We start from the raw sequence: 57671 nt of genomic DNA, 5'->3' as shown, positions 1-57671 counted from the left end.
TACGGTTCGTTCTCGAGCGCGACCAGGGCCGCCTCTGCGGCCGGCCGGTTCCCCGTCTGCAGGTGGGCTCGGACGCGAAGCGCCCCGGTCGGGTGGCCGCTGACGTAGGAGATGTCGCCGCGCGCCCAGACGCGGTCGAGGAGTTCGGCGACCCGCTTGGGATCGGTGTCGGTGGCGACCAGGCCCCAGGCCTCCGTCAACTTGCCTGCGGCCCCGCCGACGGTCGACTCGGTCGAGGCGTCTTGCCAGCCCAGGTACTCGGCCACGACGTGCGCCTCGCCTCTGGCGGCAGGCACCAGCGCGGCCACCGCGAACGACTGCGGCCACAGCGGGGCCTGGAGCGAGTCGAGTGTGGCGGCCAGGTGCTTGTCTGCGAGCGCATGGGCCGTGTCCCAGTCACCGTCGAGGAACGCGAGGTGGGCAAGCGCGAGTTCGGACTGCATCCGCACCAGGGGGATGTCCATGGCGGTGATCCGGGCCAGTTCCGTCTTCGCAGGGGCGAGGTCGCCCGTGACGTAGTGCAGGATCCCGATCAGGGAGCCGACGATGGGCCCGACCAGCATGCCCGAGACGGGGTCGAGGCGCTGCACCAGGTCGGTGAGCGGCTCGATGCGCTGTGCGGGGGCGATGGCGTCGTTCATGCCGATCAGGATCGCCTCGAGCCCGGCGGAGATGATCCGCAGCTCGATCGCGAGATCGGGTTGCACGGGAGCGAGGTCGACTCCCCTCCGGTGCACCGGGTCGACGAAGCGCGACAGCGCCATGCTGAGCTCGGGTGCCATGTGCAGGCTGGATGCGACGACGACCTGGATGCTGGCGTGCGCGAGGATGACGAGCTCACGCGGGTCGATCACGTCGTCCGCGTCGATCCCCATGAGGCGGTCGACGGCGGCGGCGACACTCTCGTGGGACAACTCGAGGATGGTCATGGCGGCGGTCCTGCCGACCGACGGCGGCATGTTGTCCACCCGGTCAGCGATGTCGATCAGCCGTGAGATGCGCCCGGAGCGCAGCGCCGCGAGGATCGCCTCGATCATGAACGTCGGCTCGAGATCGGCCGCGTGGATGGCGAGCCGGAACGCGAGCCCGAGATCGTTCGACGCGTAGGCGTCGGCAAGTTGCGCGAGAACCTCGATCAGCACCTCTCCCGAGGTGCTCTCGTCGGCCGCGGCGACGCGGTGCTCGAGCCCGTCGAGCCCGGTAAGCAGGGTGGCGAGCGCGGCGTGCGAGTCGCGGGCCTCGTTCCAGGTCATCCGCTCCTCGATCGCCCGCCGCGCGGGCTGGTGACGCAGCCTCAGCCCGGTCGCCCCCGCCCGCTCCGCAAGGCCGGTGGCCAGCAACTCGTCGGTGCCGGAGTCGGGGAGACCGCGAAGTCTCAGCACCTGGGACAGTTGGGCAGCGGTGAGCTCTCCTCCTTGGGCCAGGGCGAGCAGCGCCCCTCGGCCACCCGGGGTGACGTTCTCGAGCACGGAGGTGACGTGTTGACGCAGCAGCCCGCTGCCCTCGCCGCGCTGCGCCAAAGCCCCCACGGCCCTACGCAGGTTGGCGGCCTGGCCGCTGAGCCTGACCTGGTCGGCAAGGGAGACCAGCAGCGACGGATACCCGCCCGTCACCGACTGGACCATCTCGAGCGTCTCGCCGTCGACGGGGACGCCGAGCTCTTCCTTCAGGAAGGCGGCGCTCTCCTGGGCCCTGAGCGGCGTCACCGTCACCACCTGGCCGCGATCGGGGGAGCGCAGCAGCAGGGAGAGGCCGTCGAGCAGCGGGCCCGCGATGTCGGTGCTCGTCACCACGAGCCACACCGGCAGCCGCCGGAAACGACGCACCACCTGCCACACGGCCAACTGGGACGCCTCGTCCATCCACTGGGCGTCCTCGATGACGAGCGCCATCGGGCCCGCGGCCTCGATGGCCCGCAACAGGTCCTGTGCCGGATCGGTCCCGAGCGTGATCCCGAAGGTGGCGCCGAGTTCGTTGACGGCGGCGAGCGGGTGCTCGCGGTCTTCCGGATAGACGTCGAGGCGATGCACCTGCAACCCCGAGGCCTCGCACGCCAACCGCGCAAGGGTCGACTTACCGACGCCCTCGGATCCGACGAGCCAGGCCACCTTCGCGCCAGACGCGCAGTCGGCAGCCATGACGGCAAGTTCGGCCAGCATTCTCTGCCTGGTCAACGCTGCCCTCCGTTCATTCTTTCCGGCGTAAACCTACACGCGTATTCAACTGAAGATGGATGGGGTCAGCACAGTCGGATGGCGCCTTTGCGTAGCCGCTTATCAGCCGATTTTGGAACGTATCGGTCATCACGATTCGGTAACGGGAGTTTACGCTTCGACCAGCTAGTGCTAGCGTTAACATCGACGTCGCAACCGGGCGCTGCCGGTCGGTATCGACAAGGGGTACGAAGGAGTACGAGTGACGAAATTGCTTGAGCTGAGGAACGTCAGTAAGACGTTCCCAGGCGTGAAGGCGCTCCAGGAGGTGAACCTGGACCTGAACGCCGGCGAGGTGCTTGGCCTGTGCGGTGAGAACGGCGCAGGCAAGTCGACGCTGATGAAGGTGCTCACCGGCATCTACACGCCCGACGAGGGTGCCGAGATCTGGCTCCAGGGTCAGCAGGTTGAGGTCAGGGACGTCAACCACGCCCGCGAGCTCGGCCTCAGCATCATCCACCAGGAACTCAACATGGTCCCCGACCTGACGGTCGCGCAGAACCTGTACCTGGGACGCAAGGGCAGCCACCGCGGTGGGCTCGTCAACGACGCGAAGCTGAACAAGGACGCGGGCGACCTGTTCGACCGGCTCGGGATGAACATCAACCCCCGGTCCTACATCCGCGACCTGTCGGTCGCCCGCCAGCAGATGGTCGAGATCGCCCGCGCGCTGTCCTACGACTCGCGCATCCTCGTGATGGACGAGCCGACCGCCGCCCTGACGCTCGCCGAGACCGACGCGTTGTTCGGCATGATCCGTGACTTCATCACCCCTCAGACGGGGCTGATCTACATCTCGCACCGGATGCCGGAGATCGAGGAGATCACCGACCGCGTCTCGGTGCTCCGCGACGGCCGCTACATCGGCACCGTCGTCACCAAGGACGTCGAGATGCGCGAAATCATCTCGATGATGGTGGGCCGCGAGGTCTCCGGCGACGCGCGCCCGCGCACCAAGGTCGAGAGCGACGAGGTGGCGCTGCGCGTTGAGAACCTCAGCACCAAGAAGTTGCTCGGCGACATCAACTTTGAGGTCCGCAAGGGCGAGGTGCTCGGCTTCGCGGGCCTGATGGGTGCCGGCCGCACCGAGGTCGCCCGGTGCGTCTTCGGGGCCGACCCCCGCCAGAGCGGCGACATCTACGTCCACGGCCGCAAGATCAACGTCCGCGGTGCCGCCGACGCGGTGCGCGCAGGCATCGGGTACCTCTCCGAGGACCGCAAGCAGTACGGCATCCTGCTCGACCAGGACATCAAGGCCAACACCGTGATGGCAGCCATGCGCGACTTCAACATCGGCGGCTTCGTTCTAGACGGCAAGATCCGCACCGTCGGCGCCGAGTTCTCCGAGAAGCTCCGCGTCAAGACGCCAAGCGTCAACCAGTTGCTCGGCAAGCTCTCGGGCGGCAACCAGCAGAAGGTCGTCATCGCCAAGTGGCTCGTGCGCAACTGCGACGTGCTGATTTTCGACGAGCCGACCCGCGGCATCGACGTCGGCGCCAAGGAGGAGATCTACGGGCTCATCGAGCAGCTCTCCAAGCAGGGCAAGGCCATCGTCGTCATCTCGTCCGAGCTCCCGGAGGTGCTGCGCGTGTCGCACCGCATCGCCGTCATGGCGCACGGCCACATCACCGGCTTCCTGAACAACGAGGACGCCACCCAGGAAAACATCATGGAGCTCGCCACCGTCGGCAAGGCCCAGTTGAAAGGAACCGCAGCGTGAGCACCACGACCACTGAGAAGCCTGAAACGCCGACCAAGTCCGGCGGAATCAACATGGGCGGTTTCCTGCGCTCCTCCCTGCAGCAGGTCTTCGTCTTCGCGGCCCTGATCGCGATCTACATCTTCTTCATGATCTTCGCGCCGAACTTCGCCCAACCGAACATCGCGCTCGACATCATCCAGCAGTCCGCCTACATCGGCGTGATGGCGCTCGGTGCGACCTTCGTGATCGCCACCGGCGGCATCGACCTGTCCTCCGGCACCGGCATGACGCTTGTGGCCGTGATGGCGGGCATCTTCATGGCTGGCGACTGGCTGAACCTGCCCACCGGCCTCGGCATCCCGCTCGTCATCGCGTTCGGCGCCTTCATGGGCCTGCTCAACGGCCTCAACATCTCCGTGCTCGGGTTGCCTCCGTTCATCGCGACCCTCGCCATGATGATGGTCGCCCGCGGCCTCTCGCTGATCATCTCGGGCGCCTCGTCGATCACGATCGCCAACCCGCAGTACAAGTTCATCGCCTCCGGCCAGATCATCCCCGGCGTCGCGAACGCGATCCTGATCTTCGCGGTCCTCGCCGTGGTCGCCTGGGTGCTCCTCAACAAGACGCTGCTCGGCCGCTACGCCCTGGCGATCGGCTCCAACGAGGAGGCCACCCGCCTCTCCGGCGTCAACGTGAAGCTGTGGAAGACGCTTGTCTACGTGACCGCGGGCATCTTCGTGGCCTTCGGCGCCATCCTCTACTCGGGCCGCTTCGGCTTCGTGCAGCCCGCTGAGGGCGTCGGCTTCGAGCTCAACGTGATCGCCGCCGTCGTCATCGGCGGAACCTCGCTGGCAGGAGGCCGCGCCAACATCGTCGGCACCGTCGTCGGCGCACTGATCATGGAGACCCTCAAGAAGGGCCTCCAGATGATGGGCATCGCCCAGGAATGGCAGCTGGTCGTGACCGGCATCGTCGTCCTGATCGCAGTGTTCGTCGACATCCTCCGGCGCAAGCGCGCCACGGCCGTCTAGGCGACGTCGCCGAAGACAGACAACTGAATAACCCCATGTGTGGGAGGACGAACTCCCACCGAAGAAAGGAACCCGCCCATGCGCATCCTGCGCTCAGCAATCGCTGCCTCGGCCGTGCTCATGCTCGGACTGTCGGCATGCGCCACCTCCACCCCTGCGACCTCGCCTGCGCCGACGACCGACAAGCCGTCTGAGGCTCCCGCCAGCAGCCCCGCTGCTACCCCGGAGACCTCCGCGCCCGCCACCGAGGGCGGCGACGTCCCCAAGGGTGACGGCACCCAGACGATCTACCTCGTGTCGAAGGGCTTCCAGCACCGCTTCTGGCAGGCAGTCAAGGAAGGCGCCGAGCAGGCAGGCAAGGAGTACAACTACAAGATCCAGTTCGTGGGTCCGGACGACGAGACCAAGGTCACCCAGCAGCTCGACCAGCTGAAGACCGCCCTCGACTCCAAGCCCGCGGCCATCGGCTTCGCAGCGCTCGACACGGGTGCCGCCGCCGACGTCCTGAGCCAGATCGAGGCCGCCAAGATCCCGATGATCGCCTTCGACTCGGGTGTCGACTCCGACCTGCCGCTGACGACCGTCCAGACGGACAACTTCGCCGCCGCGCAGGAGGCCGCCAAGCACATGGCCGAGCTCGTCGGCAACAAGGGCACCGTCGGCCTGGTCTGCCACGACCAGACCTCCCAGACCGGCAAGCAGCGCTGTGAGGGCTTCCAGGACTGGATGAAGACCAACGCCCCCGACATCAAGGTGCTTGCACCCCAGTACGCGGGTGAGGTCGGCCTCGCCGCCAACACCGCCAAGGCCATGATCCAGGCCAACCCCGACATCGTCGGCGTCTACGGCTCTAACGAGGCCGCCGCCACCGGCGCCGTCCAGGGGACCATCGAGTCGGGCAAGGAAGGCATCACCGTCGTCGGCTTCGACTCGGGCAAGACCCAGCTCGACGCGATCCGCAACGGCCAGATGGCAGGCGCCATCACGCAGGCCCCGGTGAAGATGGGCTACGAGACCGTCGTCAGCGCCATCAAGGCCATCGACGGCCAGGAGCTGCCGAAGGTCACCGACTCGGGCTTCGCCTGGTACGACAAGAACAACATCGACGATCCGGAGATCGCCGCGAACCTCTACGAGTGATGTAGCTGGAATGGGTGGACCCTCACGGGTCCACCCATTCTTATCACCGACATCTTTGAGGGAACATTGCCTGCGATGGACGCCCGGCGCACCGCAGGCATCACACCAGCCGGACACCAGTGAATAAACGACGTACAGCACGCACAAAGAAGGTGTGATTCGTGACCAACCATCCCAAGATCGGCATCCGTCCCATCATCGACGGCCGACGCCGGGGCGTCCGTGAGAGCCTCGAAGACCAGACGATGAACATGGCTAAGCGGGTCAAGGAACTCTACGAGTCCGAGCTCCGCTACCCCGACGGCTCGCCCGTCGAGGTCGTCATCGCCGACTCCACGATCGGAGGCGTCGCGGAGGCGCAGGCGACCGCCGCCAAGTTCCGCACGGAGAACGTCGGGCTGACGCTGTCGGTCACGCCGTGCTGGTGCTACGGCACCGAGACCGTCGACATGGACCGCAACATGCCGCACGCCATCTGGGGCTTCAACGGCTCCGAGCGTCCCGGCGCCGTCTACCTGGCCGCCGCGCTCGCCGGCCACGCCCAGCTCGGCATCCCCGCCTTCGGCATCTACGGCGAGGACGTCCAGGACGCCGACGACGAGACCATCCCGGACGCCGTCCGCGCCCGCCTGCTCGACTACGCCTCCGCAGGCCTCGCCGTCGCCCAGTTGCGCGGCCAGTCCTATCTCGCCATGGGCGGCGTGTCCATGGGCATCGCCGGATCCGTCGTCAAGGACGAGTTCTGGAGCAAGTACCTCGGGATGCGCAACGAGTACATCGACATGTCCGAGTTCGACCGCCGCGTCCGCGAGAACATCTTCGACCCGGAGGAGTACGACAAGGCCTACGCCTGGATCCGCGCCAACTTCAAGCAGGGCGAGGACTTCAACGAGGCCGACCAGCAGATGCCCGAGAGCTATGAGGCCTGGTGGGAGTACTGCACGAAGATGACGCTGATCGCCCGCGACCTGATGGTGGGCAACCCGCGTCTCGCAGAGCTCGGCTTCGGCGAGGAGGCCCTCGGCCACGGCGCGATCGCCGCAGGCTTCCAGGGTCAGCGTCAGTGGACCGACGGCATGCCGAACGGCGACGTGATGGAGACCGTCCTCAACACGCAGTTCGACTGGAACGGCACCCGCGCGCCCTACATCATGGCGACCGAGAACGACGCCCTCAACGGTGCCTCGATGCTGTTCAACTACCTGCTGACCAACCAGGCCCAGCTCTTCTCCGACGTGCGCACCTACTGGAGCGCCGACTCCGTCGAGCGGGTCACCGGGCACAAGCTCGAGGGGCGCGCAGCGGGCGGCATCATCGACCTGCGCAACTCCGGCTCCACCACCCTCGACGGCACCTTCGCGGCCGTCAAGGACGGCGAGAACGTCATCAAGAACTGGTGGGAGCTCACCGACGATGACACCTCGGCGATGCTCGAGGCGACCGAGTTCCACCCCGCCAACGTCGGCTACTTCCGCGGCGGCGGCTTCTCGACGCACTTCCGCTCCGCGGGAGAGGTGCCCGTCACCATGACGCGCATCAACCTGGTGGACGGGCTCGGCCCGGTCATCCAGATCGCCGAGGGCTACACGGTCGAACTGCCCGACGAGGTCGCCACGACCATCGAGGTCCGCACCGACCGCGCGTGGCCGACGACCTGGTTCGTCCCCAACCTGACGGGCGAGGGTGCATTCACCAGCGTCTACGAGGTCATGAACCAGTGGGGCGCCAACCACGGCGCGATCGCCTACGGCCACATCGGCGCCAAGCTGATCACGCTCGCGTCAATGCTCCGGATCCCGGTCAACATGCACAACGTGTCCACCGAGCAGATCTTCCGCCCGAAGGTCTGGTCGGCGTTCGGCACGCAGGACCTGGAGGGCGCGGACTTCCGCGCCTGCGCCACCTACGGCCCGCTCTACGCCTGAGCACGTGTCCCCCTCGGGCTGCGGCCCGAGGGGGAACACCCCTGACACCGCAAGACAACAGGAGAGAAGACCCAAGTGGACACCGTGACGGCCCTGGCTGTTGACCTCGGCTCATCGTCGGGTCGGATCGTGGCGGCCACGCTGCGCGGGGACCGGATCGAGGAGGTGGAGGTCAGGCGCTTCCCGCACCAGGCCCGCTTCGTCGACGGCTACCTCTCCTGGGACCTCGACTTCATCTGGGACGAGGTCGTCGCCGGGCTGCGGGAGGCGGTCGCCCGGTTCCCCGACGCGATCAGCGTCTCGGTCGACACCTGGGGCGTCGACTCCGTCACCCTCGACGCCGACGACCACCCCGTCACCCCCGGCCGCGCCTACCGCGACGAGCGCACCACGCGCACCCTCGCCGCCTACCGCAAGCGCATCTCCGACGAGGAGACCTGGGCCGCCAGCGGCATCGCCCCGGCGACCATCAACACCGCGAACCAGTTGTTCGCCTTTCTGCAGGAGGAGCCCGACGCCGCCCGGCGCGTCGCGACGGTGCTGCACCTGCCCGACTACTTCACCTTCCTGCTGTCAGGCCAGAAGCGCTGGTCCAGGTCGCACGTGTCGACCGGCGCGCTCGCCCGGCCCGGCGCCCACGAGTTCAACGACGAGGTGTTCGAGGCGCTCGGGATCCCGCGATCCTGGTTCGGCGACGTCACCGCCGAGCACGACATCGTCGGCCCGTGTGTCGTCGACGGGCTCGGTCAGTTGACCGTCGTCCGGGCCGGCTCCCACGACACCGCATGCGCCGTACACGCGCTGCAGCGCGACACCGCGCAGGAGTCCTACTTCCTCAGTTGCGGCTCCTGGTCGGTGCTCGGCGTGCTGCGCGACGAGCCGCTGCTGAGCCGCGAGGCCTACCAGTTGGGCCTCACCAACGAGGCGCGCGGCGACGCCGGGCTGCGGCCGCTGTTCAACATCACCGGCCTGTGGATCCTGCAGGAGTGCCAGCGCCAGTGGCGCGCGGAGGGCAAGACCCACGACATCGTCGAACTGATCGAACAGGCCGCTGCCGCCCCATCCCTCGGGGTCATCTTCAACCCGGATGAGCCGCAGTTCGCGCTCCCGGAGGGGATGGTCGACCGGGTGCTCGACGCGGTGTCCGACCGGGTCGGTGTGGACACCCTCAGGGAGGGAGATGTGGTGCGTCTGGTGCTCGAATCCCTCGCGGCGCGCTACGTTCGCGGCATGAACGACCTCACCGCGCTCACGGGAGCGCCAGCCACGCAACTGAACCTGATGGGAGGCGGCTCCCGCAACGCGCTGCTGTGCCAGTTGACCGCCGACGCGCTCGGCATCCCCGTGATCGCCGGCCCCAACGAGGCGTCCGCGCTCGGCTCGGCGATCGCCCAACTGGAGATCATGGGCGTGCTCGACCCGGCGCGCCGCAACGACATCATCGGGGCGACCGCCCACACGATCGAATACAGGCCCCGCGGATGAGCCCGAGCCTCAAGCGCGCCAACCTGCGCGACATCGCCGAGGAGGCAGGGGTCTCGATCCAGACCGTCTCGCGGGTGGTGCGCGGCGTCGATGTCGTCGCCGGCCCCACCCGGGAACGCGTGATGGAGGCCGTCAAACGCCTCAACTACCAGCCGAACCTGGCCGCTCGGTCGCTGTCGGCCCACAAGACCGGCTCGGTGCACGTCATCGACGCAGTGCCGCTGTTCCACGGCCACGCCGCGACCTTCGTGGCGATCTGCCAGCAACTGGCGGCGCTGAGCCTTCACATCTCCACCACGGTCGTGCCTTTCGGCCTGGACGAGACCCCGGACCCGCGCCACCTGGTGCCGCTGAGCGCCGACGGGATCATCATCCTCGGCGGCCGCCTCGACCCGCCCGCGTGGGTGCACGAGATCGCCTCGACGGTGCCCACGGTGATCGTCGGCCGACTGCACGACCTCCCTCCGACCGCCGCAGGCGTCGCCGTCGACCACAAGGACGGCGCCGAGCAGGCCGTTCGACACCTGATCGAGCGGGGCTGCCGCCGCATCGTGCACTTCGCGGGCCCGCAGGACTGGAGCGACGCGCACCAGCGCCTCGAGGGCTACCTGGAGACGTGCGCCGCTGCCGGCCTGCCGACCGAGGTGCTCGACGCCGGGTCGTGGGACGCGTCGGCCGCCATCCCCTTGGTCGCCCGGCTCGACCCCTCCGTCGACGGCATCTTCGCCGCCAACGACCAGTTGGCGCTGGGCTGCCTCAGCGAGCTGCAGCGCCGCGGTGTCGCCATCCCCGGCGACGTGCGCGTCGTCGGGTTCGACGACATGTCCGGCGCCGACGCGCTGTACCCGCCGCTGACGACGGTCCGGCAGGACTTCGAACGCGTCGGCGAGTTGGCCGTCGAGGGGCTGAACCGCATGCTCGAGGGCGGCGACGCGGTCAGTTCGCTCGTCCCCGCGACCCTCATCATCCGAGAATCCACCTGAAAGGACCCACCATGCTCTACGGACCCATGCTTCACCCCGAACTCCTCGGCGCGCTCGGTCGCGCGGGCCACGGCGGCAAGATCCTGATCGCCGACGGCAACTACCCGTCGGTCAGCGGCACCAACCCGACCGCCGAGAAGATCTACCTCAACCTGGCGCCCGGCCTGCTGACCGTCAGCCAGGTCCTCGACGTCGTGAAGCAGACCATCCCGATCGAGCAGGTCGCGATCATGGTCCCGGCCTCCGACGCCAAGGGCGTCGAGCGTCCCGACTCGATCCCGGCGCACGACGAGTACCGCGAGACCATGGCTGGCACCCCGTTCGTCGAGATCCAGCGCTTCGACTTCTACGACGTGGCGAAGTCGAGCGACGTGTCTGTCGTGATCCAGTCGGCCGACCAGCGCCTGTACTCCAACGTGCTGCTGACGGTGGGGGTCCGCACCGCGGGCGAATAGGGGACTGCGCCCCTCGATTTCTGAAGAACACCATCCACGGCGAGTGGTCGCCATGGCGGAAGGCTCGGTTGAGCCCCGCCATGCGGCCGCCGTTGGGTGGTGTTCTTCTGCGTTTGCGCGATGCCTGCTGATGACGCCCAAGGCGCGTCGCGGTACCCCTTCCGGGGGATAACAAGTTGGTCACAGTTGGACTGTCAGCGTCGGACACCCCTTGACCCTTCTGTGAACCCCTGCCTAGACTATCGACAGATGATTCAACGGTGAATAAATAGTCAGATCGAGAGTCTCCAATGTCACGTCAGGTCGCGCGGTCCGCTCAGGGCCTGATCCTTGCCATCGACCTCGGCACCACCAATGTGAAGGTGCTGCTGGTCGATCCCGCAACGGGTCGGGTCCTTCGACGCGCGTCCGTCCCGGTCGACGTCTACCGTCCTCAGCCCCTCTGGGTGGAGCAGGACGGCTCCCAACTGTGGGACGCCGTCGTCCGCGCAAGCGCCGAGGCCCTCCGGGACATCTCGGCCTCCAGCGTCGCGGGCGTCGCCATCTCCAACCAGCGCGAGGCCGTCGCGGCGTGGAACGACGACGGCGACCTGCTCGGGCCGATCCTCGGGTGGCAGGATGCCCGCACCGCCGACTGGTGCGGTGCGCCAGAGCGCGGCGACCTCGGCGAACTCACGGTCGCGGTCGCGGGGCTGCCGCTCGACCCGATGTTCTCGGCGCCGAAACTGGCCTGGCTGCTCGACTCGCTGCCGTCCTCGGCCTCACCGCGGATCGGCACCCTCGACACCTGGCTCGTGCACAGACTGACCGGCGAGTACGTGGCGGAGGCGGGCAACGCCTCCCGCACGCTCCTGCTTGACCTGGCGAGCCTCGACTACTCCGACGAACTGCTCGACGCCTTCGCGATCCCGCGCGGGCTCCTCGCGCCTGTTGTCGCCTCCGATGCGGGCTTCGGCCGCACGCGCCCGGGCCTGCCGATCCCCGCCGGCGTGCCCGTGGTGGCGGTGCTGGCAGACTCGCATGCCGCCCTCTACCGTCACGGCGCGGGCCGTCCAGGCGAGGGCAAGGCCACCTACGGGACGGGTTCCTCCGTGATGGCACCCGTCGCCGGGGGCCTCCCACCTGCGCCGACCGGGTCCCGAGGGGTCGCCCGCACCGTCGCCTGGGTGACCGAGCACCCCGTCTACGCGCTCGAGGGCAATGTCGTGGCGACCGGGGCGGCCATCGATGCCGTTGCCTCCCTGTTGACGTCCGGAGACGTCCTCGAACTCGCCCGACTGGCGGAGCAGGCCTCCCCAGACAGTGGTTTGGCGTTCGTGCCCGCCTTCACGGGGCTCGGCGCGCCATGGTTCGACCGGAACGCGGTGCCGATCCTCGTTGGCCTCGGCGGCGGGGTGAGCAGGGAACAGGTCGCGCTCGCCGCCTTCGAGGCCGTCGCTCACCAGGTGACGGACGTCGTCGACGCGGTCGACGCGGTGGCTCCCGGGTCGCTGAGCCTGATCCACGCCGACGGAGGCGCGACCGCGTCCCGCCTGTTGATGCAACTCCAGGCCGACCTGATCGGCAGGCCGGTCCAGGTCTCCTCAGCCGCGGAGGCCTCCGCCCTCGGGGCGGCGCAACTCGCGGCCACGACGCTCGACCTGGACGTCGCCCCTCCCGAGGAGGGGCGCCGTGTCGTGCCCGACGAGTCCCAGTCCTGGACATCGCCCAGCCGCGAACGATGGCGCACGGCCGTCGCGCGATCCCGCGGGCTCGCAGTCAACCAGAACCACCAAGGAGAGTCCTGATGCCTGGCACCAAGTCGAGGCCAGTGTGGCTTCGAACTCCGGTCATCGCGGCCGTGTGCACCGTTGCACTGCTCGTCGCGATGTACTTCAACACGACCTTCGTCGGAGCGGGTCAGCAGGCCGTCGCGGCCGACACCGCCATCGAATACGCCAAGCTCAACTACGCAGACGTGATCGTGCCGAACCTCGTCGACAAGGCCAATGACCTGCCGGAACTGGCGGGAAAGATCGTCGCCGATCCCGACGCCACCGGCGAAGAGTTCGGTCGTCGCGAGGACGCGGGCAAGCCGTACTCCTACGCGGTGAAGGCCACAGGCACGGTCGCCGAGGGAGAGTTCGGCGAGGTCGCACTGGAGGTCGACGGGATGCCGGAGGGCATCACGGTCGGGGTCGCGATCCCACCGCTCGGGTCTTCCACCGCGCTGCGCGATGCGGGAACGGACCTGACCTTCGGGTCCTTCACCAACCAGACCGAGTACCAGAACGTCGCCATCGAACTGAACAAGTTGGCCGCGGCCGACGTCTACGCCGACCTCAAACTCGCCGACCACATCGGCCAGCAGATCACCGTCGTCGGCGCGCTGACCTGGGCCTCAAAGACCGGGGGAGAGGTCACCCACGTGACGATCATCCCGGTCGCGATCGAGGTGCAGCAGTGAGCGACGAAGCCTCTCCGGTGCTGCAGGCCGTCGGCGTCACGAAGGCCTACGGCGGCACCCATGCGCTCAAGGGCGTCGACTTCGCGGTCAGCCCTGGCCAGATCACGGCGCTCATCGGCGAGAACGGGGCGGGCAAGTCGACGCTCATGAAGATCCTGGCGGGGGTCGAACAGCCCAGTTCCGGCCAGATTCTGCTCGACGGCGAGCCGGTGTCCTTCTCCGGGCCGACCGAGGCCCTTGCCCACGGGGTGGCCATCATCCACCAGGAACTGAATCTGTGCCCCAACCTGTCGATCGCCGACAACATCTTCCTCGCCCGTGAACGGACGAGGCTCGCGACGGTGGACTACCAGGGCCAGAGGCGGACCGCCGCCGATCTGCTCGCCAGGCTGGAGGAGGACATCAGCCCCGATGCGCTCACGGGCGACCTGCGGTTGGGCCAGCAGCAGCTGGTCGAGATCGCGAAGGCGCTCAACGGCGACGCTCGGGTGCTGATCATGGACGAGCCCACCTCGGCCCTGTCCCACGCCGAGGTCGAGGTCCTCTTCCGGGTGATCCGCGACCTTGCGGCCCGTGGGGTGGCCGTCATTTACATCTCCCACCACCTGGACGAGTGCCTCGAGTTGGCCGACGAGGCGGTGGTGCTGCGCGACGGTGCGATCGTCGCGCAGGCGCCGATGAACACCGTCGACATGGGGTGGATCGTCAGCAACATGGTCGGCCGCAACCAGGACGACCTCTACGCGGACCTCGACGCGGTGCCGGGTGAGCCCCTGCTGCAGATCGACCACCTGGTCGTGGCCGACCCGGACAGCCCCGGTCGACTCGCCGTGCGCGACGTGACCTTCGACGTGCGGGCGGGCGAGGTGGTCGGGATCTTCGGCCTGATGGGCGCTGGGCGCACCGAACTGCTCGAGACGCTCGCCGGTCGCCATCGGGCCCTCGCAGGGCGCATCGTGCTCGACGGTGAGGAACTCTCCCGCAAGGACGTCAAGCAACGCATCGCCAGCGGACTGATCCTCGTGCCAGAGGACAGGCAACGCGACGGGCTCGTGCCGAGCCTGACGATCGGCCGGAACATCGGGCTCGCCTCCGTCGCGCGCTTCATCCGCAACGGGGTCGTGCAGGCCAGGTCACAGCGGGCGGAGGCGACCGAGATCGCCGGTCAGGTGCGGCTGAAGATGTCCGGCCTCGATGCCCCGATCGGGTCGCTCTCCGGCGGAAACCAACAGAAGGTCGTCATCGCGAAGGCGCTGATGACCGAGCCGAGGGTCGTCGTCCTCGACGAACCGACCCGAGGCATCGATGTCGGCGCGAAGGCCGACATCTTCACGCTCATGGCGCAGCAGGCGAGGCAGGGACGCGCCGTCCTGTTCGCCACCTCCGAGGTGAGCGAGGTGCTCCACGCGTGCGACCGGGTGCTCGTGATGGCACGGGGAGAGGTCGTCGCAGACCTCGATCCCCGCGCCTCCTCCCGGGAACAACTGATGGCTCTGGCCGACACCGGCCCCACACCCACTGAGGAACCCCATGTCTGACCTCGCAGCGGTGAAAGCACCGCGCCGATCGCTGTTCGGCACCAAGTCTCTCGGCGAGTTCCTGCTCGACCAGCGTGCCTTCGTGGCCCTTGTGCTGCTCGTCATCGTCTTCAGCCTGCTCAGCGACGCGTTCCTGACGCCGACGAACCTGATCCTGATGACCAAGCACGTGGCCTACAACGCCATCTTGTCGCTCGGCATGCTGCTCGTGATCGTGACGGGCGGGATCGACCTGTCCGTCGGCTCAACGGTCGGGCTCTCGGGCGTCATCGCGGGCGTCCTGCTGCAGGGCTGGAAGATCGACCTGCTGGACGTCACCGCCTACCCGGCCGTGTGGGTGGTGATCGTGATCGCGCTCGCCGTCGGCGCCCTCGTCGGCAGCCTCAACGGACTCCTGGTGACCAGGTTCAACGTGGCGCCCTTCATCGCGACCCTCGGCATGATGTACATCGCCCGCGGGGCCGCGTTGCTCATCTCCAACGGAGCGACCTTCCCGAGGCTGCAGGGCGACCCCGACCTGGGCAACACGGGCTTCTCGTTCCTAGGCCTCGGCCGACCGCTCGGGATCCCTACCGCCATCTGGATCATGGTGATCGCCGCCCTGCTGATCTGGTTCCTGACCAAGAAGTCCGCATTCGGCCGATGGCTGTACGCGACGGGAGGCAACGAGCGGGCCGCCGAACTCTCCGGCGTCCCCGTCAGAACAGTCAAGATGCGCGTCTACATCATCTCCGGGATCTGCGCGGCGATGGCAGGCCTGATCATCGCCTCCGAGCTCACCTCGGCGGCCCCCCAGACCGGAACCTCCTTCGAACTGAACGCGATCGCGGCCGTGGTCATCGGCGGCGCATCCCTTGCAGGCGGCCGAGGGGCGGTCAAGGGGGCCCTGATCGGCGCCTTCGTCATCGGATTCCTCTCGGACGGGCTCGTCCTGGTCGGCGTCTCCAGTTTCTGGCAGACCGTCATCAAGGGCCTCGTCATCGTGCTGGCCGTGATCCTCGACCAGAGCCAGGAACGGCTCAAGTCGTCGAGGGCCGCAGCCCAGGCGGCCCAGAGCGTCAAGCGTGACGCCGCCAACCGTGAAACAACCACCACCGCATAACCAACCAACCAACCCATCACATCAACAACACACACCCAACACTTAAGGAGAGTGCAATGCGTGTTTTCAGCAAAGTCGCTGTCGTGATCGCCGCCGCCGGACTGTTCCTGACCGGCTGCGCGGGCACCACCAACGGAGGCTCGGGCTCACCCGCCGCGACGGAGAAGCCGACGACGGCTCCCTCCACCAGCGCCCCGGTCGAGTCGCCGAGCGCCCCGGTCGGCACCGGCAAGGAGGGCGGCCTCATCGCCGTCATCACCCCTTCCCACTCGAACGTGTTCTTCAAGGCCGAGGCCGACGCGGCGGTCGCCGCCGCCAAGGAACTCGGCTACACAGCGCAGGCCGACTCGCACGATGACGACCCCAACAAGCAGAGCGAGCTGATCGACTCGGCCATCGCCAAGGACGCGGCCGCGATCATCCTGGACAACGCGGGTGCGGACGTGACCGTCGGCGCCGTCAAGAAGGCCAAGGATGCGGGCATCCCCGTCTTCCTGATCGACCGCGAGATCAACGAAGCGGGCATCGCGGCCGCTCAGATCGTCGCCAACAACTCGCAGGGCGCTGGCCTGGTCGGCGAGTCGTTCACCAAGGCGATGGAGGGCAAGGGCGACTACATCGAACTGCTCGGTCGCGAGACCGACACGAACGCGGCCGTCCGCTCGCAGGCGTACCACTCGGTGATCGACCAGTACGCCGACATGAAGATGGTCGCGCAGGAGACCGCCAACTGGGATCAGCAGGAGGCCTTCACCAAGGTCCAGACCCTGCTCCAGGCACACCCTGACGTCAAGGGCATCATCGCGGGTAACGACACCATGGCACTCGGCGCGGTCGCAGCGGTCGACGCCGCAGGTCTCACCGGCAAGGTCATCGTCGCGGGATTCGACGGCAGCCCCGACGCGGTCGCAGCCATCAAGGAGGGCAAGCTGCTCGCCACCGGACTGCAGCCCGCCGTCCAGATCGCTCAGCTCGCGGTCGAGCAGGCCGACGCCTTCATCAAGACCGGCGAGACCGGTCAGCCCGAGAAGCAGTCCATCGACTGCGTCCTGATCGACGCAAGCAACGCAGACAAGTACACGGTCTTCGCTCTCGAAGGCTGATCAACCCCAGATGGGCGGCCTCCGGGCCGCCCATCGCCCATCATTCGGACATTGGAGCATCACCATGGCAAACCCCATCTTCGGCGCTGGCCTCTGGAACTTCGCCAGTTACGTCGACCGCTACGCAACCGACGGTTACGCAGAGCCCGTCTCGACCATCGAGCAGATCAAGCTCGCGGGGAGCGTCGGTGACCTCAGCTACGTCGACCTGAACTTCCCGTACTCCAACGATGCCTCCATCGACGACATCAAGGCGGCCCTCGACGAGGCCGGCCTGAAGGCGATCGGCATCACCCCCGACATCTACCTCAGGCGGTTCGGTAGGGGAGCCTTCACGAACCCCGACCCGACGGTCCGCACCCAGGCCATCGACCTCATGCACGAGGCGGCCGAGGACGTCCGCGCCCTCGGCGCGAGGTACGTCAAGCTCTGGCCCGGCCAGGACGGCTGGGACTATCCCTTCCAGGTGCATCACGGCGAGATCTGGAAGCTGGCGAAGGACGGAATCCGGGAACTCGCCTCTGCGCATCCCGATCTGAAGTTCGTGATCGAGTACAAGCCCCGCGAGCCCCGGGTGAAGATGCTGTGGGACTCCGCCGCACGCAGCATCCTCGGCATCCAGGAGATCGGCCTGGATAACATCGGAGTGCTGCTCGACTTCGGGCATGCACTGTACGGAGGGGAGTCGCCGGCGGACGCGGCCCAGTTGCTGATCGATCACGATCTCCTCTGGGGGATGGACGTCAACGACAACCTCCGCGGTTGGGACGACGACCTGATGGTCGGATCCGTCCACATCACCGAGGTCTTCGAGTTCTTCTACACGCTGAAGATCAACAACTGGGATGGCGTGTGGCAGCTCGACCAGTTCCCGTTCCGTGAGGACACCGTCGAGACGGCCCGCACGTCCATCAGGTTCCTGAAGGCGATCGACCGGGCGCTCGACGAACTCGACTACGAGACGCTCCGAGGGGCGCAGAGCCGCCAGGATGCCATCACGGCGCAGCGCGTCGTGCAGGACGCGCTCCTCTCGTGCATGCGGAGCGAGGCATGAACCAGGCCATGTCTGAACACTTCGGCCTGAAGCACCAGATCGCGACGACCCTGCTCGACGAGCCGGACCGCGAGATCCGCGTCATGGGGAGGGTGCCGGCCGACGCGGGCGATGCCGACGCCGTCAAGCACCTGGAACTCGCCGCGACCGAGGTCCGCCGCCGGGCCATTCAGACCGTCGGCTCGGCAAAGGCCGGCCACCTCGGCGGAGAGTTCTCCATCACCGACGCCCTGGTGACGCTGTACCTCGAGGTGATGAACATCTCGCCGGAGGCGGTCGAGCGCAGGGACCCGGAGCGCGACAGGCTCGTGCTGTCCAAGGGGCATGCGGCCAACGCCCTGTACACGGCCCTCGCCGTCGGTGGCTACATTCATCCGGGCGCGCTCAGGACGTTCCTGCAGCCTGAGTCGATGCTCAACGGGCATCCCGCGCGGAACAAGATCACGGCCGTTGAGGCCAACACCGGACCCCTCGGACACGGCCTGCCGATCGCCGTGGGGATGGCCATCGCAGCGAGGGTCGACGGGTCAACTCGACGCACCTTCTGCCTCCTGGGCGACGGAGAGCTTCAGGAGGGCTCGAACTGGGAGGCCTTCATGACCGGCGGCCACCATCGGCTCGAGCGGTTGACCGCGCTGGTCGACCGGAACCGCCTCCAGCAGGGCGCAAAGGTCGAAGACACCAACGACCTCGAGCCCCTGCACGACAAGCTGACGGCCTTCGGCTGGGAGGTCCGAGAGGTCGACGGCAACGACATCGCCGAACTGCGCCAGGCGCTGAGCCCCGTCGGCAGCGGTAAGCCGGTGGCAGTCATCGCGCACACGGACAAGGGCTATCCGGTGAGCTACATGCGCGACAACGTGTCGTGGCACCACAAGGTCCCGACGCATGAGCAGGTCGAGCAGGCGCTGAGCGAACTCGATGCCATTCTCGCTCGGCTGACGGAAGAGGAGAAGTGATGAGCGCGCAACTGTTCGACTGCCGTGACGCCTGGGCCGACGCCCTGGCCGAGGTGGCTAGAGGCGATGAGCGGGTGATGGTGGTCGTCAACGACTCGGTCGGCTCATCCAAGCTCGGCCCATTCGTTGCGGAGTTCCCTAACCGCAGCGTCAACGTCGGGATCGCCGAGCAGAGCATGGTCGGCGTGGCTGCCGGGCTCGCCAACGCGGGAAAGATCCCCTTCGTCTCCGCGGCGGGATGCTTCCTGAGCGCCCGCGCCATGGAACAGATCAAGGTCGACGCCGCCTACTCGGAGCACAACATCAAGTTGATCGCCCAGTCGCCGGGCGTCGCCTACGGTGACCTCGGCCCCACCCATCACTCGATCGAGGACCTCACCTGGATGCGCACCATTCCGGGGCTGACGGTCCTGGCGCCTTCAGACCCGGAGGAGACCAGGCAGGTCATCCGGTGGGCCGCCGACCATGAGGGCCCGACCTACATCCGGGTGTCGCGGATGGGGGTACCCGCGGTCTATCCGGAGGGCTATCGCTTCGCTCCCGGCAAGGCCGTCGCGCTCCGCGAGGGGGACGACGCGACGGTGATCGCCACGGGCACCACCACCGCCCGTGCACTGGAGGCCGCTGACCTGTTGGCCGCGGAAGGCATTCGCGTCCGGGTGCTGTCGATGCCGAGCGTCAAGCCACTCGATGAGGAGGCCGTGCTCCTGGCCGCGCAGCAGACAAGGGGGATCGTCACCGTCGAGGAGGGTCTCGTGACCGGGCTCGGTGGCGCCGTGGCCGAGTGTGTCGTCGAACAGCACCCGGTCCCGATGCGACGGCTAGGGTTCCGTGACGAGTTCGCCATCACGGGATCGGCCGAGTGGCTCCTGGACCGGATCGGCGCCAGCCCAGAGGGCATCGCCGCCGCGGTACGGGAGATTCTGGAGTTGCCGGAAACTCACTAGTCTGGGATACCTATTACCGGTGAAGTAGCGGGGAGGCCCAGTGGCGATGTCACGTTCAGCCCAGGAGGGCGCCCTGATTGCCGTCGGCGGAGATCAGGTTCGGTTGATGACCCGCGTGGCGCGGATGTACCACGAGCAGGGCAAGCGTCAGAGCGAGATCTCCGACGAACTCCACATCTCGCAACCGCGGGTCTCCCGACTGCTCAAGCGGGCGGTCGAGGTGGGCATCGTGCGCACCAGCGTCTTCGTGCCGCCCGGGATCTACACCGAACTGGAGGAGGCCCTCGAGGAGCGCTACGGGCTCGAACAGGCGGTCGTCGTTGACGCGGACGGCGCCCACGAGGACGTCACGCCAGCCATCGGTGCCGCCTTGGCCGACTACCTGAGCGCCACCATGACGGGCGGAGACTCGGTCGGCATCTCGTCGTGGGCCTCCACCCTGCTTGCCGGTTTCGGGGCGCTCAAGCCCTTCCGGGCCCCGGTCGCGGACCACGTGGTCCAACTCGTCGGTGGCATCGGGAACCCCCGGGTTCAGATGCAGGCCAGTCGCATCATCGGGCTCTTCCAGGCGGCAACGGGCGCCGAACCCATCCTGCTGCCCACGCCTGCGGTGCTCGGCAGCAGAGAGGCAGGGGCCGCCCTGCTCGGGGACCCGGCGGTCGCCGATGCGGTCAACGCGTGGGAGTCGCTGACCCTTGCGCTCGTCGGGATCGGCGCGATCGAACCCTCGGGTCTCGCGCTCGAGTCGGGGAACGCCTTTCCCGATGCCGACCGTCAGAGGCTGGAGGCCAAGGGCGCGGTCGGCGACATCTGCTTCCGCTTCTTCGACGCCGAGGGCAGCCTCATCGACTCCGACTTCGACGGCCGCGTCATCGGTGTGGACCCTCGCGTGCTGAAGGCGGTGCCTCGGCGGGTGGGCGCCGCAGGCGGGCTGAAGAAGGTGCCGGCCATCCGCGGCGCGCTGCTGGGCGGCTGGATCAACGTGCTCGTCACCGATCGGGCCGTTGCAGAGGCGCTGCTCTAGCCCGAACCGGCTACTCGCCAGGGTAGGAGTCGATGTTCCAGAGATTGCCCTCGGCGTCGGCGACCGCGCCCGAGCGACCGCCGTGCGGCGGGTTCGTCGGCTCCTGGACGAGGCGGGCGCCCGCCTCGACGGCACGCGCGATGGTCGCGTCGACTGCTGCGTCGTCCTCGACGACGAGGTTGCACACCCCGGTGCCGTAGTAGGACGCCAGTTCGTCGTCTCGTCGCGACCCGAGCATCACTCCGCCGTTGTCACGCCATCTCAGTTGGGCGTGCACGATGGCGTTGCCGTCGCGCACCACGAGGCGCTCGGTGAAGCCGAGCGCGGCCAGGAAGGTGAGCGCCGCCTCGGCGTCTGCGTAGCGGAAACACTGGAAGAGTTGGGGCTGCTGTGTCATGCCACCAGTGTGGTCACGGCGCCGCGTCGCCGTCTTGGACAATTGGGAACACCTCGTCTGATCGGCGCGGCGGGCGACCCGCGAAGCCCCGCCACTCCCGGCTCAGGTGGGACTGGTCGACGTAGCCCGCCGACGCGGCAACCTCTGCAAGCGGCAGCCCTGCTGTGGCGAGCCGCCGGGCGTGCTCGAACCTGGCGAGTCGTGCGACGCCCTTGGGGGACAGGCCGTACTCGGCGCGGAAGGTCGTCAGCAGTCGTCGACGGCTGTACCCGACCTCGGCGGCGATGGACTCGACGGTGCGTCGACCCCCGCTCGCCAGGATCAGTCGCCAGGCCTGTGCGACCTCGGGACGCGGCCCTGCGGCCGTGCGCACCCGGGCGAGGAGCGCGTCCTCCAGCAGCCGGAACCGCTCCTCCCATCCCGACTCCTGAAGTCGGGGGCGCAGCCAGCCTGGGACGAGTCGCTGCGCATCGGCCTGCAGCATCGTGTCTGCGATCCCCGCCGCGGGGACGCCGAGCAGCGCCCGAGCGCCCCGCGGGGTCAGGCTGAGTTGGATGCCTGCCTGGTGGCCGTGGGTGCGGATCAGGGCTGGGGAACTGTGCAGTCCGGCAACCAGGACCCCGAAGTCGTCGTGCGAGGTGCCGTCGAGCCAGGAACAGTCGAGGGGCTCGTCGAACGCGACGATCAGCGTGACGCCGGTGGAGGGAAGGCCGTAGTGGTGCGCGTCGGGATCCAGCCGGTAGTCGTATCCGACGCACGACGTCACCAGCCCCCTCAGCCCCGCGTGCAGCGGGTGCGAGCGCATGCCCATTGCCCCATCGTAGGCAGCCAAAGGCTGGTTGAGCCATGACGCGCTGGTTGAGCCATGGCAGGCGCGGAGCGGCTGGCATCGGTCGAAACCTCGTGACGTTCGCAGGGACCTCGTTCCCCGAGCTCGTCGAGGGGTCCGATTGTGGTCAGGTCTCTGGTCGCCTGCGGGTTGGTTGGTTTCGACGCGAGCTGCGGCGCTGCGCGCCTTGGCGCAGCTCAACCCGCGGTCGGCGGCCGGCATCGATACCTCTCGAGGTGGCCGCAGAGTTCGGGAGGCGCCCAGCAACACCCTGCCGATGCCCCGGCGTGGGGAACGTCGCCTCTCCGCCTCCCCGGTAGCGTCTGCCCGAGAACTCAGCGAAGAAAATCTCCCGACGGACGTCAACCACTTCCCGGGGCCAGGGCATTGAGCAGTGTGAGGAGGAAAGATGACGCAGACCCCGAGCAGGGAGGAAACGCCGGTCGACCGGCGCGACTTCGACCGCTTCGTCACGAGCAGGGCCGGAAGGCTCTGGCGCGCCGCGTGGTTTCTGACGGGCGATGCCCACAAGTCCGAGGATCTCGTGCAGACGGCGTTGACCAACGCCTACCCGCACTACGAAAGGCTCGGCGACGACGAGTCGTTCGAGGCTTACGTCCGCACGGCCATGTACCGCTCGTACGTGAAGTGGTGGCGAAGGCGCTGGAACGGGGAGATCCCCACCCAGCAGTTGCCCGACGTCGCCGCAGATCGGGGGATCACCCCGGCCAGGGTCGACCTGGCGCGGGCGCTGGCCGATCTGCCGAAGATGCAACGCGCCGTCCTGGTGCTGCGCTTCTACGAGGACCGATCCGTCGCGGAGACCGCCGAACTGCTCGGCATCTCCGAGGGCGCCGTCAAGACCCACTCCTCCCGGGGCTGCGCCAGCCTGCGCCGCTCAACGCATCTGACAGAGGAGGTTGCGCCATGAGCGACATCCAGGACCTGTTCCACACCAACGACACCCAAGAGCCCTCGACCGAAGGTTGGGCCGACAAGGTTCGCACCCGCCGCCGTCGGCGCCATGTCGGCGCAGGGGTCGCGGCGGGCGTGCTCGCCGTCGGGCTCGCCATCCCGCTCGGGGCGACCCTGCTTCGCCAGCCCGTCCAGGTGGCCTCGCCCGCCGAGACGCAGCCGCCGGCCGTCTCGCCCGTCTCCGCAGCCGACGTGTGCGCCGATGCCGCCGACTTGGTCGCCAAGCGCGACCCTGCGCAGTACGCGGACGAGGGCGTCAAGGAGGGCGCGGACCGCGTCTGGCTGTGCGGCGACGGCACGTGGGGCGGCCCGTTCGAGCCGCTGACCGTCGGCGTCGACGAGGCCGTCCAGGCCTTCCTCGGATCGCCGATGGCGCCGCAGGACCAGGCATGCACCATGGAATACGTGATGGCCTACACCGCCGTCTTCGAGTACCGCGACGGCACGAGGGTCCCGGTCACCGGCGAACTGCACGGCTGCCGCCACCTCGCCGACGGCGCGTCGACCCGCTCCGGCGGGGAGGAGTTCCTCACCACCTTGAAGAATCTCTGGACGGCCCAGCGCGCGGCGGACGACTACAGCATCAAGATCGCCCCGCCGTGCTCCGACCAGACGATGTCGATCCTCCCGTTCGACCCGCAGAGCGTGATCGGTCTGCAGGTCTGCTCGCTCGACGGCGAGACGTGGAAGACCGACGAGCTGCCTGCCGGATCCGACAACGGCGACCTGGCCGACAAGACCATGGCCTCGATCACCGACGGCTCCGAAGAGTCGGACGATCCGATGTTCGAGTTCGCGACCCCACAGCGACGGGTCCAGATGTTCGACCGCTTCGGCTCCAGGTTGACCCTGGAACGCCTGGCCGACGGACGGTTCCTGGCCTTCTCGGACGACGGAACCATGCGGTTCTGGACGCCGCCCGCCGACCTCGGCACCTCCCTCGGCCTCGACGGCTGAGAAACCCGATGCAACCGGAGCCACCCTCCGGAGCGTCATAAGGGTAGGAGGTGGAAGCAATGGAGTTGGCCCATCGTCGTCGGATCGCCCGCGTGGTGCGGATCCTCTGCGCATCGGCGCTCTTCGTGGCCGCCACGGTCGCGCTGGCCTGGTGGGCGCAGGGAGGCCCATCCGCCAGCCACGACCGGTGCTACACCGAGATCCTGAACCTCGCCACCCTGCCCGGCTGAGAAGCGAGAGGCCCCGTCCCGAATGGACGGGGCCTCTTCGCGTCACTGGATCACGGGATCCGCTTGGTCCATGCCTCGGAGGAGAACTTGGTCTCGACCAGTTCCTCGGCGCGGGCCAGTTCCTCGGGGGAGTACGCGCGTTCCTGAGTCTCGTACATCGAGCGGAAGTGCTCCAGGAACGTCGCGATGATCTCGTCGCGGGGGAGTTGGGTCTGCGAGCGCAGCGGGTCGACGCGCTTGTTTGCCGACTTGGTGCCCTTGTCGGACAGCTTCTCGCGGCCGATCCGCAGCACCTCGAGCATCTTGTCCGCGTCGATGTCGTAGGCCATCGTGACGTGGTGGACGACGACGCCGCCCGTCACGCGGCGCTGGGCGGCGCCCGCGATCTTGCCCTTGTCGGAGGCGATGTCGTTGAGGGGAACGTAGCGGGCGTTGATGCCGACCTTCGCGAGCGCACCCATCACCCACTGGTCGAGGAACTCGTAGCTTCGCTCGAAGCTCAGACCCTCGACGAGCGACAGCGGCACGACGAGCGAGTAGGTGATGCAGTTGCCCGGCTCCATGAACATGGCGCCGCCGCCGGTGATCCGCCGCACCACGTTGATGCCGTGCGAGGCGCGTCCCTCGTCGTCGATCTCGTTCTTGTAGGACTGGAACGAGCCGATCACCACGAGGGGCTGGTCCCAGTCCCAGATCCGCAGGCTGGGGTTGACCTCGCCGCGGGCCAGTTCGCCTGCGAGCACCTCGTCGAGCGCGACGTGCATGCGCGGGTCCATCGTGACGGGGCCGATGACGTCGAAGGTGTGATCGGACCAGTCGGTGGCGTGTCCGAGGGCCCGCCGCACCGCGATGCCGACCGCCTCGGGGGTGAAGCCGATCATCCGGACGTCGTCGGCAAGGCGGGCGTTGATCGCCGCCGCCAGGTCGGTGACCGACGACGTTGAGGCCATGCCGGCGAGCGCGTCGTTGATGTCCTCGAGCGCCTCGTCCGGCTCCAGGAAGAAGTCTCCGGAGACGAACGCCTGCGTGATCACCCCGTCCGCAGTCTCGACGTCGACCGCGACCAACTTGCCGCCAGGAACCTTGTATTCGCCACGCATGTCCCGAGCCTAGCGAGCCGACGAAGCCGCCGCCCACCCCGTCCTCGGGGCGGTGGTCCGGTGGGGCCCGCCACGCGCCTCAGGCACCCCTGACCGTCGCCTCGTGGAGTCACTTCGCGACCCCTCCCGACGGGCGACCCCAGAGCCAAGTAGCCTCCGTGACAACCTGAATGGTGTGTCAAAGCGTCGTGGTGGTCGGAGGTGAGGCATGGGCGACATCGAGGGGTTCATCCAGGCGAGGGGCAGCGATCTGCTGCGCTCGGCGTGGATGCTCACCGGCGATGCCCACCATGCCGAGGATCTCCTGCAGACGGCCCTGGCGAAATCGCTGGGTGCCTACGCCAGGCTCGCCAACGACCACAAGTTCGAGGCGTACCTGCGCACGACGATGTATCGCACCTACATCTCCTGGTGGAGACGGCGCAGTTGGCGCTCGGAGACCCCTTCCGAGTACCTGCCCGAGCCCCAGGCCAACGACGCGACAACCGAACTGAGGATGGACATCCTCCGGGCGCTGTCGACGCTGCCCCGGATGCAGCGCGCCGTGATGACGATGCGATACGTCGAGGACCGTCCCGTCGCCGAGGTCGCTCAAGCGCTCGGCATCAGCGAGGGCACCGTCAAGAAGTACGCACACCGAGGCTGCGCCGCTCTGCGTGAGTCGGCGCACCTTCAGGAGGTTCGACCATGATCCACGACGACGACTCCGACGTCGCGCGGGCCCTCAAGGGCATCGCGCCGGCACGGCCCCCCGTCTCCGCCGACCTGCTGGCGGGCGCGCGACGCAAGCGCGCCCGCACCCGTGCGACCGTCACCGCGGTCGCGGGGGTCGGGGCACTTGCGGTGCTCGCGGGGGTCGCGCTGCCCGCCATGCTGTTCCAGGGAGGCCCCTCCGGGCAGAGCGAGATGGCCGATCAGCGCCCGGCGGTCCAGTCGCCGTATTCGCGCACCGACGAGTCCTCCGAGACTGGTCAGGCGGAGAACGCGACGCCGCCCACCCAGGAGGCGACTCAGGCCGAGTCGACCACCGACCTCAGCGCCGTGGCCGCCACGACCGAGCGGCTCGGCTGGGAGGCGATCCTCGGCGCCGGTCAGGGCAACCAGGTCATCTCGCCCACCTCGCTGACGCTCGCCCTCGCGTTGGCCGCGGAGGGGGCTCACGGCAGGTCGCTGACCAGCATCGACGCGGCGCTCGGCCTCGACGGCGACGCGCGCTCGGAGGCCTACGGCGCGCTGCGCCGGTCGTTGTCGGCCTACGAGACGTCCCCGCCGAGATCGACCTCGACACCCCGCCTTCGACCCCTCAGGTACATCTCGCGAACCGCGCGCTGGCCATCGACGTCACGCCCGAGGCGGCGTTCGTCGAGCGGGCCGAGCGCTACCTGGGCGCCCCCACAGAGTCGACGACCCGCGCCGACGCCAAGGCCGACCTCGACGCCTGGGTGCGCCAGAACACCGGCGGCCTGATCGACAAGTCCGCGGTCACCGTCACCCCCGACATCTCGGTCGTGCTGCAGGATGCGCTGCTGTTTTCCGCCGCCTGGCAGACGCCGTTCGGCAACCAGGTCAGCATCCCCTTCGCGGGCGCCGGCGAGGTCGACGGCGTCAACGAGGTCCTGACCGTCCCGTTCGCCGAGACGGACAGGTGGAGCGCCGTCCGACTCCCGTACGGCGGCCCCTTCGCCGCCGATGTGATCCTCCCGAAGGAGGGCGTCGACGCGCTCACCACCGACGACCTGGCCGCGGCGAATACCGCGCTCGGCACGGCCGAGGCGCAGCGGGTGGCCGTGACGATGCCCGTGGTCGACCTTGCCTCCACCGTCGACCTCGGCGCCGCGCTCCCCGGCATCGACCTCAGCGACCTGGGCGGCATCGTCCCCGGCGGCTCTGCCCCCACCTGGATGCAGCAGACGGTGCTGAAGGTCACCGCTCAGGGCACGGTCGGCGCGGCCGTGACGGAGATCCCGGTCGCCGGGTCCGCGCCCAACGAGGACAAGCCCCTGGCGTTCCTGGTGGATCGGCCCTACGTGATGCGCGTCCTCGACACCACCACATCCGTCCCGCTCCTGATCGCCTCGATCCTCACCCCCGGAAAGTGAGCACGGCCATGCGCATCCCCAAGGTTCTCGCCGCCTGCCTCGCCACCTTCGCGGTGGCCGCCTGTTCCGGCACCGCGGGCGCCGACGTGAGGGGCGACGCGCCCCACGTCGACCTCGACTTCGCCTCGACCCCGCACGTCGCCGACGCGGCCCTGGCCAGCCAGGCGCTCGCGTGGGCGGTCGTGCAGGGCTCCGACTCGGCGAACACCATCACCTCGCCCAGTTCGCTCGCCATGAGCCTCGCGATGGTGGCAGAGGGGGCCGACGGCGTCTCCGTCGACAGCATCGACGCGGCGCTCGGCCTCTCGGGCGAGGAGAGGGCCAAGGCCTACGCGGCCCTGAGGCAGGCCCTCTCCGGCTACGACTCGCTGCCCACCAAGGTCGACGCGAACGACCCTCCCGAGACCCCCGTCGTGCACCTCGCAGGCCAGGTGCTCGCCATCGACAGCGCCGCGAAGAAGGCGTTCCTCGACGCGCTGTCCAAGTGGTACGACGTCGGCGCGACCCAGGCACCTCGTCCGGCCGCAAAGAAGGCCCTGGACGCGTGGGTCGCCAAGAACACTGCCGGGCTGATCGAGAAGTCGGGCATCGAGGTCACCCCGAAGGTCCGCGTCGTGCTGCAGGACGCGCTGCTGTTCGCGGCCGCCTGGGAGACGCCGTTTGAGGACACGTCGATGCAGTTCGACCTGCCATCCGGCCCGGCGACGGTGGACGCCGTCACCGCAACCTTCGAGGTGCGCTTCGCGGCGGGAGACAGGTGGACGGCGATCCGGTTGCCCTACGACGACAACCTCGCGGCCGACATCGTCCTACCGATCACGGGTCGCGCGCCCGAACAGATCTCCGACACCGAGTTGGCGCTCGCGGGCCAGGCGCTCGACCAGGCGACGCCGTCGCTGCACACCGTCACGATGCCGAGCTTCGACCTCTCCACCAGCACCGACCTGCTCGAGGCGCTGCCGCAGGTCGACCTGAGCAACCTCAACGGCATCATCGACGACGGCGCCGCAGGCCAGTGGGTTCAGCAGGTGCGACTGCAGGTCTCGGCGCTCGGCACGGTCGGCGCGGCCGTGACGGAGATCGCCGTGACGGAGTCGGCGGCGCAGGGTGAACGGCCTGCGGAGTTCATCGTCGACCGCGGATACGTCGTCCGGGTGCTCGACACCAGGACCGGCTGGCCGCTGTTCCTGGGCGTCGTCAACGACCCGACGGAGAAGCCCGCCTGATCAGTCCTCCGGCAGCGTCCGGGTGCCGTAGATCGACTCCCAGTCCTCGATGAACACGTCGACGGCGTGCGTGATGTCTGGCACCGACAGCGCCTGGCGCAGCAGTTTCGGCGACAGCGTGACCGCGTCGGCCCCGGCCTCGAGCGCGTGTGAGACCTGCACGATGTTCTTGAAGCTGGCCGCCATGATCTTGCTCGGCGCGTCGAAGCGCTGGATGAACCCGGACAGCGCGTGCAGGGTCCCCTTGGTGTCGATGTCGAGGGCCTGCATCCGGTTGTAGTAGGGGGCCAGGTAGTCGACGCCGGTCGCGATCGCCAGGAAGCCCTGAGTCTTGGAGTAGATGGCGGTGGCGGTGACATGCACGCCCTCGTCCTTCAGGTGCCGCATCGCCTCGATGCCAGCCTCTGTGGTGGGGATCTTCGGGTAGACCTGATCGTCGATCTTGTCGAGCAGTCGGTGGGCATCGTCGATCATCCCCTGCGCGTCCTTTGCGAGCACCTGGACGTGGAGCGTGCGCTCCGTACCGATGATCTCGCGGATGCGACGGAAGTGCTTGTAGAAGTCGACCTTGCCTTCCTTCTTCAGGATCGACGGATTGGTCGTCACACCGGTGACCGGGTAGATCGGCGTGAGTCGCTCGATGTCGTCGAGGTTGGCAGTGTCGAACAGGATGTCCATTCCGCGCCTTTCGCGTGCGCCGGCGCGACCTACGCCAGCGAGGTCCATTTCACCACGCGCGGAGGCGGCGCGAAGGCCGTCGTGACTGGGCAATTGCCCAGATCCTCTCCGACGGCGCCTGCGGGCCCGCTCGAGGGTCGGCCGCCGCCGACGGCATGAGAGACTTGGCGCCGTGCCAACGGCCCGTTACGCAGTCCTCCAGTCGACGTACTGGAGCGGGTTCTGCCTGATCGTCAGCTTCGCGAGCGTCTATCTGCTCGCGCAGGGCCTCAGCAACTCCGAGATCGGCATCCTGATCGCCGTCGCCAGCGCGCTCGCGACGGTGCTCCAACCGTTGGTCGCCGGGGTCGCCGATCGGTCCAGGTGGCCGCTGCGGCTGTGGATCGTCGCGAGCGGCATCCTGATGGCCGCGCTCGCCGTTGCGCTGCTGGTCCCGGGGCAGCCCAGGCTGCTGGTGGCGATCACCTACGGGGTGCTCGTCGGCTCGATCCAGATCGTCCAACCGCTTGTCAACAGCGTCGGGATGGACGCGATCAACCTCGGGATCCGGCTCAACTTCGGCCTCGCACGCGCCTGCGCCTCGCTGACCTTCGCGCTCCTGTCGCTCGCCGCTGGCCGCATCGTCGAGAGCACGTCGTCGCAGGCGCTGCCCGTGCTGATGATCGCGATGCAGGTGCTGTTCGTCGCCTCGGCCGCCACGTTCGTGTTCCGTCGCCCGGCCCCGCACCGCGACGAGGAGGTCGCGCCCGAGCCGGTGCAGGAGCCGGAGCCACTGGATCGCGCGGCCTGGATGCGCTTTGGCCTTGTCCTTGCGGGGTTCACGCTGGCGATGGCGAGCCACAACGTGCTCAACGGCTTCATGTTCCAGGTCGTCACCTTCCACGGAGGGACGGCGAGCGACATGGGGTTGGCGGTCATGATCGCCGCCCTGACGGAGTTGCCGACCATGATCGGCTTCAACCGGTTGGTGAGACGCTGGACGCCCGGCGTGCTGATGATCGTTGCGGGGGTGGGGTTCGCGGTGAAGAGCATCGCGACCTACCTCGCCCCCAACCTTGCGGGGATTTACGCTGCGCAGGCGCTGCAGTTCGCGGCGTTCGGGCTGATCGTCCCGGCGTCGGTGTACTACGTCAACCGGCACTTCCCGCCGAGCCAGCGGGTGACCGGCCAGGCATACATGACGATGACGGCGACGGCGGGCAGCGTGATCGGCTCGGTCGTCGGGGGAGTGGTGCTCGACGTCGCGGGGGTGCCGACGATGCTGCTGCTCGGCGCCGTGTTCGGCGTGCTGGGTGCGGGCTGCATGGCGGTGGGATCGAACCGCTCCTGAGTCACCTTGTTCCCCGAGCTCGTCGAGGGGTCCGGTGGCCGACTTCGCTGTCCTGCGCGGGATGGTTTCGACGCGAGCTGCGCCGCTTCGCGGCTTTGCGCGGCTCAACCGGCGGTGCGCTGGTTGAGCCAGCGGCCGCGACGCAGTCGCGCGCGCTGCGTCGAAACCCCTCGAGACGTGGGCAGGGACCTCGTTCATCGAGCTTGTCGAGACGTCCGAACGCGGAGGGTGCCCCATCGCGCAGCGACTCCGTGTGGGTACGGACCTTCGACGGGCTCAGGGAGCGGTGCCGGAGGTGCGCGCGAGTGGCGTGCAGGTTGGAGGGGCCTCGTTCGTCGAGCTTGTCGAGACGTCCGAGCGCCAGCCTGGCCCTTCGTGTCGCTACTCCGGGTGGTTGCTGACCCATAGACGGGCTCAGGGAGCGGTGCCGGACGTGCGCGCGAGCGGCGTGCGGGCTCGAGGGGGCCTCGTTCGTCGAGCTTGTCGAGACGTCCGAACGCCCAGCGTGGCCCATCGCGCAGCGACTCCCGTGGTTGCGGACCCTTCGACGGGCTCAGGGAGCGGTGCCGGACGTGCGCGTGAGCGACGTGGGGACCGTGCCCGAGGGGCCTCGTTCGTCGAGCTTGTCGAGACGTCCGAACGCCCAGGGTGGCCCATCGCGCAGCGACTCCAGTGGTTGCGGACCCTTCGACAGGCTCATTGAGCGGTGCCGGGTGGTTGTGCGTGCGTGGGATGGTTCCAAGCGCGCGCTGCGTCGAAACCCCTCGTGACGTAGGCAGGGACCTCGTTCGTCGAGCTTGTCGAGACGTCCGAACGCCCAGCGTGGCCCGTCGCCTGGCGACTCCATGTGGTTGCGGACCCTTCGACGGGCTCAGGGACCGGTGCGGGTTGGCGCGGCGTGCGGGCTTCGAGGGACCTCGTTCGTCGAGCTTGTCGGGACGTCCGAACGCCCAGGGTGGCCCTTCGCGCAGCGACTCCGTGTGGTTGCGGACCCTTCGACGGGCCCAGGGAGCGGTGTCGGCCCGGCGCGTGAGCGACGTGGGGGACCCGTGCCCCGAGGTGGTCGAGAGGTCAGCTTGTGGCCTGGCTACCGAGCTTCCGGATGGTCGACGGGATGGCCCGCGTCGCGCCAGGCCGTGAACCCGCCGTCGACGTGGGCGACGTCGCTGCGCCCCATCTCGATGAGGGTGGCGGCGGTGAGCGCGGATCGCCAGGCCGAGGCGCAGAAAAGCACGAGTGGGCGACCGTCGTCCAGAGCGGCTCGGTAGTAGGGGCTCTCCGGGTCGACCCAGAACTCGACCATGCCGCGCGGCGCCCGGTACGCGCCCGGGATCGTGCCCTCGCGCTCGATCTCCTTCGGCTCGCGGATGTCGACGAACGTCGCACCACCGCGGCGGTGCAGGTCGAACGCCTCGTCAAGCGACAGGGGCGGCGCGACCAGGTTGGCCGCCTCGACGAGGGAGGCGACCGGACGACTCAGTGGACTTCCAGGGATGCGATGCACCGCTCCTCCAACGGGTTCGACGGTTGGCGGCGGCCCCACCAACGCTCACTCGAGACTATCGACGGTCTCGGCGCAGCGTCACCCTTTCGGGCGTCTCGACAGGCGCGGCGGACCACACCACGCCGGCCACTCTGGGAGCGACGGAGCAAGTGCCAGATCGACGTCTCGGACGTCTATGCCAGCTCGACGGACGACACCTCACCGACCGCGCCGTGAGTGACCCGGGAATGACACATCGACGGTTTCGGCGTCTCGACTGGCTCGGACGGCCTCTGCTGGCGCCGCCGCCTGGGTGGCGCGACGAGTGCGACATCGACGTCTCGGACGCCTCGACAAGCTCGACGACCAGCACCTCCCTGACGGCGCAGCCGGGCAGAGCTCAAGGCCAGACTCGACCCAAGCGCCCACCCACGCACCACGATGCCGCCCGGCGGGAGCGCGGGCGGCATCGTGAGGAGGTTCAGCGGCCGGTACGGGGCGACTTCGGCGCCTTCGCCTTGGACCGCTGCTCGTCAGAGTAGGCGCCAGCCTCCCGTGCCGCCGCCATCGGGACGCCCGCGGCACGCGCCGTGCGCATCGCGGAGACGCTGTCGGTGTAGGCGCCCATCGCGTCGGCGGCGTTGGCCGCGTCGTAGGTGAGTGAGCGGTCGCGGGAGATGCCGATGGAGGCGCCGACCTCGATCGCGTCCTGGTTCGCGCCCAGGTAGGAGAACGTCCACTCGTAGCCGTTCTCCTGCTGCTCGATCAGCGCCTTGATGGCCGCATGGGTCCACTCCTTCGAGGAGTTCTCCATTCCGTCGGTCATGATGCCGACGATGACCGTGCCCGGCCGCTCGTCCTCGGGGAGCGCCGCCAGACGCTTGCCCGTGTCGGTGATCAGCCGCGCGATCGAGTCGAGCAGCGCCGTCATGCCGCGAGGCTCGAGGTTGAGCGGCGGAACGTCAGCGATGGGCAGGTCCACGTAGTTGACCTCGTACTCGGTGTCGAACTGCGCAAGCGTGACGGTGCAGACGCCGGGCTGCTTGCGCTGCTCCGCGATGAAGGCGTCGAAGCCGCCCTCGGTGTCGGTCTTGATGGACTGCATCGAGCCGGAGCGGTCGAGCAGGAATGCCAGGTGGGTGCGGTTCGGGTCGGTCATGATCTTCCTCTCGTCGAACGCTTGCGTGGCACGAAGCGCAGGCGTTGGGTGTCCGGTGCCGACTGCTGCAGGTCCCGCTGGGCGAGGGTCACGTCGTTTGCCGCGACGCGCCCCTCATCTGAGGCGTACGAGGCGAGTAGGCCGCTTCGGGCCAGCCGCGGGCTGACGCTGTTCGGTGCGACCCGTGCGGCCTGGGCGACCTCGCGGAACGAGTACCCCGACACGACGGCCTCTGCCAGCGCCTCGTTGTAGGCGTCGTCCAGTCGGTCACGCGCCTCGGCCAACGCCGCGACCCGCTCGACGGGCTCGGCGACGGTTGAGGCTGCCTGAAGTGCCTGCTGGGCGATCCTGGTCAGTTCATCGGAGGTGGACATGTCAACCAGTATTGCTCACAAACTGCTCATGCGCAAGAACTGCACACAAGCAAAGTTTGAGCGCGGGCACATTCTGAGCACTGGGCCTGGCGTTGAGCAGTAGTCGCTGGTCGATGGGCGACACGCCGAGCCCGCGGTGCGGTCCGGCCGACGAACCCGGAATGCTGCTCAACGCCATTCGTGCCCGACGGCGTCCGGCTCGGTTGGCCCTGTGGTGATGGGTGGGTGCCGGGGTTCCCGTTGAGCAGTAGTCGCTGGTCGATCGGTGACACGCCGAGCCCGCGGTGCGATCGGGCCGACGAGCCCGGAATGCTGCTCAACGCCATTCCGTGCCCGACGGCGTCCGGCTCGGTTGGCCCTGTGGTGATGGGTGGGTGCCGGGGTTCCCGTTGAGCAGTAGTCGCTGGTCGATGGGCGACACGCCGGGCCGGCGGCGCGATGCGGCCGACGAGCCCGGAATGCTGCTCAACGCCATTCCGTGCCCAGCGGCGCCGGCTCCGCCGCCCCTGTGGTGATGGGTGGGGCGCCCGGGTTCCCGTTGAGCAGTAGTCGCTGGTCGATGGGCGACACGCCGAGGCGGCGGCGGGATCCGCTAACGAACCCCGAATGCTGCTCAAACCCACTGGCGCTCCAGTGGCGTCCGGTTCCGCCGCCCCCTGTGGTGGTGAGTGCGCACCGGGTCTCCCGTCGAGCAGTAGTCGCTGGTCGATCGGCGACACGCCGAGGCGGCGGCGGGATCCGGCTAACGAACCCCGAATGCTGCTCAACGCCAGTCCCGGCAGCCCGGCCCGTCCGGGGCCCGGGGAAGGTCGACGAAACCGGATCGTGAGCATATGCCCAGACTTTTCCGAAAGGTCGACCGGAAGCCCGAAGAGCGCTTATCGTTGGTCATGCGAAAGTGATTCGAAACGCAAACGAAAGCAGCCGCCCGACAATGACCGTCGAACGAGTACAGCGCGAGGACCAGATCATGGCGCGCCTGAACGACGACGGTGCCCTCACGGTGTCCGGTCTCTCGGCCGACCTCGGCGTCTCCGAGGTGACCATCCGTGGCGACCTCCGCACGCTCGAGAATCGCGGGCTGCTCGTGCGCACGCGCGGCGGCGCGCGACCCACCACCTGGAAGTCGGTCCTGCAGCGCGAACAGATCAACGTGGACGCCAAGCAGCGGATCGCCCAGAAGGCCGCCTCGATGGTCCTCGACGAGGACACGGTCATGATGGAGGCGGGCACCACGACCGCGACCATCGTGCGCTACCTCGGCGGCCGCCGCGGGCTGCAACTGGTCACCAACTCGGCGCTCGTGTTCAACAGCGCCAGGGCCAACCCCTCCCTCAACGTGATCCTCACCGGAGGGGTCTTCCGGCGCGAGTCGGAGTCCTTCGTCGGCCCGACCGCCGAGCGCGCGATCGCCGACTTCAACACCCGCCTCGCCTTCCTCGGCACCGACGGCTTCTCCCCGGAGCGGGGCCTCACGACCCGCTTCGTCGAGGGCGGCCAGATCGCGTCGCAGATGAGCGGACGCGCCGAGGAGACCTGGCTGGTGGCCGACTCGTCCAAGTTCGGCCAGGCGGGCTTCGTCAGTTTTCTGCCCCTCGACAAGGTCACCGGGATCATCACCGATTCCGGCCTGTCGCGCGAGGCAGTTGAGGCACTACAAGAGCACACCCGCGTGTGCGTCGTCTAGGAAGAAAGAGAAGGTATATGGCAACCGTCGTAGTCATGCCGCAGCTCGGCAACTCGGTCGAGTCCTGCCTGATCGTGTCGTGGCAGGTCGCTGTCGGCGACGAGATCACCGAGAACGCCATCGTCTGCGAGGTGGAGACCGACAAGGCCTCCATGGAGGTCCCCGCCTCTGCCGCGGGCACCGTGCTTGCCATCCTCTGGGATGAGGGCGACGACGTGCCCGTCAAGGAACCGCTGCTGGTCGTCGGTGCCGCGGGTGAGGACCCGAAGCCCGCCCTCGACGCCGCAGGCTGGAAGGGCAAGGACGGCGAGGAAGCAGCCGCCGCGCCGCAGGACGCGCCCCAGGCCGCCGCAGACGAGGCGCCCGCCGCGACCTCCGCCGTCGAGGCCGTCCGCGCAGAGGCCACCGGCGCCTCAAGCCCCCGCGCCCGCAACCTGGCCGCCGCCAACAACCTCGACCTCGCCACCGTCGCCGAGGGCTCCGGCCCCGGCGGGCGCGTCATCGAGCGCGACGTGCAGGCCGCGCTGGCCGACACCACCCGCGGCGCCGCCCGCGCAGGAGCCCACGGGGCAACCGCCCAGGGCACCGGCATCGGCGGCCGCGTCACCACCGGCGACCTCTCCGCCCCCGCCACCGCAGAGGCAGAGGCAGTGCAGGCTCCCGCAGCCCAGGCGCCCGCGTTCGCCACCTCCGGCACCCGCGAGTACCCCGGCGCGACCACAACGGCCCCGCTCAAGGGCATCCGCAAGGTGATCGCCGAGCGCATGATGGTCTCCCTGGCCAGCTCCGCTCAGCTCACCTACACCTCGACCGCCAACGCGGCCGGGCTCCTGGCGCTGCGCAAGAAGCTGAAGGGCTCGCCCGAGGAACTCGGCCTCAGCGCCATCACCATCGGCGACCTCGTCGGCTTCGCCGCCGTCAAGACCGCCGCCAAGCACACCAGCCACAACGCCCACCTGAGCGACGGCGTCCTCACCACCTTCGAGCAGGTCCACATGGGCTTCGCGTGCGACACCCCGCGCGGCCTGCTGGTTCCGACCGTACGGAACGCGTCGCAGATGAGCCTGCGCGAGTTCTCCGCCGTCAGCAAGGACCTCGCCAACCAGGCGATCGGCGGCAGCATCAACCCCGACCTGCTCTCGGGCGCCACCTTCACGGTCTCGAACCTCGGCGGCTTCGGCATCGAGTCGTTCACCCCGCTGCTGAACGTGCCGCAGGTGGCGATCCTCGGCGTCGACGCGATCTTCCCGCGCGCCACGGTCAACGCCGACGGAAGCTTCGGCGTCGAGCAGCGCATCGGCTTCTCGCTCACCGCGGACCACCGCGTGATCGACGGCGCCGACGCCGCCCGCTTCCTGCAGGACCTCGTCAAGTACGTCGAGAACATCGACGTCACCGTGCTCGGCTGAGAAGGGCGGAGACAATCATGAGTGACTATGACGTCATCGTGCTCGGCGGCGGCCCCGGCGGATACATCGCCGCGGAACGCCTCGGACACGCCAAGAAGAACGTGCTCCTGATCGAGGGCGACTCCCTCGGCGGCACCTGCCTCAACGTCGGCTGCATCCCCACCAAGGCGCTGCTGAACGCCGCCAAGACCTACGAGCACGCGCTGCACGGCGCCCAGTTGGGCGTCAACGCGGGCGACGTCACGGTCGACTGGACGCAGATGCAGAAGTGGAAGGACCAGACGGTCGCCACGCTCGTCGGAGGCGTCGGCGCGGCCGAGAAGAAGGCGGGCGTCACCGTCGTCAAGGGCTACGGCACCTTCGACGGGCCCGGCAAGGTCACCGTCGACGGCACCACCTACACCGGCGAGCACGTCATCCTGGCGACCGGCTCGGTCCCCGTGATGCCGCCCATCCCCGGCGCGCAGGACAACCCCCGCGTGATCGACTCGACCGGGATGCTCTCGGTCGAGCAGATCCCCTCGAGGCTCACCGTCATCGGCGGCGGCGTCATCGGCCTGGAGTTCGCAAGCCTCTTCGCGATGCTCGGCTCCGAGGTCACCGTCATCGAGATGCTCCCCGAGATCGCCCCGTTCATGGACGCCGACGTCGCGGCCCAACTCCGCAAGGCGCTGGCCGGCGTCACGTTCAACCTGAACTGCAAGGTCACCGCGATCGACGGCGGAACCGTCAAGTTCACCACCGCCGACGGCGCCGAGAACTCCGTCGACTCCGACGAGGTTTTGATGGCCGTCGGACGCCGCCCCGCCGTCCAGGGCTGGGGAGCCGAGAACTCGGGCCTCGAGGTCTCCGGCAAGGGCGTCGTCGTCGACGACCGGATGCGCACCAACCTGCCCAACGTGTGGGCCGTCGGTGACGTGACCGGGCGCTCGCTGCTCGCCCACGCCGCCTACCGGATGGGCGAGATCGCCGTCGCGAACATCCTCGACGCCGAAGCCCACCGCAAGGGCGAGGTGATGCGCTGGAACACCATCCCGTGGGCCGTGTACACCAATCCCGAGGCCGCGGGCATCGGCCACACCGAGGCCTCCGCGAAGGCCGCGGGCATCAACGCCAAGGCGGTCACCGTCCCCGGCTACCTGTCCGGCCGCTTCGTCGCCGAGAACGGCGTCAAGGCACCCGGCGCGGCCAAGCTCGTCTACGACGCCGACACCCTGCAGGTGCTCGGCCTCACCGTGCTCGGCAGCTACGCCTCCGAGATGATCTGGGGCGCCTCCGTCGTGCTCGAGACCGAACTCAACGTCATCGACCTGCGCCAGGTCGTGTTCCCCCACCCCACCGTCAGCGAACTCATCCGAGAGGCCGCATGGGCCGTCAAGGCCTGAGCGGAGAAGCAAGGAGAATCACCGAAAATGCCACGCAATCTCATCGTTGACCCGAGCAACGTACGCGCTCGTTCGGTCATCACGGCACCCGAGATTCCGGTCAACGCCTACGAGCCGAACTTCGAGCGCGAGCTGGAGACCTACGGCAAGGAGGGCCTCGTCGACATCCTGCACGACATGATCGCCGTGCGTCAGTTCGAGACGATGCTCAACTCGATCAAGACCACCGGCGCCTGGAACGGCGTCGAGTACAACCACCGCGGCCCCGCGCACCTGTCGATCGGGCAGGAGTCGGCCGTCGTCGGCCAGGCCTCGCAGCTCGACCCCGAGGACTTCCTCTTCGGCTCGCACCGCAGCCACGGCGAGATCCTCGCCAAGTGCTACTCGGCCTCCCGGAAGCTGGACAAGGCCCAGCTCGAGGAGATCATGAAGACCTTCCTCGACGGCGAGACCCTCGGCTTCGCCGAGCAGATCGGCTACGACAACCTCACCGAGCTCGCCGAGAACTTCATCCTCTACGGCACGGTCGCCGAGACCTTCGCCCGCAAGGCAGGCTTCAACCGCGGCCTCGGCGGCTCCATGCACGCCTTCTTCGCGCCGTTCGGCTCGATGCCCAACAACGCGATCGTCGGCGGCTCCGCGGACATCGCCCTCGGCTCGGCCCTCTTCAAGCGGATCAACCGCGAGAACGGCATCGTGATCGCCAACATCGGCGACGCGTCCATGGGCTGTGGCCCCGTGTGGGAGGCCATGGGCTTTGCGTCGATGGACCAGTTCCGCACCCTGTGGAAGGACGGCGTCCAGGGCAACCCGCCGATCTGGTTCAACTTCTTCAACAACTTCTACGGCATGGGCGGCCAGACCTCCGGCGAGACCATGGGCTACGACATCCTGGCCCGCGTCGGCCTCGGCGTGAACCCCGAGGGCATGCACGCCGAGCGCGTCGACGGCCTCAACCCGCTGGCCGTCGCCGACGCCGTCAACCGCAAGCGCGGCCTCCTCGAGTCCGGCAAGGGCCCCGTCCTCACCGACACGATCACCTACCGCTTCTCGGGCCACTCGCCCTCCGACGCGTCGTCCTACCGCAGCCGCGACGAGGTCGAACTGTGGGAGCAGCACGACGGCCTGAAGAACTACGCCGGCTACCTCGTCGAGAACGGGGTGCTTTCGCAGGGCGAGGTCGACGACATCCAGGCCAAGTTCGACGACCGCCTCACCAAGGTGATCGCGCTGGCCACCAAGGACGAGGAGTCGAGCCCTCGCGTCGGCATCGACTTCATCGAGTCGGTCATCTACTCCAACGGCAACGAGGAGAAGCTCTCCGACGCCGAGGTCGACCTGCTGCAGCCGCTCGAGGAGAACGCCCGCGTCAAGTCGCTGAAGTCCAAGATCCGCACCGCGAAGGACGAGAACGGCAAGCCCGTCTCGAAGGTCAAGGCCTACTCCTACCGCGACGCGCTGTTCGAGGCGATCGCGCACCGCTTCGCCACCGACCCGACGATGGCGGCGTGGGGCGAGGAGAACCGTGACTGGGGCGGCGCGTTCGCCGTCTACCGCGGCCTCACCGAACTGCTGCCCTACCACCGCCTGTTCAACTCGCCGATCTCCGAGGCCGCCATCATCGGCGCGGGCGTCGGCTATGCCCTGTCGGGCGGCCGCGCGCTCGTCGAACTGATGTACTGCGACTTCCTCGGCCGCGCCGGCGACGAGATCTTCAACCAGGCCGCCAAGTGGCAGGCCATGTCGGCCGGCCTGCTGAAGATGCCGCTCGTGATGCGCGTCTCGGTCGGCTCGAAGTACGGCGCCCAGCACTCGCAGGACTGGGCCGCGCTCGTCGCGCACATGCCCGGGCTGAAGGTCTACTACCCGGCCACCCCGTACGACGCGAAGGGCATGATGAACCTTGCGCTGCGCGGCACCGACCCGGTGGTGTTCTTCGAGTCCCAGCTCCTCTACGACGTGGCGGAGCAGTTCGAAGAGGGCGGCGTGCCGGAGGGCTACTACGAGGTTCCCGAGGGCGAGCCCGTCGTGCGCCGCGAGGGCACCGACCTGACCATCGCCGTCGTCGGCCCCACGCTCTACCGCGTGATCGAGGCGGCCGACATCCTCGAGGAGAAGTACGGCGTTTCGACCGAGGTCATCGACCTGCGGTTCGTTGCCCCGCTGAACCTCGACCCGATCGTCGAGTCCGTCAAGAAGACCGGGCGACTCGTGCTGACCTCCGACGCCGTCGACCGCGGGTCCTTCCTGCACACGGTCGCGTCGCAGATCCAGACGCTCGCCTTCGATCACCTCGACGCCCCCGTCACGGTGGTCGGCTCCCGCAACGTGATCACCCCCGCCGCCGAGCTTGAGAAGGTCTTCTTCCCGCAGCCCGAGTGGCTGATCGACGCGATCCACGAGCGGGTCCTCCCGCTCAAGGACCACGTCCCCTCGTCCAACCAGACCGACGCCGAACTCGCGCGCCGGTCCCGCGAAGGCCTCTGAGAGGAACCAGCACATGCGTGACGCGATCAACGACCCGTCGATCTCGCCCGCGGAGCGTTTGGCGGCCCTGCAGGACTACCTGCAGGGCTCGCCCTCGTTTCCGCCGTTCGTGACCGAGTCCAACAACCACGTCCACACCATCTACAGCTTCAGCCCCTACACGCCCGCCGCTGCCGCGCTCCGGGCACGGGAGGCAGGCCTGATGGTGGTCGGCTCCGTCGACCACGACTCGGCGGCAGGCGCCGGGGAGATGGCCGAGGCCGCCCGTCTGCTCGGCATGGGAGCCGTCACCGGCTTCGAGTGCCGCGTCTACCTGAACACCGCCGACGAGGTCGCCTCGGGCAACGCCCCGCTGCACGAGCGCAAGCTCAACAACCCCGACACCGCGGGCATCGCCTACATGACGGTGCAGGGCATCCCGGCGGACAAGCGCGACCTGGTCGCCGAGTACCTGATGCCGATCCGCGAGGCGCGGCTGCGTCGCACGGGCGCCATGGTCGAGCGGGCCAACGTCATCCTCGAGGGCCTCGGCGCCGAGCCGATCGACCTGGACCGCGACATCGTCGCGAGGTCGCAGTTCCTCTTCGGCGGCACCGTCACCGAGCGGCACCTGCTCGCGGCGATGGCGGACAAGCTGATCGGCCGCTTCGGCCGCGGCCAGGCCCTTGTCGACGGGCTCGCGAAGCTCGGGCTGAACCTGTCCGACAAGGTCGCAGATCAGCTCTCGGATGTGGACAACCCGCACCTGACGTTCGACCTGCTCGGCGTCATGAAGGCCGAGTTCCTGGGCCAGATCTACATCGTCCCCGAGCGCACCGAGGACGGCGGCGAGTGCCCGTCGATGGCAGAGGTCATCGACGTGGCCAAGTCGGTCGGGGCGATCCCGTGCTACGCCTACCTCGGCGACGTCACCGCATCGCCCACCGGCGACAAGAAGGCGGAGAAGTTCGAGGACGACTTCCTCGAGGAGCTCTTCGCCGAGCTGCGCCGCATCGGGATGCCCGCCATCACCTACATGCCGCCGCGCAACACGGCCGAGCAGATGGCGCGGATCGCGAAGCTGGCCGACGAGTTCGGCCTGCTCGAGGTCTCGGGCGTCGACATCAACACGCCCCGTCAGGTGTTCAACTGCGAGGAACTGCAGCGCCCCGAGCTGTCGCACCTCAACGACGCCACCTGGGCGATGGTCGCGCACGAGCAGTTGGCGAACGTCGACCTGTCGCTCGGCCTGTTCGCGCCCGACGGCCCGCTGGCGGCTAAGCCGTTGAAGGAGCGCGTCGTCGCCTACGGCGCACTCGGCAAGGGGATCGTCGACGGCGACCTGACGCTCGACGCGGCCGTCGCGAAGTTGAAGGGGCAGGCATGAGCATCGAACAGATCGCACCGCTGGTCAGGGGCGAGTACCTGCGTCGACTCGGGGTGCCTGTCGTTGTGACTGCGCTGCCGGACGCTGATTCCGGTCTCGAGGCGCAACAGATCGGCGAGCTCGCTTCGATCGCCCCGCCTGAGGGAGGGGACTGGGGCACTTCGTGGGTCGAGGTTGAGAGCGTTGACGAACTGCCTGCGGCATTGGCTGCCGCACCCCTTCAGAATCAGGGGCTGGTTGAGGTCGACGGGCGGAGCTACGGATACAAGGTGTCGACCGTCGGAGCACCCGAGCCGCTGCCGCACGGCAAGGACCCGGCCGCCTCGGCGGCCGCGGCCCGAGCCCGCGTGGTGCAGGGCAAGGTCGCCGTCGTGACGGGCGGCGCGCAGGGCTTCGGCGCCGAGATCGTCCGGGGCCTCGTCGCGTCCGGTGCGTTCGTCTACATCGCCGACCTGAACGCCGACGGCGCGGCCAAGCTCGCGGCCGAACTGGGCCCGAACACCGCGGCCGTCACGGTCAACGTGGCAGACGAGGCCTCCGTCGAGGCGATGGCGGCGCAGATCGCCGCGACCACCGGCGGGCTCGACCTGGTCGTCTCCAACGCGGGTATTGTCCGCGCGGGCAGCGTCCTCGAGCAGGAGGCGGCCGACTTCCGGCTGACCACGGAGATCAACTACACGGCGTTCTTCCTGATCACCAAGCACCTCGGTCGCCTGCTCGCGGCCCAGCGGCGCACCGCGCCCGACTGGACCACCGACATCATCCAGATCAACTCGAAGTCGGGGCTGGTCGGCTCGAACAAGAACGGCGCCTACGCCGGGTCGAAGTTCGGCGGCATCGGGCTCGTCCAGAGCTTCGCGCTTGAACTGGTCGAGCAGGGCATCAAGGTCAACGCGATCTGCCCGGGCAACTTCTACGACGGCCCGCTCTGGTCCGATCCCGACCGCGGCCTGTTCGTGCAGTACCTCGCCTCCGGCAAGGTGCCCGGCGCGACCACCGTCGACGAGGTGCGCGAGTTCTACGAGGCGAAGGTCCCGCTGCGACGCGGCACCTACGGCTCCGACGTGATGCGCGCCATCTACTACCTGATCGAGCAGGAGTACGAGACCGGCCAGGCCGTCCCCGTGACGGGCGGCCAGGTCATGCTGAGCAGCTAGCCAAGCGTGGTGGGGTTGGCATACCAGGCCCGCCCCGCCACCCGCTGTGGCCGGGGTGGGACTTGAGCATGTTTGGTATGTCGTTGCGTGACACGCCGTGGTTTCACGGCGTGTCGCGCAACGAGCAACCAAACATGCTCAAGGAACGGTCGGTGGTGCGGGCACCGTCAACGTGGGCCGAGGAAGTGATCGGTACGCTCAGGACATGACCGCCGTGTTGATCCTCCCGAGCCCGCTGCTGCCGGGCATGGTCTACCGACCACTGGTCGAGGCGCTCGCAGCCGAAGGGGTACGGGCCGAGTTGGCGTCGGTGCCGAAGGACCCGAGCGCGCCCACGCTCGTCGAGCAGTGGAGGGCGAAGTCCGCGGGGTTCGACGTGCTCGCCCCGCACAGCAACGCCGGCCTGATGGCGCCGCTGGTGGCGGGGAGGGCCAGCGGATCGTGTTCATGGACGCGTCGCTTCCCCCGACGTCGGGGACCTTCCCGATGGCCAACGGGCGGCTGACGGAGATGCTCCATGGGTTGACCGACAAGCGTGGTCGCCTCGAGCCGTGGACCCGCTGGTGGCCGCGCTCGGCCTTCGACGAGATCATCCCGGAGAAGCTGTTCCGCAAGGTCGACCGGGCCTGCCCGCAGTTGCCTGCCGACTACTTCAACTCACGGCTGACGGTTCCGGACGGGTGGGTCGACGGCCCGCACGCCTATCTCGCCTTCGGGATGGCCTACGGCGAGGAGTTCGAGGCGGCCCGCGAATGGGGTTGGGCGCGGAAGGCCATGCAGGGCGCACACCTGCACTTCATGGTGCGCCCCGACGACGTGGCCAGCGAGATCGTCGCCCTGGCCGGCTGAGCCGCGCGATCGCGGATCTGCCCAACCAGTTCCGTGCGTCCGTTGCCTCCCACAGCCGCTATCCGAGGTTGTGGTCGGCCGTTCCCCGAGCTTGTCGAGGGGTCCGAGTGGCAGGTGGGTCGTTTGCGGACGCTTCGACAAGCTCAGCGAGCGGTGGTGTCGTTCGGCGAGCTAGTCGGGAGGCGCTCCTGGAGCGTGTCGTTAGCCGTTCCCCGAGCTTGTCGTCAGTCGTTCCCCGAGCTTGTCGAGGGGTCCGAGAGTCGGGTGGGCGGTTGCGGACGCTTCGACAAGCTCAGTGACCGGTGGTGTCGCTCGGCGAACTTGTGGGGGCCGCTACCCGGAGCTTGTCGCCACCCGTTCCCCGAGCTTGTCGAGGGGTCCGATTGTGGTCAGGTGTGCCTGCCTGCCTGCGTCGGTTTCGACGCGCGCTTCGCGCCTTGGCGTGGCTCAACCCGCGGCCCGCTGGTTGAGCCATGTCGGGCGCGCAGCGGTCGACATCGGTCGAAACCTCGTGAGGTCTCCGCAGTCCCGAGTCCGCTGCCTGGCGTCTCGGCGGTCGCGTCTGTCGCTACTTGTCGACTCTTGGCTGGGTCACTGCGCGGTGTTGTTGGTTTCGACGCGCGTTGCGGCGCTTCGCGCCTTGGCGTGGCTCAACCCGCGGCCCGCTGGTTGAGCCATGTCGGGCGCGGAGCGGTCGACATCGGTCGAAACCCCGTGAGGTGTCCGCAGTCCCGAGTCCGCTGCCTGGCGGCTCGGCGGTCGCGTCTGTCGCTACTTGTCGACTCTTGGCTCGGTCTCTGCGCGGGTGTGGTTGGTTTCGACGCGCGTTGCGGCGCTTCGCGCCTTGGCGCGGCTCAACCCGCGGTCGGCGGGCGTTGCGGCGCTTCGCGCCTTGGCGCGGCTCAACCCACGGTCGGCGGGCGTTGCGGCGCTTCGCGCCTTGGCGCGGCTCAACCCGCGGTCGGCGGGCGAGCTGAGGCTTACCTTCGCGAGCCGGTCGACTACCTTCCTGTGTGCCAGCACCGAGTCCCAGGGCGGGTCGGTGAGATAGCGCGCCACCTCCGCCTGGCCGTGGATCCGCTCCAGCGCCTGGCTGTCATGAAGTTGGTGGGGCCGCAGCGTGAGTCGCTCGGTGGTGAGTCGGGTCACGCCCGACGCCGGAGCGCCGCAAGCGCGATGTCGACCAGTTCAACACGCGGGCCGGCCTCATCGAGCTGGTCGAGGCGGACCCACTCTGCCCGCTCCGTCGAGCCGTCGACCTCGATGGTGCCGAGCTGACCGCCGACGATGTGGGCGACGAACACGATCCGCACGCTCGCGAAGGGGCGGCGATCCTCGGTCGCGTACTGCGCGAACGAATGCGAGGTCAGGTACTCGTCGAGTTCGACCCGGTAGCCGGTCTCCTCGAACACCTCCCGCACGACGGCCGACTCGATCTGCTCGCCGAACTCGACCCCGCCGCCGGGCAGCGTCCACGACGCCCACTCGGGGTGCGACTGGCCGGTCCACCACGACAGCAGCACGGAATCGCCGTCGAGGATGAGGGCGTACGCGCCGACGCGGGTGTCGTATTCACTGAAGTGCATGACGCGAGCCTAGTGCTGTCGCCGGGCGCCGGGGTCGTGGCTGGGGTGGCGTTGAGCAGCATTGCGGGGTCGACGCCGAATCGTGAGTCGTGGCACGTTCACATCGGCATCGAACCCCGATTACTGCTCAACGCCCATCCCTCCCCGGCCAACAAAGGGGAGGGCCCGAGCAAGTATGAGTTGCTCGGGCCCCCACAGGGTGATCGACGCTGGCAACTCGTCGATCTGGATGAACGTCCCGGTATTCCTCCGTCAGCCCTGCCAGGCGACTCCGTGGGCCGCAGCCCCGGAAGGAGGAAGAAGGACCCTTCCATCCGGTGACCCTCAGGGGACGATCCCTCGGGTCAGGGTGGGTGGTCCGTTCCGCCGTCTCGTCTCGACGGCCCCGCGGATTGCTCCGCTGGGGAGGGAACTTCGTCAGCCCATCCAATTGTGACAACGGTTAGGCGTGGCCGCCATCGAGGACGTGTCCGCCATAACGTTCGCTCGCCGCCTTGCGAGCCCCTTGCGGGTGATGGACGTCGGTGTGGCTGTCCTCCGCTCCCCACTAGGTGTTTCCACTTGGTGGTTCGCGTATGACATGTCTACACGGTCCCATGGAGACCCGCAAGGAAACGCATGAACTCGAAGTGAACTCCCTTGTCAGAGCGGCGTGTCGCGCTTGACAGATAGTCAGAGATCTGTCCGGGAGATTGCGGCGTGTCGCTACCGGAAATGTGCTCCAGCGCCGGTTTGAATGGTGCCGCAATGTCCGGGGCGCGTATGAGGCGCCCCGGACATCACAGTCTTCAGGCCGTGGGTGCCCAGTTCGGGTCGCGCCCGATCAGCGCCACAAGGCGATCCTCGGGCGTGTGTGTCTCGTCGAGGACTACCGGATCGCCGAACTGGCCAGAGCCGGCAAGCATGTCGCGCATCGGCGTCATGCCCTCGACCATGCCGGCGACGACGTCGGAGTTCCAGCCCGCGTCCTGACCGGACGCCTTCGCCAGGTCCCAGGAGTGCATGAAGATGTCTGCGAGGTAAAAGTTGTCGAGGACCTGCGTCAGGGGTTGCTCCCCGGACGACGTGGTGACGACGCGGCTCATCTGCTCGTCGTCCTCGAGGAGTGCCTGGACGTTGGCGGAGTGCTCGCGCCACAGCGCGGCCGGATCATCGCCCTCGGCTACGGGCAGATCGACGCCCATCCCGGCCAGCATGCCGGGGAGCCACTGCGTCAGGTGCGTGACAACGTCACGGGCCTGCCATTCGGCAACGGGGGTGGGAGCGTCCCAGTCGGTGACCGCGTCCGCGATGGAGCCGAAGCGGTCGACGAGGGCGGCATGTCGGGTGGCTAGTTCGTTCATGGCAGACAGCCTAGTGTCGAGCGATGACAATATAACGAGAAGATAACGAAATGGCCGAAGGGGTGGAGACAGCGTTGTCTAGCGTGGGGTGGACGGCTTAGTGTCGGGTCAGGAGGTGCCGCAGAGTCGCGGCGCCGAGTCGAAGGAGACTTGCCATGTTCAAGAGGCCAGTATTTGCCGGCGTGTTGCTCGCCGCCGCGCTCGCCGTTACCGCTTGTGGGACGCAGGGTGGAGCGCAGTCGCCCGCGCCAGGCGAGACGTCGGGAGGCGGAGGAGGTGAGGCGAAGGCACTGACCATCGGACTCGTCATGCTCCAGGGTGACGACTACTTCAAGAACATCCAGACGGGGCTCGAGAACGCCGTCAAGGCCGACGGAGGCACCGTTGTCCCAGTCAACTCCAACAACGACCCCGGAACCGAGGCGCAGAGCGTCCAGAACCTGATCCAGCGCAAGGTCGACGCGATCCTGATCCAGCCCGTCAGCGCCGACTCCTCGATCGCAACTCTGAAGAGCATCAAGGACGCGGGCATCCCGATGATCTGTTACGGCAACTGCACCGGCGAGGCGCTCAACCCCGAGCTCGTGCAGGGCGCTGCGCAGTCCGACAACACGGCGCTCGGCACCGCGACCGGTGAGGTCGCCGCCAAGTACATCAAGGACAACCTCGGCAACAAGGCCGTCGTCGGCATCCTCAACTGCGACTCGGCAGCCGAGACCTGCAAGCTCCGCAAGGCGGGCTTCAAGAAGGCGCTCGAGGACGCGGGAGTCGAGGCCGACTTCGCCGCCGACCAGGAGGGCTACCTCGCCGACAAGGCGACCCCGGTCGCGACCAATATGCTGTCGTCGAACCCCAACATCAACGTGGTCTGGGGCTCCAACGAGGGTGGCACCGTCGGCCTCGTGACCGCCGTAAAGCAGTCCGGCGCCAAGGTCGCCGTGTTCGGCACCGACATCTCCGAGCAGATCGCAGGCTTCGTCAAGGACGGTTCGCTGCAGGCCACGACCGGCCAGGATCCGCAGAGCACCGCGGCCAAGGCCTACGAGATGGCCAAGAAGGCGATCGCGGGGGAGATGAACGACCCGGTGGAGGAACTCATCCCCGGCATCACCTACAGCCACGAGGACCTCACCACCACCGAGGAATACCTGAACCGCTGACCGAACCCGCCACAGGAGGCCGCACATGGGAGCCGACACGGACGTCGTCCTCGAATGCCGCGAACTGAGCAAGACCTACGGAAGGGTCCGCGCGCTGAAGGCGGCGACCCTGACGCTGCGGCGCGGCGAGGTCCGTGCCCTCCTCGGCAAGAACGGCGCGGGCAAGTCGACCCTCGTCAAGCTGCTGTCGGGGGTGGAGACCCCGGACCGGCCTGGCGGCGAGATGTTCCTCGACGGCCAGCTGGTCGCGTGGGCGAACGCCCACGAGGCACAGCAGGGAGGCGTCGCCGTCGTGCACCAGGAGTTCTCCCTGGTTCCCGAACTTTCGGTCGCCGAGAACATCACGTTGGGCCGGTGGCCGCGACGGGCCGGGATCGTCGACCGACGCGAGGTGCGTCGTCAGGCGGTCGAGGCCATGGACCTGCTTGGCGTGACGCTCCCCCCGGGGCGCCCCGTCAGTCGGCTCTCGACCGCCCAACAGCAGCTCGTGGAGATCTCCAAGGCGCTGCTCGCCAAGCCGAAGGTGCTGATCCTCGACGAACCGACCAGCGCCCTCAACACCACCGAGGTGGATGTACTCCTTGCACTCCTGCGCAGGTTGGCCGGGCAAGGCGTCGCCATCATCTATGTCTCGCACCGGATGCGCGAGATCCCGGCGGTCGCCGACACCCTCACCGTCCTGCGTGACGGTGAGGAGGTCGCGACGCGAAATGTCGTCGACGTCACGACCGAGGAGGTCGCCAGGATGATCGCTGGCACCGAGGGCCTTGCCGCCGAGGAACGCGCGCGGCGAGAGCCTCGTGACCCGTCCAGCACCGTCGTGTTGGAGGTCGAGGATCTGAGGATCCCCGGAATTCTGGACGGCGTCGACCTGGCGCTGCGAGAAGGAGAGGTGCTCGGCATCGCGGGGCTCCTGGGGTCGGGACGTACCGAGCTACTTGAGAGCATCTTTGGAACCCGGCGCGACGTGACCGGGACCGTGCGCGTGGCTGGATCGGTCGTTGCTTCGCGCACGCCCGGCCGGATGCTCGCCCGGGGCGTCGCCATGACGCCCGAGGACAGGAAGAGGTCCGGCATCGTCCCCATCCTCGGCGTCGGCGAGAACATGATGCTCACCGCGAGGTCCCGGGTCATCGGCGGTCCGCTGATTGACGCGCCCAAGGAGCGCGCGGCGGTTCGTGAGTTGATCGACCGGTTGCGGATCCGGGCCTCCGGCGGCCAGCAACCCATCGCCAACCTCTCAGGCGGCAACCAGCAGAAGGCCGTGATCGGCAGATGCCTCGCGGGTCAGATGCGAGTGCTGCTGCTTGACGAACCCACCCGCGGCGTCGACGTCGACGCCAAGGGCCAGATCTATGAACTCATCAGGGAACTCGCCAGCGCCGGGGTCTCATCGGTCTTCGTCTCCTCCGAACTGGAGGAGCTCACCCAGGTCTGCGACCGGGTGCTGGTCCTTCGCGACGGGCGACTTCAGGAGGAAGTTCCCGGCGCAGAGGCATCGAGCGACCGGTTGCTCGCGCTGGCCATGAAGGGAAAGGAAGGGCACGTCGCATGACCGCCACCACTGCCGAGAAGACGTCCGGGGGCCTGCGTCGGGCGCTCTCCTGGGAGGGCACCGGCCTGCTCGGTGTCCTGATCCTCGTCTTCATCGTCCTGTCGATCTTCGCCCCCAACTTCCTCACCACCGGCAACCTGCTCAACGTCTTGCAGCAGGCCGCCTTCTTCGGGATCGTCGCCTTCGCCATGACCCTGGTGATCGTCTCCGGCGAGATCGACGTGTCCGTCGGGTCGCAGGCGGCCCTCACGTCGTCGCTTGTCGGATACATGGTCGGCACCATGGGCTGGAACATGGCGATCGCCTGCCTGCTCGCGATCATCCTCGCCGTCCTGTTCGGCGCGTTCGTCGGGCTGATCCGCCACTACTTCAACGTGCCGACCTTCATCGGGACGCTCGCCCTCTACCTGGCGCTTCGTGGCGCGGCGATGCTCGTCACCAACACCTTCCCGATCCCGATCGACTCGAGCAAGTTCTTCTACTGGGGCACCGGGAAGATCCTCGGTATCCCGGTGGCCGCCATCTATCTGGTCATCGCCTTCGCCGTCGTCGCGTTCATCGCCAAGTCGACCGTCTTCGGTCGCTCGGTCTATGCCGTCGGCGGCAACGCAAAGGCCGCCGAGGTCTCCGGCATTAACGTGATGAAGGTGCGCGTCATCGTCATGTCGATCAGCGCGTTCACCGCCGCCATCACCGGCCTCCTCCAGACGGCGCAGTTGTCCTCCGGCAACAGCACCATCGCCAACGGCCTCGAGTTCGACGCGATCGCGGCGGCCGTGATCGGCGGGACGGCGATGTCCGGAGGAAAGGGATCGGTCTCGGGAACGCTCATCGGCGTGCTCTTCGTCGCGATCCTGCTCAACGGCATGGTGTTGCTCGGCATGAACCCCTACCTCCAGCAGGTCGTCCGCGGCGCGCTTGTCCTCATCGCCGTGATGATCAACGTCATCCGCGCCCGCCGCGCGGAAGCGGCAGGATGATCCACATGGCCGATCCCTTTGCCGACACGGCGCATCTCGAGTGGCTGGACGGGCAGCGTGCCGCGCTACTGGACTTCTACCAGCCCAACGTCCGGATCCCTGGCGGGGGCTTCGCGTATCTCGGTCACTCGGGCGAACCGGTCATCGCGCAGGGCGCCCAACTGTGGCTCGGGGCCAGGATGCTGCACTGCTTCTCCATCGCGCACCTGCTCGGCAGGCCCGGCGCGGACGAGGTCGTCGAGCACGGCCTGGACTTCTATCTCGACGGTGCAGGCCGCGACCAGGAACACGGCGGCTTCTACGCCACCGTCGGGGGAGACCAGCCGTCCGAGGCGAAGGAACTCTACGGCCAGGCGCACATGCTGCTTGCGGCCTCGTCCGCGAAGACGGCAGGGTTCGATCGCGCCGGCGCTCTCCTCGACCACACGCTCGAGGTCATCGACCGGCACTACTGGCGCGAGGACGACGGCGCATGCGTCGAGGCGTACGACCGCCGCTTCGAGGTCCTCGACCTCTACCGCGGCCAGAACGCCAACATGCACCTGACAGAGGCGTACTTGGCGGCCCACGAGGCGACCGGCGACCCCGAACTTCTCGACCGGGCGGCCCGGATCGCGCGACGCATCGCGGGCCCCGCGGCGGTCGACAGCGACGGTTCGTGGCGGCTCGTCGAGCACTTCGACGAGTCCTGGCGGCCGCTTCCCAGGTTCAACAGGGACGACCCGCGCCACGCCTTCCGCCCCTACGGATCGCAGCCCGGCCACTGGCTCGAATGGTCGAAACTGCTGATGCAACTCCACGGCCTCGGCCGCGACGACGACTGGCTGCACGCGGCGTCCCGACGCCTCTTCGCGGGCGCCTTCCAGGACGCCTGGATGGACGGCGGAGGCTTCATCTACACCGTCGACTGGGACGGCACCCCCGTCGTCGAGGAGCGCTACTTCTGGGAGCCCCCGGAGGGAATCGGCGCGGCCCGATACCTGTACCTGACCACAGGGGACGACGGCTACGTCGAGCGCTACCACGAGATGTGGCGCTACTGCAGCGACCACTTCATCGACCCGGACACGGGCGCCTGGTTCCACGAACTCGACCGCGACAACCGACCCGTGATGCACACCTGGCCGGGCAAACCCGACCTCTACCACGCGTTCCAGGCGACCATGTACGCGTTCACACCCATCGACAAAGGGCTCGCCGCGTGGGCGGCATCCGCCCGCACCACCACCAGCCCGATCGACTGACGGGCACTTCGAAAGGGGCAACGATGCCGCTCTACGAGTTCTACGACAACGCACTCAACGTCATTCCGCTCAGCGACGAGCAACGCGGCCAGGTGTCCTTCGGGACCGACGCCGTCGTCGCGGGCCTCGCCGACCGCGTCGAGCGGGGCGGCAGCGTCGGCATCGACGGCTGGTACGGCGTCGACTGGCGATCCCTGATCGGCGCCCTGACCGCCGCGCTCAGCGAGCGCGGGATCGAGGCCGAGACCGTCAGCACAGCAGGCCTCTACCTGCCGCAGGACGAGATCGCCACCTACCAGGCGACCTACGAGACCGACGACCCGTCCTTCGGGTGGGTCAACTCGGAGGGAACCCTGCAGGACCTGCTCGACCAGGGCGCCGTCGAGGACCTGAGGCAGCGACTCACCGCGGAGCGCGAACAGGCGCTGATCGTCTACGGCCCCGGCGCCTGCGTCGCCGAACTGCAGGACGCCTACGACCTACGCGCCTACGCCGACTTCACCATGCAACCGATGCTGTGGCAGATGTGGGGAGGCGAACTGGTCCCGTTCGGGTCCGACGAACCGGCGCCCGACTACGCCTGGAAGAAGTACTACTACAACGACTTCTACCTGCTCTACCGGCAGAAGAAGCAGGCCTTCCAGACGATGGACCTCTACCTGAGCGCGGTGCACTCCGACGCGCTGGTGGCGGTGCCGACCGACGTCTACAACCACGTCATCGACGAACTGGTCAAGCGGCCCATCAAGCAGGTCAAGATCCTGCAGCCTGGCCCGTGGGGCGCCTACCGGTACAAGGACCTGTGGGACGTTCCCGGCCTCGAGGCAAACGCCTGGAACGAACTGGCAGGCATCGAACTGAGCATCCTGGTCGACCTCGGCGGCCCCGTGAACCTCAACATGCCGACGCAGAACATCATGCAGCGACCAGTGCAGTTGGTCGGCCAGCACGTCAACGACACCTACCCCGACCTGTTCCCGCTGCAGGTGTGGCTCGACGACGGCTACTTCCCCAAGCCGGTGCCGTTCGAACGCTCCAGCATGCCGATCCACGACCACCCGTCGACCGACTACGTCCGCGAACACTTCAACGAGCCGCTCGGGCGCTACGAGACGTACTACATCATCGAGTCCTACAAGGGCTCCAGCACCTGGATGGGGTACAAGGAGGACGCCGACCTCGAGGAATGGGAGCGGCTCTGCCGCGCATCGGAGAACCAGGTGGAGATCCCCAACTGGCAGGACTACGTGAGCCGGTGGGACACCAACGTCGGCGACCTGTTCCTCATCCCGCCCGGCACCACGCACGGCCACGGCGGCAACCAGATGATCCTGGAACTTGACACCGGCCCGAGCGTCGCGGGCACCGAGTACTCGTTCTTCACCTACGACTTCGCAAGGCCCACGTGGGACGACGAGACGAAGACGATGACCGGCAAGCCCATGAAGATGCACACGAAGCACTCCTTCGACAACCATCGCTTCATCCGCGAGAACCGGGTCCGCTCCCACCACAGGGCCCGGCCGATCACCGTCGACGGCGACGGAAAGTTCCGCAAGGACCAGTACACATCCCTCCCCGAGATGCCCTTCCACATCGAGCGTGTTTTCATGGAACACGAGGCGGTCAACGACACTGAAGGCCGCTTCATGCACATCGCGACCCTCGCGGAGGGGAAGCGGGTGACTGTCCGGTCCGTTGCCAACCCCGATTGGTCGACGACGATCGACCGGTTCCAGTCATGCATCATCCCGGCAGGCATGGGGGAGCACGTCTACGTCAACGAGGACGGCTCCCACGCGCTGGTCGTGATCATTCGACTCAAGGAAGGGTGAGGAATCAATGGCAGAGGTCTCCATCGCGCACGGCAACACCCGCGCCGTCGTCCAACTGCAGGGCGGCATGACGACCGGGGAGTTCCCGGTCGACGGACGCCGGGTCGACCCGTTCTACCGGGCAGGCTGGGACGGGTTCGCGGAGTCGCGACTGCTCGACAAGTTGCGGGGCGACTTCGTCTGCGCGCCGTTCGGCATCACGCCCGCCGCGCCCCTGCCGGGATGGCCGGCGGCGCAGCCGGACGGCGCCACCGAGTATGCGCACGGCCACTGCTCGCACGGCGACTGGGAGGTCGTCCACCTCGATGAGGACCGCGTCGAACTGTCCATCGCCTACCCCGACGGCGACCCCGTCGAGAGGGTGACCCGCGTGGTGGCCTGCCTCGACGGCGAGATCAGCTTCGAGGACCGCATCCTGACGCGCGTCGACGCCTCTCTTCCGCTCGGCCTCCACCCGACCTTCCGGCTGCCGGAGACCCCTGGAGCGGCGACGCTGGAACTCCCGGCCGCCGACTGGCTGCAGTCGCCAGCCGCCAAGCCGGAGGATTCCTCACGGCTCACGCCCGCGGAGCGCTTCGACGACCCCGCCGCGGCACCCGCCCACGACGGGACCGTCGACCTCACACGGCTGCCATGGCAGGGCGCGAGCGAGGACCTCGTGATGCTGGTCGGCGTGCAGGAACCGACGGTCGCGCTCGTCAACCACGAGGAGCGCTACCGCGTGCGGGTCACGTGGGACACCTCGGTCCTCAAGCACCTGCTGCTGTGGGTGAGCAACCGCGGCCGCGACTACCTGCCGTGGAACGGCGAGAACCGCTGCCTCGGCATCGAGCCCGTTACCTCCGCGTTCGACTACGGCACCTCGATCTGCTCGCAGCCGAACCCGCTCAGCGACGCTGGCGCACCGACAACCGTCGCGCTGAAGGCCGGCGAGGAGCTCGTCATCCGGCACACCGTCACGGTCGAGGGCGTGTAGCGATGGGCGACGTCGAGCTCCAACTCGTCGGGCACGTATGCGTCGACCTCGCGCCCGGCATCGAGGCCCCAGTGTCGCTGACACCCGGCGTCCTCTCGGAGATCGGCGCGCCCCGGATCTCGGTCGGCGGCGCGGTCGGCAACGGCGCCCGCGCCGCGGCAGGGCTTGGCCGGGCGACCGTGGTCGCCTGCCGGGTCGGCGACGACGCGCTCGGCGACATCTGCGCCTCCGTGCTCGAGGAGACCACGCCGGGCGGGGTCGTGCTGACCCGCTCCCGCACCGCCGCCACCTCGTACTCGGTGATCGTCCAGCCGCCCGACCGGGACCGCAGCATCTGGCACCACACCGGTGCAAACGACGAGTTCGACGGGACCTGCGAACTCGTCGGCGCCACCGTCGTCCACTTCGGCTACCCCACGCTCTGCCCCGCCATGACGGCCGACGGAGGTGCCCCCACCGTCGCGCTCTTCGAGCGGGCACGCGCCCAAGGCTCGGCGACCTCGCTCGACCTCTCCTACTGCGCCGAGAACTCACCGCTGCGCGGCTACGACTGGGACGGCTACTTCACCACCGTGCTGCCGCACGTCGACCTGTTCTGTCCGAGCTGGGACGACGTCGTCAGCGCCCGCGGCACCCTGCTCGAGCCGGAACCCGGCCTCGTCGAGTCGACCGCCGACGACTTCCTGGCCCTCGGCGCCGCCGTGGTGCTGATCACGCTGGGGGAGCAGGGCTCCTACCTGGCGACCGCCGACGATGCGCGGATCCGGACCTTCACCGCCGCGATCGGCGCGGACCCCTCCTCCTGGGCCGACCGTCGCGCCTGGGTCCCCGCCGCGCCGCTGGAGCGCTTCGTCTCATCGAACGGGGCCGGCGACACCTTCAAGGTGGCGTTCCTCGCAGGGGTGCTCGACGGCCGCGACCCGGTGGCCGCCGCGACCTGGGCCGCCCAGGTCGTGGGCCGCGGCATCCAGGGCGACCCGCTGCTGGGAAGCGCCCCATGAGCACGGCCGTCGTCTTCGGGGCGGGCGGCATCGGCCGCGGCTTCGTGGGGGCGCTGTGCGCCCAGGCCGGCTGGCGCGTGGTGTTCGTGGACGTCGCGGAGGGCCTCGTCGGGCGGCTCGCCGCAGACGGCGGCTACCGGCTCATCGAGGTGTCCTCAGCAGGGGAGAGGATCACGCCCATCACCGGTGTCTCCGCACTCCTGCTCGGCGACGAGGACGCCGTCGTGGCGGCGCTGGTCGAGGCGGACCTCGTCGCGACCGCCGTCGGCGCCGAGAACCTGCCGCCGGTCGCACGGCTGCTCGCCCTCGGGCTCGCCGCGCGACGCTCGGCAGGCAGGGGAGGCCTCGACGCGCTCGTCTGCGAGAACCTCCACGATGCGCCCGCGGTGCTGCGCCGACTGATCGACGAGCAGGCGGGCGCGGCGCTCGCGCCCGTGGGGCTTGCTCGCACCTCGATCGGACGGATGGTGCCGGTCCAACTGCCCGACGCGGACCACCCGGCCGACGTGCGGGTCGAGCCGTACTCGTTCCTGCCTTACGAGGCGTCCGCGCTCGTCGGGGAGCAGCCCGCGATCCCTGGTCTCGTGCCGGTCTCGGAATCCTTCGACCTGTTCGCCGACCGCAAGTTGTACCTGCACAACATGGGCCACGCGATGCTCGCCTACCTCGGCGAGGCCGCTGGGCTCACCTACATCTGGGAGGCGGCAGAGCGCTTCGACCTGCGCTACTTCGTCCGAAACGCCATGGTGGAGGCGGCCTGTGCCTTGGCGCAAACGTACGCCACCCCGGTCGCACCGCTGCTGCGCCACGTCGACGATCTCCTCGCCAGGTTCCGAAACCCTGGGCTGGGCGACACGACGGCGCGGGTCGGCCGCGACCCCGTCCGCAAGATGCAACCGGGCGACCGGCTACTCGGCGCCTACACGCTCTGCATGGACGCAGACGTGGCTCCGCTCTACGTGACGCTCGCCGTCGCGCTGGGCACCAGGCGGCTGTCGGCCGAACCGGGCTGGGACCAGGAGAAGGCCATGGCGTTCGTCGCGTCCCACCTCGGCCGGGACGACGACGGCTACCTGTCCGACCTGGTCGACGAACTCGGGACGGGCCTCGACGCCGACGCCTTGCAGCGCCTGATCGACTCCCGTTTCGCCGTCAGCAGAGTTGTGTGAAGCCGGTCCGCACGGTCAAACTCTTGGTCAGGGCCGCGCAGCAGCGGTAGAGGAGGACCCATGAGCAGCACGCGTCGGCCGACCATGACCGATGTGGCGAAGATGGCGGGCGTCAGCCTGAAGACCGTCTCGCGGGTCGTCAACGGCGTCGCGACGGTCGACGAGGAGATGGCCGCAAGCGTCAACACCGCCATCGCCGCCCTCGGCTACCGACACAACCTGCTGGCCGCCAGCCTCAAGGCGGGATCAGGCGCCAGCCTCGTGGGGTTGATCACCACCGACCTCTCCGACCCGTTCTACGGATCGGTCGCCAACGCCGTCGACGAGGTAGCCCGCGCCCGCGGCTTCGGCGTCCTGATGACAGGGTCGGCGGAGGACGCCAGCCTCGAACGCAGCATCGCGCTCGACCTGTGCGCCCGGCAGGTGCGCGGCCTGATCGTCGTGCCCGCCTCCGACTCCGGCGAGTACCTCCAGGAGGAGGTCGCGCGGGGGCTCCGCGTCGTCTTCGCTGACCGGCCCGCGGCAGGCATCGACGCGG

General features: G+C 68.4%; 51 protein-coding genes (2 of these 51 cut by a window edge). 40 read left to right on the top strand and 11 right to left on the bottom strand.

Features of this window, described 5'->3' with window-relative positions:
• On the bottom strand, window positions 1-2174 hold the 5' portion of the coding sequence (locus BW730_RS12155) for a helix-turn-helix transcriptional regulator (RefSeq protein WP_145952840.1). Its footprint begins 553 nt before the window's first position; 2174 of the gene's 2727 nt are visible here — the first part of the coding sequence; the start codon lies at window positions 2172-2174; its stop codon lies off the left edge, out of view.
• 241 nt (window positions 2175-2415) lie between these two features.
• Between BW730_RS12155 and BW730_RS12150 the strand changes: the two genes are divergently transcribed.
• From BW730_RS12150 to BW730_RS12075, 16 genes are all read left to right on the top strand, one after another.
• Window positions 2416-3933, top strand: a complete 1518-nt coding sequence (locus BW730_RS12150; RefSeq protein ID WP_077686471.1) for a sugar ABC transporter ATP-binding protein — start codon at window positions 2416-2418, stop codon at window positions 3931-3933.
• On the top strand, window positions 3930-4946 hold the full coding sequence (locus tag BW730_RS12145) for an ABC transporter permease (RefSeq protein WP_226996770.1): 1017 nt from the start codon (window positions 3930-3932) through the stop codon (window positions 4944-4946). The genes BW730_RS12150 and BW730_RS12145 overlap by 4 nt, the downstream gene beginning before the upstream one ends.
• 78 nt (window positions 4947-5024) lie before the next feature.
• The gene (locus tag BW730_RS12140; RefSeq protein ID WP_077686470.1) at window positions 5025-6086 is read left to right on the top strand and encodes an ABC transporter substrate-binding protein; all 1062 of its coding nucleotides are present in this window, start codon (window positions 5025-5027) and stop codon (window positions 6084-6086) included.
• 161 nt (window positions 6087-6247) lie between these two features.
• Window positions 6248-8011 (top strand): L-fucose isomerase, encoded by a 1764-nt coding sequence (locus tag BW730_RS12135; protein ID WP_077686469.1) that lies wholly within the window; start codon window positions 6248-6250, stop codon window positions 8009-8011.
• A 75-nt stretch (window positions 8012-8086) separates the two neighbouring features.
• The gene (locus BW730_RS12130; protein WP_193432341.1) at window positions 8087-9496 is read left to right on the top strand and encodes a rhamnulokinase; all 1410 of its coding nucleotides are present in this window, start codon (window positions 8087-8089) and stop codon (window positions 9494-9496) included.
• Window positions 9493-10479, top strand: a complete 987-nt coding sequence (locus BW730_RS12125; RefSeq protein ID WP_077686468.1) for a LacI family DNA-binding transcriptional regulator — start codon at window positions 9493-9495, stop codon at window positions 10477-10479. Before BW730_RS12130 ends, BW730_RS12125 begins: the two co-directional genes overlap by 4 nt.
• Before the next feature lie 11 nt (window positions 10480-10490).
• Window positions 10491-10934 (top strand): RbsD/FucU family protein, encoded by a 444-nt coding sequence (locus BW730_RS12120; RefSeq protein WP_077686467.1) that lies wholly within the window; start codon window positions 10491-10493, stop codon window positions 10932-10934.
• A gap of 290 nt (window positions 10935-11224) precedes the next feature.
• Window positions 11225-12721, top strand: a complete 1497-nt coding sequence (locus tag BW730_RS12115; protein WP_077686466.1) for an FGGY family carbohydrate kinase — start codon at window positions 11225-11227, stop codon at window positions 12719-12721.
• Window positions 12721-13380 (top strand): DUF2291 family protein, encoded by a 660-nt coding sequence (locus tag BW730_RS12110; RefSeq protein WP_158522650.1) that lies wholly within the window; start codon window positions 12721-12723, stop codon window positions 13378-13380. The genes BW730_RS12115 and BW730_RS12110 overlap by 1 nt, the downstream gene beginning before the upstream one ends.
• Window positions 13377-14918 carry a sugar ABC transporter ATP-binding protein gene (locus BW730_RS12105; RefSeq protein WP_077686464.1) on the top strand — a complete coding sequence of 514 codons (1542 nt, stop codon included), beginning with the start codon at window positions 13377-13379 and terminating at the stop codon, window positions 14916-14918. The genes BW730_RS12110 and BW730_RS12105 overlap by 4 nt, the downstream gene beginning before the upstream one ends.
• Window positions 14911-16020, top strand: a complete 1110-nt coding sequence (locus BW730_RS12100; protein ID WP_077686463.1) for an ABC transporter permease — start codon at window positions 14911-14913, stop codon at window positions 16018-16020. The genes BW730_RS12105 and BW730_RS12100 overlap by 8 nt, the downstream gene beginning before the upstream one ends.
• Window positions 16021-16076: 56 nt before the next feature.
• Window positions 16077-17123 carry a D-ribose ABC transporter substrate-binding protein gene (locus BW730_RS12095; protein ID WP_077686462.1) on the top strand — a complete coding sequence of 349 codons (1047 nt, stop codon included), beginning with the start codon at window positions 16077-16079 and terminating at the stop codon, window positions 17121-17123.
• 64 nt (window positions 17124-17187) lie between these two features.
• The gene (locus BW730_RS12090; RefSeq protein WP_077686461.1) at window positions 17188-18177 is read left to right on the top strand and encodes a sugar phosphate isomerase/epimerase family protein; all 990 of its coding nucleotides are present in this window, start codon (window positions 17188-17190) and stop codon (window positions 18175-18177) included.
• Window positions 18178-18185: 8 nt separating this feature from the next.
• Window positions 18186-19136, top strand: a complete 951-nt coding sequence (locus BW730_RS12085; RefSeq protein ID WP_226996768.1) for a transketolase — start codon at window positions 18186-18188, stop codon at window positions 19134-19136.
• Entirely contained in the window at window positions 19136-20083 is a 948-nt protein-coding gene (locus tag BW730_RS12080; protein ID WP_077686460.1) for a transketolase family protein, read from the top strand. The genes BW730_RS12085 and BW730_RS12080 overlap by 1 nt, the downstream gene beginning before the upstream one ends.
• 46 nt (window positions 20084-20129) lie before the next feature.
• Window positions 20130-21107, top strand: a complete 978-nt coding sequence (locus BW730_RS12075; RefSeq protein WP_077686459.1) for a sugar-binding transcriptional regulator — start codon at window positions 20130-20132, stop codon at window positions 21105-21107.
• Window positions 21108-21117: 10 nt separating this feature from the next.
• Here the strand turns inward: BW730_RS12075 and BW730_RS12070 are convergent, their stop codons facing one another.
• Together BW730_RS12070 and BW730_RS12065 are read right to left on the bottom strand one after the other, a co-directional pair.
• Window positions 21118-21504 (bottom strand): VOC family protein, encoded by a 387-nt coding sequence (locus BW730_RS12070; protein WP_077686458.1) that lies wholly within the window; start codon window positions 21502-21504, stop codon window positions 21118-21120.
• Window positions 21505-21517: 13 nt separating this feature from the next.
• The gene (locus tag BW730_RS12065; protein WP_077686457.1) at window positions 21518-22315 is read right to left on the bottom strand and encodes a helix-turn-helix domain-containing protein; all 798 of its coding nucleotides are present in this window, start codon (window positions 22313-22315) and stop codon (window positions 21518-21520) included.
• 427 nt (window positions 22316-22742) lie between these two features.
• Between BW730_RS12065 and BW730_RS12060 the strand changes: the two genes are divergently transcribed.
• Genes BW730_RS12060 through BW730_RS18610 form a run of 3 tightly spaced genes read left to right on the top strand, consistent with a single transcriptional unit; the run spans window position 22743 to window position 24495 of the window.
• Window positions 22743-23264, top strand: a complete 522-nt coding sequence (locus tag BW730_RS12060) for a SigE family RNA polymerase sigma factor (protein WP_077686456.1) — start codon at window positions 22743-22745, stop codon at window positions 23262-23264.
• Window positions 23261-24265, top strand: coding sequence for a hypothetical protein (locus tag BW730_RS12055; protein ID WP_077686455.1), 1005 nt, complete (start codon window positions 23261-23263; stop codon window positions 24263-24265). The genes BW730_RS12060 and BW730_RS12055 overlap by 4 nt, the downstream gene beginning before the upstream one ends.
• 59 nt (window positions 24266-24324) lie before the next feature.
• Complete coding sequence (locus BW730_RS18610) at window positions 24325-24495, top strand: hypothetical protein (protein WP_158522648.1); 171 nt, start codon at window positions 24325-24327, stop codon at window positions 24493-24495.
• A gap of 50 nt (window positions 24496-24545) precedes the next feature.
• On the opposite strand, the gene BW730_RS12050 is transcribed toward BW730_RS18610, so the two are convergent.
• Entirely contained in the window at window positions 24546-25595 is a 1050-nt protein-coding gene (locus BW730_RS12050; protein WP_077686454.1) for a lipoate--protein ligase family protein, read from the bottom strand.
• A 208-nt stretch (window positions 25596-25803) separates the two neighbouring features.
• Here BW730_RS12050 and BW730_RS12045 point away from each other — a divergent pair, with 208 nt between their 5' ends.
• From BW730_RS12045 to BW730_RS12035, 3 genes are read left to right on the top strand one after another with little or no spacing between them, the layout of a single operon-like run.
• Window positions 25804-26286 carry a SigE family RNA polymerase sigma factor gene (locus tag BW730_RS12045; protein WP_077686453.1) on the top strand — a complete coding sequence of 161 codons (483 nt, stop codon included), beginning with the start codon at window positions 25804-25806 and terminating at the stop codon, window positions 26284-26286.
• Window positions 26252-27694 carry a serpin family protein gene (locus BW730_RS20180; protein ID WP_077686452.1) on the top strand — a complete coding sequence of 481 codons (1443 nt, stop codon included), beginning with the start codon at window positions 26252-26254 and terminating at the stop codon, window positions 27692-27694. The genes BW730_RS12045 and BW730_RS20180 overlap by 35 nt, the downstream gene beginning before the upstream one ends.
• Window positions 27695-27702: 8 nt before the next feature.
• Window positions 27703-28920, top strand: a complete 1218-nt coding sequence (locus BW730_RS12035; RefSeq protein WP_145952837.1) for a serpin family protein — start codon at window positions 27703-27705, stop codon at window positions 28918-28920.
• Here BW730_RS12035 and BW730_RS12030 read toward each other — a convergent pair whose 3' ends face one another.
• On the bottom strand, window positions 28921-29598 hold the full coding sequence (locus BW730_RS12030; RefSeq protein ID WP_077686450.1) for a fructose-6-phosphate aldolase: 678 nt from the start codon (window positions 29596-29598) through the stop codon (window positions 28921-28923).
• 172 nt (window positions 29599-29770) lie between these two features.
• On the opposite strand from BW730_RS12030, the gene BW730_RS12025 reads away from it, so the two are divergent.
• Window positions 29771-30928, top strand: coding sequence for an MFS transporter (locus BW730_RS12025; RefSeq protein WP_158522646.1), 1158 nt, complete (start codon window positions 29771-29773; stop codon window positions 30926-30928).
• Between the two features lie 1087 nt (window positions 30929-32015).
• Here BW730_RS12025 and BW730_RS12020 read toward each other — a convergent pair.
• The 3 genes from BW730_RS12020 to BW730_RS12010 form a co-directional block, all read right to left on the bottom strand.
• Window positions 32016-32432, bottom strand: a complete 417-nt coding sequence (locus tag BW730_RS12020) for a rhodanese-like domain-containing protein (protein ID WP_077686448.1) — start codon at window positions 32430-32432, stop codon at window positions 32016-32018.
• 460 nt (window positions 32433-32892) lie between these two features.
• Window positions 32893-33570 (bottom strand): vWA domain-containing protein, encoded by a 678-nt coding sequence (locus BW730_RS12015; RefSeq protein ID WP_077686447.1) that lies wholly within the window; start codon window positions 33568-33570, stop codon window positions 32893-32895.
• Window positions 33567-33944 carry a hypothetical protein gene (locus tag BW730_RS12010; protein WP_077686446.1) on the bottom strand — a complete coding sequence of 126 codons (378 nt, stop codon included), beginning with the start codon at window positions 33942-33944 and terminating at the stop codon, window positions 33567-33569. Before BW730_RS12010 ends, BW730_RS12015 begins: the two co-directional genes overlap by 4 nt.
• Window positions 33945-34878: 934 nt before the next feature.
• On the opposite strand from BW730_RS12010, the gene BW730_RS12005 reads away from it, so the two are divergent.
• The 8 genes from BW730_RS12005 to BW730_RS11970 all read left to right on the top strand — a co-directional run bounded on the left by BW730_RS12005 (window position 34879) and on the right by BW730_RS11970 (window position 44284).
• Window positions 34879-35631 carry a DeoR/GlpR family DNA-binding transcription regulator gene (locus BW730_RS12005; protein ID WP_077686445.1) on the top strand — a complete coding sequence of 251 codons (753 nt, stop codon included), beginning with the start codon at window positions 34879-34881 and terminating at the stop codon, window positions 35629-35631.
• A gap of 17 nt (window positions 35632-35648) precedes the next feature.
• Complete coding sequence (locus BW730_RS20080; protein ID WP_077686444.1) at window positions 35649-37040, top strand: dihydrolipoamide acetyltransferase family protein; 1392 nt, start codon at window positions 35649-35651, stop codon at window positions 37038-37040.
• A gap of 17 nt (window positions 37041-37057) precedes the next feature.
• Entirely contained in the window at window positions 37058-38425 is a 1368-nt protein-coding gene (lpdA, locus tag BW730_RS11995; RefSeq protein ID WP_077686443.1) for a dihydrolipoyl dehydrogenase, read from the top strand.
• A 27-nt stretch (window positions 38426-38452) separates the two neighbouring features.
• Window positions 38453-40912, top strand: a complete 2460-nt coding sequence (locus BW730_RS11990; protein ID WP_077686442.1) for an alpha-ketoacid dehydrogenase subunit alpha/beta — start codon at window positions 38453-38455, stop codon at window positions 40910-40912.
• 13 nt (window positions 40913-40925) lie between these two features.
• On the top strand, window positions 40926-42278 hold the full coding sequence (locus tag BW730_RS11985) for a PHP domain-containing protein (RefSeq protein WP_077686441.1): 1353 nt from the start codon (window positions 40926-40928) through the stop codon (window positions 42276-42278).
• Window positions 42275-43435, top strand: coding sequence for an SDR family NAD(P)-dependent oxidoreductase (locus BW730_RS11980; protein ID WP_077686440.1), 1161 nt, complete (start codon window positions 42275-42277; stop codon window positions 43433-43435). The genes BW730_RS11985 and BW730_RS11980 overlap by 4 nt, the downstream gene beginning before the upstream one ends.
• A 205-nt stretch (window positions 43436-43640) precedes the next feature.
• Window positions 43641-43940: a hypothetical protein gene (locus BW730_RS11975; RefSeq protein WP_077686439.1), complete on the top strand. Its 300-nt coding sequence runs from the start codon at window positions 43641-43643 to the stop codon at window positions 43938-43940.
• A 17-nt stretch (window positions 43941-43957) separates the two neighbouring features.
• Window positions 43958-44284, top strand: a complete 327-nt coding sequence (locus BW730_RS11970; protein ID WP_145952836.1) for a hypothetical protein — start codon at window positions 43958-43960, stop codon at window positions 44282-44284.
• Between the two features lie 771 nt (window positions 44285-45055).
• Here the strand turns inward: BW730_RS11970 and BW730_RS11965 are convergent.
• The 3 genes from BW730_RS11965 to BW730_RS11955 all read right to left on the bottom strand — a co-directional run bounded on the left by BW730_RS11965 (window position 45056) and on the right by BW730_RS11955 (window position 47213).
• The gene (locus BW730_RS11965) at window positions 45056-45433 is read right to left on the bottom strand and encodes a GNAT family N-acetyltransferase (RefSeq protein WP_077686437.1); all 378 of its coding nucleotides are present in this window, start codon (window positions 45431-45433) and stop codon (window positions 45056-45058) included.
• On the bottom strand, window positions 45430-45870 hold the full coding sequence (locus tag BW730_RS11960) for an NUDIX hydrolase (protein ID WP_077686436.1): 441 nt from the start codon (window positions 45868-45870) through the stop codon (window positions 45430-45432). The genes BW730_RS11965 and BW730_RS11960 overlap by 4 nt, the downstream gene beginning before the upstream one ends.
• 788 nt (window positions 45871-46658) lie before the next feature.
• A complete protein-coding gene (locus tag BW730_RS11955) occupies window positions 46659-47213 on the bottom strand; it encodes a maleylpyruvate isomerase N-terminal domain-containing protein (protein ID WP_077686435.1) in 555 nt (184 codons plus the stop codon).
• A gap of 155 nt (window positions 47214-47368) precedes the next feature.
• Here BW730_RS11955 and BW730_RS11950 point away from each other — a divergent pair, with 155 nt between their 5' ends.
• The 9 genes in view from BW730_RS11950 to BW730_RS11915 are tightly spaced (at most 60 nt apart) and all read left to right on the top strand, a layout consistent with a single transcriptional unit that may run on beyond the window.
• Window positions 47369-48373, top strand: a complete 1005-nt coding sequence (locus tag BW730_RS11950; RefSeq protein WP_077686434.1) for a substrate-binding domain-containing protein — start codon at window positions 47369-47371, stop codon at window positions 48371-48373.
• Between the two features lie 25 nt (window positions 48374-48398).
• Complete coding sequence (locus BW730_RS11945; RefSeq protein WP_077686433.1) at window positions 48399-49928, top strand: sugar ABC transporter ATP-binding protein; 1530 nt, start codon at window positions 48399-48401, stop codon at window positions 49926-49928.
• Window positions 49925-50908: an ABC transporter permease gene (locus tag BW730_RS11940; RefSeq protein WP_077686432.1), complete on the top strand. Its 984-nt coding sequence runs from the start codon at window positions 49925-49927 to the stop codon at window positions 50906-50908. Before BW730_RS11945 ends, BW730_RS11940 begins: the two co-directional genes overlap by 4 nt.
• A gap of 5 nt (window positions 50909-50913) precedes the next feature.
• On the top strand, window positions 50914-52152 hold the full coding sequence (locus tag BW730_RS11935) for an AGE family epimerase/isomerase (RefSeq protein WP_226996766.1): 1239 nt from the start codon (window positions 50914-50916) through the stop codon (window positions 52150-52152).
• Between the two features lie 23 nt (window positions 52153-52175).
• Entirely contained in the window at window positions 52176-53987 is a 1812-nt protein-coding gene (locus BW730_RS11930; protein ID WP_077686430.1) for a cupin domain-containing protein, read from the top strand.
• Between the two features lie 7 nt (window positions 53988-53994).
• Entirely contained in the window at window positions 53995-54963 is a 969-nt protein-coding gene (locus BW730_RS18605; RefSeq protein ID WP_158522644.1) for an aldose epimerase family protein, read from the top strand.
• A 2-nt stretch (window positions 54964-54965) separates the two neighbouring features.
• A complete protein-coding gene (locus BW730_RS11925) occupies window positions 54966-55964 on the top strand; it encodes a carbohydrate kinase family protein (protein WP_158522642.1) in 999 nt (332 codons plus the stop codon).
• A complete protein-coding gene (locus tag BW730_RS11920) occupies window positions 55961-57133 on the top strand; it encodes a mannitol dehydrogenase family protein (RefSeq protein ID WP_077686428.1) in 1173 nt (390 codons plus the stop codon). The genes BW730_RS11925 and BW730_RS11920 overlap by 4 nt, the downstream gene beginning before the upstream one ends.
• A 60-nt stretch (window positions 57134-57193) precedes the next feature.
• Window positions 57194-57671 carry the beginning of a LacI family DNA-binding transcriptional regulator gene (locus tag BW730_RS11915; protein WP_077686427.1) on the top strand. Its footprint extends 533 nt past the window's final position, so the window shows 478 of its 1011 coding nt (coding positions 1-478); its start codon is at window positions 57194-57196; its stop codon lies off the right edge, out of view.

The sequence above is a fragment of the Tessaracoccus aquimaris genome, from assembly GCF_001997345.1.
GTDB classification, from domain to species: domain Bacteria; phylum Actinomycetota; class Actinomycetes; order Propionibacteriales; family Propionibacteriaceae; genus Arachnia; species Arachnia aquimaris.
The sequence above is the reverse complement of the archived record's forward strand: the minus strand, read 5'-3'. Positions and strand labels throughout refer to the sequence as shown.

What these genes read in the sequence shown, in the direction of transcription:
- BW730_RS18610 (WP_158522648.1), top strand. Translation starts at nt 24,325, where the DNA reads ATGGAGTTGGCCCATCGTCGTCGGATCGCCCGCGTGGTGCGGATCCTC.
- BW730_RS12010 (WP_077686446.1), bottom strand. Translation starts at nt 33,944, where the DNA reads ATGTCCACCTCCGATGAACTGACCAGGATCGCCCAGCAGGCACTTCAG.
- BW730_RS11960 (WP_077686436.1), bottom strand. Translation starts at nt 45,870, where the DNA reads ATGCACTTCAGTGAATACGACACCCGCGTCGGCGCGTACGCCCTCATC.
- BW730_RS12050 (WP_077686454.1), bottom strand. Translation starts at nt 25,595, where the DNA reads ATGCGTGGCGAATACAAGGTTCCTGGCGGCAAGTTGGTCGCGGTCGAC.
- BW730_RS12140 (WP_077686470.1), top strand. Translation starts at nt 5,025, where the DNA reads ATGCGCATCCTGCGCTCAGCAATCGCTGCCTCGGCCGTGCTCATGCTC.
- BW730_RS11950 (WP_077686434.1), top strand. Translation starts at nt 47,369, where the DNA reads ATGTTCAAGAGGCCAGTATTTGCCGGCGTGTTGCTCGCCGCCGCGCTC.
- BW730_RS12085 (WP_226996768.1), top strand. Translation starts at nt 18,186, where the DNA reads ATGTCTGAACACTTCGGCCTGAAGCACCAGATCGCGACGACCCTGCTC.
- BW730_RS11985 (WP_077686441.1), top strand. Translation starts at nt 40,926, where the DNA reads ATGCGTGACGCGATCAACGACCCGTCGATCTCGCCCGCGGAGCGTTTG.
- BW730_RS12055 (WP_077686455.1), top strand. Translation starts at nt 23,261, where the DNA reads ATGAGCGACATCCAGGACCTGTTCCACACCAACGACACCCAAGAGCCC.
- BW730_RS12125 (WP_077686468.1), top strand. Translation starts at nt 9,493, where the DNA reads ATGAGCCCGAGCCTCAAGCGCGCCAACCTGCGCGACATCGCCGAGGAG.
- BW730_RS12060 (WP_077686456.1), top strand. Translation starts at nt 22,743, where the DNA reads ATGACGCAGACCCCGAGCAGGGAGGAAACGCCGGTCGACCGGCGCGAC.
- BW730_RS11945 (WP_077686433.1), top strand. Translation starts at nt 48,399, where the DNA reads ATGGGAGCCGACACGGACGTCGTCCTCGAATGCCGCGAACTGAGCAAG.
- BW730_RS12095 (WP_077686462.1), top strand. Translation starts at nt 16,077, where the DNA reads ATGCGTGTTTTCAGCAAAGTCGCTGTCGTGATCGCCGCCGCCGGACTG.
- BW730_RS12110 (WP_158522650.1), top strand. Translation starts at nt 12,721, where the DNA reads ATGCCTGGCACCAAGTCGAGGCCAGTGTGGCTTCGAACTCCGGTCATC.
- BW730_RS12045 (WP_077686453.1), top strand. Translation starts at nt 25,804, where the DNA reads ATGGGCGACATCGAGGGGTTCATCCAGGCGAGGGGCAGCGATCTGCTG.
- lpdA (WP_077686443.1), top strand. Translation starts at nt 37,058, where the DNA reads ATGAGTGACTATGACGTCATCGTGCTCGGCGGCGGCCCCGGCGGATAC.
- BW730_RS18605 (WP_158522644.1), top strand. Translation starts at nt 53,995, where the DNA reads ATGGCAGAGGTCTCCATCGCGCACGGCAACACCCGCGCCGTCGTCCAA.
- BW730_RS12090 (WP_077686461.1), top strand. Translation starts at nt 17,188, where the DNA reads ATGGCAAACCCCATCTTCGGCGCTGGCCTCTGGAACTTCGCCAGTTAC.
- BW730_RS12035 (WP_145952837.1), top strand. Translation starts at nt 27,703, where the DNA reads ATGCGCATCCCCAAGGTTCTCGCCGCCTGCCTCGCCACCTTCGCGGTG.
- BW730_RS12075 (WP_077686459.1), top strand. Translation starts at nt 20,130, where the DNA reads ATGTCACGTTCAGCCCAGGAGGGCGCCCTGATTGCCGTCGGCGGAGAT.
- BW730_RS11925 (WP_158522642.1), top strand. Translation starts at nt 54,966, where the DNA reads ATGGGCGACGTCGAGCTCCAACTCGTCGGGCACGTATGCGTCGACCTC.
- BW730_RS11930 (WP_077686430.1), top strand. Translation starts at nt 52,176, where the DNA reads ATGCCGCTCTACGAGTTCTACGACAACGCACTCAACGTCATTCCGCTC.
- BW730_RS12120 (WP_077686467.1), top strand. Translation starts at nt 10,491, where the DNA reads ATGCTCTACGGACCCATGCTTCACCCCGAACTCCTCGGCGCGCTCGGT.
- BW730_RS12005 (WP_077686445.1), top strand. Translation starts at nt 34,879, where the DNA reads ATGACCGTCGAACGAGTACAGCGCGAGGACCAGATCATGGCGCGCCTG.
- BW730_RS12100 (WP_077686463.1), top strand. Translation starts at nt 14,911, where the DNA reads ATGTCTGACCTCGCAGCGGTGAAAGCACCGCGCCGATCGCTGTTCGGC.
- BW730_RS12065 (WP_077686457.1), bottom strand. Translation starts at nt 22,315, where the DNA reads ATGGGCATGCGCTCGCACCCGCTGCACGCGGGGCTGAGGGGGCTGGTG.
- BW730_RS12080 (WP_077686460.1), top strand. Translation starts at nt 19,136, where the DNA reads ATGAGCGCGCAACTGTTCGACTGCCGTGACGCCTGGGCCGACGCCCTG.
- BW730_RS20080 (WP_077686444.1), top strand. Translation starts at nt 35,649, where the DNA reads ATGGCAACCGTCGTAGTCATGCCGCAGCTCGGCAACTCGGTCGAGTCC.
- BW730_RS12015 (WP_077686447.1), bottom strand. Translation starts at nt 33,570, where the DNA reads ATGACCGACCCGAACCGCACCCACCTGGCATTCCTGCTCGACCGCTCC.
- BW730_RS11940 (WP_077686432.1), top strand. Translation starts at nt 49,925, where the DNA reads ATGACCGCCACCACTGCCGAGAAGACGTCCGGGGGCCTGCGTCGGGCG.
- BW730_RS11955 (WP_077686435.1), bottom strand. Translation starts at nt 47,213, where the DNA reads ATGAACGAACTAGCCACCCGACATGCCGCCCTCGTCGACCGCTTCGGC.
- BW730_RS12115 (WP_077686466.1), top strand. Translation starts at nt 11,225, where the DNA reads ATGTCACGTCAGGTCGCGCGGTCCGCTCAGGGCCTGATCCTTGCCATC.
- BW730_RS11980 (WP_077686440.1), top strand. Translation starts at nt 42,275, where the DNA reads ATGAGCATCGAACAGATCGCACCGCTGGTCAGGGGCGAGTACCTGCGT.
- BW730_RS12070 (WP_077686458.1), bottom strand. Translation starts at nt 21,504, where the DNA reads ATGACACAGCAGCCCCAACTCTTCCAGTGTTTCCGCTACGCAGACGCC.
- BW730_RS12030 (WP_077686450.1), bottom strand. Translation starts at nt 29,598, where the DNA reads ATGGACATCCTGTTCGACACTGCCAACCTCGACGACATCGAGCGACTC.
- BW730_RS11975 (WP_077686439.1), top strand. Translation starts at nt 43,641, where the DNA reads ATGACCGCCGTGTTGATCCTCCCGAGCCCGCTGCTGCCGGGCATGGTC.
- BW730_RS11920 (WP_077686428.1), top strand. Translation starts at nt 55,961, where the DNA reads ATGAGCACGGCCGTCGTCTTCGGGGCGGGCGGCATCGGCCGCGGCTTC.
- BW730_RS11935 (WP_226996766.1), top strand. Translation starts at nt 50,914, where the DNA reads ATGGCCGATCCCTTTGCCGACACGGCGCATCTCGAGTGGCTGGACGGG.
- BW730_RS11990 (WP_077686442.1), top strand. Translation starts at nt 38,453, where the DNA reads ATGCCACGCAATCTCATCGTTGACCCGAGCAACGTACGCGCTCGTTCG.